Annotated in this window: 49 protein-coding genes and 1 tRNA gene (1 of these 50 cut by a window edge); 37 read left to right on the forward strand and 13 right to left on the reverse strand. The window is 73.5% G+C overall.

What is annotated here, in order from left to right; all coding sequences use genetic code 11:
- Nucleotides 1–2,655, reverse strand: the 5' portion of a protein-coding gene (locus BXY45_RS06880; RefSeq protein ID WP_109773633.1) for an alpha/beta fold hydrolase. It extends 207 nt beyond the left edge of the window; only the first 2,655 of its 2,862 coding nucleotides appear in the window; the start codon lies at nucleotides 2,653–2,655; the stop codon falls past the left edge of the window.
- 682 nt (nucleotides 2,656–3,337) lie between these two features.
- On the reverse strand, nucleotides 3,338–4,579 hold the full coding sequence (serA, locus tag BXY45_RS06885; protein ID WP_109773584.1) for a phosphoglycerate dehydrogenase: 1,242 nt from the start codon (nucleotides 4,577–4,579) through the stop codon (nucleotides 3,338–3,340).
- 70 nt (nucleotides 4,580–4,649) lie between these two features.
- Here serA and BXY45_RS06890 point away from each other — a divergent pair, with 70 nt between their 5' ends.
- From BXY45_RS06890 to BXY45_RS06900, 3 genes are all read left to right on the forward strand, one after another.
- Nucleotides 4,650–5,921: an alcohol dehydrogenase catalytic domain-containing protein gene (locus BXY45_RS06890; protein ID WP_109773585.1), complete on the forward strand. Its 1,272-nt coding sequence runs from the start codon at nucleotides 4,650–4,652 to the stop codon at nucleotides 5,919–5,921.
- A gap of 114 nt (nucleotides 5,922–6,035) precedes the next feature.
- Nucleotides 6,036–7,328 carry an App1 family protein phosphatidate phosphatase gene (locus tag BXY45_RS06895; protein ID WP_211319299.1) on the forward strand — a complete coding sequence of 431 codons (1,293 nt, stop codon included), beginning with the start codon at nucleotides 6,036–6,038 and terminating at the stop codon, nucleotides 7,326–7,328.
- Between the two features lie 116 nt (nucleotides 7,329–7,444).
- Complete coding sequence (locus BXY45_RS06900) at nucleotides 7,445–8,116, forward strand: DUF1684 domain-containing protein (RefSeq protein ID WP_245961678.1); 672 nt, start codon at nucleotides 7,445–7,447, stop codon at nucleotides 8,114–8,116.
- A gap of 27 nt (nucleotides 8,117–8,143) precedes the next feature.
- Here the strand turns inward: BXY45_RS06900 and BXY45_RS06905 are convergent, their stop codons facing one another.
- Nucleotides 8,144–8,803 (reverse strand): UdgX family uracil-DNA binding protein, encoded by a 660-nt coding sequence (locus BXY45_RS06905; protein WP_109773587.1) that lies wholly within the window; start codon nucleotides 8,801–8,803, stop codon nucleotides 8,144–8,146.
- Complete coding sequence (locus BXY45_RS24105; protein ID WP_109773588.1) at nucleotides 8,800–9,930, reverse strand: NAD-dependent epimerase/dehydratase family protein; 1,131 nt, start codon at nucleotides 9,928–9,930, stop codon at nucleotides 8,800–8,802. The genes BXY45_RS06905 and BXY45_RS24105 overlap by 4 nt, the downstream gene beginning before the upstream one ends.
- 58 nt (nucleotides 9,931–9,988) lie before the next feature.
- Between BXY45_RS24105 and BXY45_RS06915 the strand changes: the two genes are divergently transcribed.
- Together BXY45_RS06915 and BXY45_RS23730 are read left to right on the forward strand one after the other, a co-directional pair.
- Nucleotides 9,989–10,222 carry a DUF3072 domain-containing protein gene (locus tag BXY45_RS06915; protein ID WP_109773635.1) on the forward strand — a complete coding sequence of 78 codons (234 nt, stop codon included), beginning with the start codon at nucleotides 9,989–9,991 and terminating at the stop codon, nucleotides 10,220–10,222.
- A 63-nt stretch (nucleotides 10,223–10,285) separates the two neighbouring features.
- The gene (locus BXY45_RS23730; protein ID WP_211319301.1) at nucleotides 10,286–11,329 is read left to right on the forward strand and encodes a hypothetical protein; all 1,044 of its coding nucleotides are present in this window, start codon (nucleotides 10,286–10,288) and stop codon (nucleotides 11,327–11,329) included.
- A gap of 10 nt (nucleotides 11,330–11,339) precedes the next feature.
- Here the strand turns inward: BXY45_RS23730 and BXY45_RS06925 are convergent, their stop codons facing one another.
- Nucleotides 11,340–12,632, reverse strand: a complete 1,293-nt coding sequence (locus tag BXY45_RS06925) for an ROK family transcriptional regulator (protein ID WP_211319302.1) — start codon at nucleotides 12,630–12,632, stop codon at nucleotides 11,340–11,342.
- 303 nt (nucleotides 12,633–12,935) lie between these two features.
- On the opposite strand from BXY45_RS06925, the gene BXY45_RS06930 reads away from it, so the two are divergent.
- From BXY45_RS06930 to BXY45_RS06945, 4 genes are all read left to right on the forward strand, one after another.
- Entirely contained in the window at nucleotides 12,936–14,255 is a 1,320-nt protein-coding gene (locus BXY45_RS06930; RefSeq protein WP_170131353.1) for an ABC transporter substrate-binding protein, read from the forward strand.
- Between the two features lie 141 nt (nucleotides 14,256–14,396).
- Complete coding sequence (locus tag BXY45_RS06935; protein WP_109773590.1) at nucleotides 14,397–15,380, forward strand: carbohydrate ABC transporter permease; 984 nt, start codon at nucleotides 14,397–14,399, stop codon at nucleotides 15,378–15,380.
- Entirely contained in the window at nucleotides 15,377–16,333 is a 957-nt protein-coding gene (locus BXY45_RS06940) for a carbohydrate ABC transporter permease (protein WP_109773591.1), read from the forward strand. Before BXY45_RS06935 ends, BXY45_RS06940 begins: the two co-directional genes overlap by 4 nt.
- A 149-nt stretch (nucleotides 16,334–16,482) precedes the next feature.
- Nucleotides 16,483–18,855 (forward strand): alpha-galactosidase, encoded by a 2,373-nt coding sequence (locus tag BXY45_RS06945; protein ID WP_109773592.1) that lies wholly within the window; start codon nucleotides 16,483–16,485, stop codon nucleotides 18,853–18,855.
- A 77-nt stretch (nucleotides 18,856–18,932) separates the two neighbouring features.
- Here the strand turns inward: BXY45_RS06945 and BXY45_RS06950 are convergent, their stop codons facing one another.
- Nucleotides 18,933–19,805 (reverse strand): spermidine synthase, encoded by an 873-nt coding sequence (locus BXY45_RS06950; protein ID WP_211319303.1) that lies wholly within the window; start codon nucleotides 19,803–19,805, stop codon nucleotides 18,933–18,935.
- A gap of 131 nt (nucleotides 19,806–19,936) precedes the next feature.
- Between BXY45_RS06950 and BXY45_RS06955 the strand changes: the two genes are divergently transcribed.
- The 6 genes from BXY45_RS06955 to BXY45_RS06975 all read left to right on the forward strand — a co-directional run bounded on the left by BXY45_RS06955 (nucleotide 19,937) and on the right by BXY45_RS06975 (nucleotide 26,366).
- Nucleotides 19,937–21,052, forward strand: coding sequence for a site-specific tyrosine recombinase XerD (locus tag BXY45_RS06955; RefSeq protein WP_109773593.1), 1,116 nt, complete (start codon nucleotides 19,937–19,939; stop codon nucleotides 21,050–21,052).
- A gap of 503 nt (nucleotides 21,053–21,555) precedes the next feature.
- Nucleotides 21,556–22,455: a ParA family protein gene (locus BXY45_RS06960; RefSeq protein WP_109773594.1), complete on the forward strand. Its 900-nt coding sequence runs from the start codon at nucleotides 21,556–21,558 to the stop codon at nucleotides 22,453–22,455.
- A 171-nt stretch (nucleotides 22,456–22,626) separates the two neighbouring features.
- Nucleotides 22,627–23,580: a segregation and condensation protein A gene (locus BXY45_RS23735; RefSeq protein ID WP_211319304.1), complete on the forward strand. Its 954-nt coding sequence runs from the start codon at nucleotides 22,627–22,629 to the stop codon at nucleotides 23,578–23,580.
- A 68-nt stretch (nucleotides 23,581–23,648) separates the two neighbouring features.
- Nucleotides 23,649–24,197, forward strand: coding sequence for an SMC-Scp complex subunit ScpB (gene scpB / locus BXY45_RS23740; protein WP_211319305.1), 549 nt, complete (start codon nucleotides 23,649–23,651; stop codon nucleotides 24,195–24,197).
- Nucleotides 24,198–24,222: 25 nt separating this feature from the next.
- A complete protein-coding gene (locus BXY45_RS06970) occupies nucleotides 24,223–25,182 on the forward strand; it encodes a pseudouridine synthase (RefSeq protein ID WP_109773596.1) in 960 nt (319 codons plus the stop codon).
- Between the two features lie 5 nt (nucleotides 25,183–25,187).
- Nucleotides 25,188–26,366 carry a prephenate dehydrogenase gene (locus tag BXY45_RS06975; RefSeq protein WP_109773638.1) on the forward strand — a complete coding sequence of 393 codons (1,179 nt, stop codon included), beginning with the start codon at nucleotides 25,188–25,190 and terminating at the stop codon, nucleotides 26,364–26,366.
- A gap of 135 nt (nucleotides 26,367–26,501) precedes the next feature.
- Here BXY45_RS06975 and BXY45_RS06980 read toward each other — a convergent pair whose 3' ends face one another.
- Nucleotides 26,502–27,395: an inositol monophosphatase family protein gene (locus tag BXY45_RS06980; RefSeq protein ID WP_170131354.1), complete on the reverse strand. Its 894-nt coding sequence runs from the start codon at nucleotides 27,393–27,395 to the stop codon at nucleotides 26,502–26,504.
- Nucleotides 27,396–27,458: 63 nt separating this feature from the next.
- Here BXY45_RS06980 and BXY45_RS22855 point away from each other — a divergent pair, with 63 nt between their 5' ends.
- From BXY45_RS22855 to BXY45_RS06995, 4 genes are all read left to right on the forward strand, one after another.
- Nucleotides 27,459–28,304 carry a (d)CMP kinase gene (locus BXY45_RS22855; protein WP_218566899.1) on the forward strand — a complete coding sequence of 282 codons (846 nt, stop codon included), beginning with the start codon at nucleotides 27,459–27,461 and terminating at the stop codon, nucleotides 28,302–28,304.
- A gap of 32 nt (nucleotides 28,305–28,336) precedes the next feature.
- Nucleotides 28,337–29,794, forward strand: a complete 1,458-nt coding sequence (gene der, locus BXY45_RS06985; protein ID WP_109773639.1) for a ribosome biogenesis GTPase Der — start codon at nucleotides 28,337–28,339, stop codon at nucleotides 29,792–29,794.
- A 114-nt stretch (nucleotides 29,795–29,908) separates the two neighbouring features.
- Entirely contained in the window at nucleotides 29,909–31,213 is a 1,305-nt protein-coding gene (locus BXY45_RS06990; RefSeq protein WP_146211119.1) for a tyrosine-type recombinase/integrase, read from the forward strand.
- 46 nt (nucleotides 31,214–31,259) lie between these two features.
- Nucleotides 31,260–31,334 (forward strand) — tRNA-Pro (locus BXY45_RS06995).
- A 76-nt stretch (nucleotides 31,335–31,410) separates the two neighbouring features.
- Here the strand turns inward: BXY45_RS06995 and BXY45_RS07000 are convergent.
- Together BXY45_RS07000 and BXY45_RS07005 are read right to left on the reverse strand one after the other, a co-directional pair.
- The gene (locus tag BXY45_RS07000) at nucleotides 31,411–32,487 is read right to left on the reverse strand and encodes an NADP-dependent oxidoreductase (RefSeq protein ID WP_109773599.1); all 1,077 of its coding nucleotides are present in this window, start codon (nucleotides 32,485–32,487) and stop codon (nucleotides 31,411–31,413) included.
- A gap of 51 nt (nucleotides 32,488–32,538) precedes the next feature.
- Complete coding sequence (locus BXY45_RS07005) at nucleotides 32,539–32,931, reverse strand: DUF1304 domain-containing protein (RefSeq protein WP_109773600.1); 393 nt, start codon at nucleotides 32,929–32,931, stop codon at nucleotides 32,539–32,541.
- A gap of 71 nt (nucleotides 32,932–33,002) precedes the next feature.
- On the opposite strand from BXY45_RS07005, the gene BXY45_RS07010 reads away from it, so the two are divergent.
- The 10 genes from BXY45_RS07010 to BXY45_RS07055 all read left to right on the forward strand — a co-directional run bounded on the left by BXY45_RS07010 (nucleotide 33,003) and on the right by BXY45_RS07055 (nucleotide 39,782).
- Nucleotides 33,003–33,623, forward strand: a complete 621-nt coding sequence (locus BXY45_RS07010; protein WP_109773640.1) for a TetR/AcrR family transcriptional regulator — start codon at nucleotides 33,003–33,005, stop codon at nucleotides 33,621–33,623.
- A gap of 35 nt (nucleotides 33,624–33,658) precedes the next feature.
- Nucleotides 33,659–34,258 carry a CDP-alcohol phosphatidyltransferase family protein gene (locus tag BXY45_RS07015; protein ID WP_245961680.1) on the forward strand — a complete coding sequence of 200 codons (600 nt, stop codon included), beginning with the start codon at nucleotides 33,659–33,661 and terminating at the stop codon, nucleotides 34,256–34,258.
- Nucleotides 34,255–35,220 carry a DUF881 domain-containing protein gene (locus BXY45_RS07020; protein WP_109773602.1) on the forward strand — a complete coding sequence of 322 codons (966 nt, stop codon included), beginning with the start codon at nucleotides 34,255–34,257 and terminating at the stop codon, nucleotides 35,218–35,220. The genes BXY45_RS07015 and BXY45_RS07020 overlap by 4 nt, the downstream gene beginning before the upstream one ends.
- Before the next feature lie 19 nt (nucleotides 35,221–35,239).
- Nucleotides 35,240–35,572, forward strand: a complete 333-nt coding sequence (locus BXY45_RS07025) for a small basic family protein (RefSeq protein WP_109773603.1) — start codon at nucleotides 35,240–35,242, stop codon at nucleotides 35,570–35,572.
- Entirely contained in the window at nucleotides 35,569–36,570 is a 1,002-nt protein-coding gene (locus BXY45_RS07030; protein WP_109773604.1) for a DUF881 domain-containing protein, read from the forward strand. The genes BXY45_RS07025 and BXY45_RS07030 overlap by 4 nt, the downstream gene beginning before the upstream one ends.
- Nucleotides 36,571–36,628: 58 nt before the next feature.
- A complete protein-coding gene (gcvH, locus tag BXY45_RS07035) occupies nucleotides 36,629–37,018 on the forward strand; it encodes a glycine cleavage system protein GcvH (protein ID WP_109773605.1) in 390 nt (129 codons plus the stop codon).
- A gap of 115 nt (nucleotides 37,019–37,133) precedes the next feature.
- Nucleotides 37,134–37,535, forward strand: coding sequence for an FHA domain-containing protein (locus tag BXY45_RS07040; protein WP_109773641.1), 402 nt, complete (start codon nucleotides 37,134–37,136; stop codon nucleotides 37,533–37,535).
- Nucleotides 37,532–38,473, forward strand: coding sequence for a MerR family transcriptional regulator (locus BXY45_RS23745; RefSeq protein WP_211319307.1), 942 nt, complete (start codon nucleotides 37,532–37,534; stop codon nucleotides 38,471–38,473). The genes BXY45_RS07040 and BXY45_RS23745 overlap by 4 nt, the downstream gene beginning before the upstream one ends.
- A gap of 78 nt (nucleotides 38,474–38,551) precedes the next feature.
- Nucleotides 38,552–39,070, forward strand: coding sequence for a bifunctional nuclease family protein (locus tag BXY45_RS07050; protein WP_109773606.1), 519 nt, complete (start codon nucleotides 38,552–38,554; stop codon nucleotides 39,068–39,070).
- 139 nt (nucleotides 39,071–39,209) lie between these two features.
- Nucleotides 39,210–39,782, forward strand: coding sequence for a MerR family transcriptional regulator (locus tag BXY45_RS07055; protein ID WP_109773607.1), 573 nt, complete (start codon nucleotides 39,210–39,212; stop codon nucleotides 39,780–39,782).
- Nucleotides 39,783–39,890: 108 nt separating this feature from the next.
- Here BXY45_RS07055 and BXY45_RS07060 read toward each other — a convergent pair whose 3' ends face one another.
- Both BXY45_RS07060 and BXY45_RS07065 read right to left on the reverse strand, forming a co-directional pair.
- Entirely contained in the window at nucleotides 39,891–43,223 is a 3,333-nt protein-coding gene (locus BXY45_RS07060) for an AAA family ATPase (RefSeq protein ID WP_170131355.1), read from the reverse strand.
- Nucleotides 43,220–44,554 (reverse strand): exonuclease SbcCD subunit D, encoded by a 1,335-nt coding sequence (locus BXY45_RS07065; RefSeq protein WP_109773609.1) that lies wholly within the window; start codon nucleotides 44,552–44,554, stop codon nucleotides 43,220–43,222. The genes BXY45_RS07060 and BXY45_RS07065 overlap by 4 nt, the downstream gene beginning before the upstream one ends.
- Before the next feature lie 143 nt (nucleotides 44,555–44,697).
- On the opposite strand from BXY45_RS07065, the gene BXY45_RS07070 reads away from it, so the two are divergent.
- The 3 genes from BXY45_RS07070 (at nucleotide 44,698) to BXY45_RS07080 (ending at nucleotide 49,184) form a co-directional block, all read left to right on the forward strand.
- Nucleotides 44,698–46,248, forward strand: a complete 1,551-nt coding sequence (locus BXY45_RS07070; RefSeq protein WP_109773610.1) for a glutamate-cysteine ligase family protein — start codon at nucleotides 44,698–44,700, stop codon at nucleotides 46,246–46,248.
- A 156-nt stretch (nucleotides 46,249–46,404) separates the two neighbouring features.
- Complete coding sequence (locus BXY45_RS24490) at nucleotides 46,405–47,160, forward strand: hypothetical protein (protein ID WP_425468309.1); 756 nt, start codon at nucleotides 46,405–46,407, stop codon at nucleotides 47,158–47,160.
- A 221-nt stretch (nucleotides 47,161–47,381) separates the two neighbouring features.
- Entirely contained in the window at nucleotides 47,382–49,184 is a 1,803-nt protein-coding gene (locus tag BXY45_RS07080; protein ID WP_170131356.1) for a putative bifunctional diguanylate cyclase/phosphodiesterase, read from the forward strand.
- Nucleotides 49,185–49,199: 15 nt separating this feature from the next.
- Here BXY45_RS07080 and BXY45_RS07085 read toward each other — a convergent pair whose 3' ends face one another.
- On the reverse strand, nucleotides 49,200–49,685 hold the full coding sequence (locus BXY45_RS07085; RefSeq protein ID WP_109773612.1) for a PPOX class F420-dependent oxidoreductase: 486 nt from the start codon (nucleotides 49,683–49,685) through the stop codon (nucleotides 49,200–49,202).
- 146 nt (nucleotides 49,686–49,831) lie between these two features.
- Here BXY45_RS07085 and BXY45_RS07090 point away from each other — a divergent pair, with 146 nt between their 5' ends.
- Both BXY45_RS07090 and BXY45_RS07095 read left to right on the forward strand, forming a co-directional pair.
- Nucleotides 49,832–53,323, forward strand: a complete 3,492-nt coding sequence (locus BXY45_RS07090) for a pyruvate carboxylase (RefSeq protein ID WP_109773613.1) — start codon at nucleotides 49,832–49,834, stop codon at nucleotides 53,321–53,323.
- A gap of 90 nt (nucleotides 53,324–53,413) precedes the next feature.
- On the forward strand, nucleotides 53,414–54,355 hold the full coding sequence (locus tag BXY45_RS07095; RefSeq protein WP_109773614.1) for an ABC transporter ATP-binding protein: 942 nt from the start codon (nucleotides 53,414–53,416) through the stop codon (nucleotides 54,353–54,355).
- Between the two features lie 51 nt (nucleotides 54,356–54,406).
- On the opposite strand, the gene BXY45_RS07100 is transcribed toward BXY45_RS07095, so the two are convergent.
- A complete protein-coding gene (locus BXY45_RS07100; RefSeq protein WP_211319309.1) occupies nucleotides 54,407–55,120 on the reverse strand; it encodes a histidine phosphatase family protein in 714 nt (237 codons plus the stop codon).
- A 160-nt stretch (nucleotides 55,121–55,280) separates the two neighbouring features.
- Here BXY45_RS07100 and BXY45_RS07105 point away from each other — a divergent pair, with 160 nt between their 5' ends.
- From BXY45_RS07105 to BXY45_RS07115, 3 genes are read left to right on the forward strand one after another with little or no spacing between them, the layout of a single operon-like run.
- The gene (locus BXY45_RS07105) at nucleotides 55,281–55,643 is read left to right on the forward strand and encodes a hypothetical protein (protein ID WP_109773615.1); all 363 of its coding nucleotides are present in this window, start codon (nucleotides 55,281–55,283) and stop codon (nucleotides 55,641–55,643) included.
- A complete protein-coding gene (locus BXY45_RS07110) occupies nucleotides 55,636–56,088 on the forward strand; it encodes a hypothetical protein (protein ID WP_245961683.1) in 453 nt (150 codons plus the stop codon). Before BXY45_RS07105 ends, BXY45_RS07110 begins: the two co-directional genes overlap by 8 nt.
- 16 nt (nucleotides 56,089–56,104) lie before the next feature.
- Nucleotides 56,105–57,136, forward strand: coding sequence for a polysaccharide pyruvyl transferase family protein (locus tag BXY45_RS07115; protein WP_211319310.1), 1,032 nt, complete (start codon nucleotides 56,105–56,107; stop codon nucleotides 57,134–57,136).
- Nucleotides 57,137–57,671 lie beyond the last annotated feature (535 nt).

Below are 57,671 nucleotides of genomic sequence, written 5' to 3' on the forward strand. Positions count from 1 at the left end.
CGCCTGGTCCACCTGCCCCTCGCCGACGCTCACCAGCACTTCACCCGACCCGGCCACCAGCTCCGCCACCGACCCCGCCGCCAGCACCTTCCCGCGTGCCATCACCACCGCGTGGCTGCAGGTGGCCTCCACCTCCGAGAGCAGGTGGGAGGACACGAGCACCGTGCGGCCGGTGGCGGCGTAGTCGCGCAGCACCTGGCGCATGGCGGTGATCTGCGGCGGGTCGAGGCCGTTGGTCGGCTCGTCGAGCACGAGCAGGTCGGGGAACCCGAGCATCGCCTGGGCGATGCCGAGCCGCTGCCGCATGCCCTGGCTGTAGCCGCGGACGCGCCGGTGCACGGCGTCGCCGAGGCCGGCGACCTCCAGGGCCTCCTCGAAGCGCGCGTCCGCCGCAGGACGCCCGGTGGACGCCCAGAACAGCCGCAGGTTCGCCAGCCCCGACAGGTGCGGCAGGAAGCCCGGCCCCTCCACGAGCGCCCCCACCCGGGCCAGCACCGGCGACCCGGGCCGCACACGCTGCCCGAGCACCTCCAGCGACCCGGCGCTCGGCCGCAGCAGGCCCATGAGCATGCGCAGCGTGGTGGTCTTGCCGGCGCCGTTGGGCCCCAGCAGCCCGACCACCTGCCCGCGGCGCACGGTGAACGACACCCCGTCCACCGCGCGGAACCCGTCGCCGTAGACCTTCTCCAGGTCGTTGACCTGCAGCACGACATCGTCGGGCTGGTCGTCGCGCTGGTTGTCGGGATCGCTGGCGGGCTCGACGGGACCAGAAGGACGACGACGGCGACGCGCAGCGTCGACCAGCGCAAGCGCCAGCGCAGCCACCACCACGCCGGCCAGCGTGAGCACGTGCGCCCACGGGACGTCGAGGGAATCTCCCGAGCGGGTTCCGGCCTCCGCGGGAGCGGACGCCACCGACAGCTGGCCACCGCCAGCAGTACCGTCAGCGCTGGCCAGGGCGATGCTGTAGACCCGCGGATCGGCCGGCACGGCGTAGGCGGAGTCCGTCGAGGCCACCACCAACCGCAGCCGATGACCCGCGGCGACGTCACGAACGACGGCGGGCAGCGTGACGTCCACCGTCGTCGGTTGCCCCGGCTTCGTCTGCACCCGCAGCGGAGCCACCAGGCCCGAGGGCAGCGCGGTGCTCCCGTCAGGGCTGACATCGGACAGGGAGGCGAACAGGACGGCGTCGTCGGTGTTCGAGGTCACCGACAGTCGCACGGACGACGCCCCCAGCAGCGTCAGCGGCTGCTCCAGCGGCTCGGTCTCGAAGACGGCCGCCTGCCCGGGCAGGACCGCGGTGGAGAAGCCGCCTCCGGCGGCCAGGCCCACGAGGGATGCGACGTCGCCGAGACCGGGCAGTGCCGTCATCGCCGCGGGGCGTCCGCCCGCCGGGGAGAGCACCACGGTGGGGCCCTGCTGGCTCGCGTCCTGTCGTTGACCGGAGGGGCTCACCGGCGCCAGCGCGAGCCGCTGACCTGTGCCACCCAACGGCGGAACTGTCTCGAGGGTCCGCTCGGCGGGGGCGGAGCCGCCACCCTGCCCGCCGTTCTGCCCGCCGCCCCCACGACCGCCGAAGAGGCTCTGCTGGGGCACGGCCACGGAGAACGGCGCGGTCAGGGGGCTGCTCCCCGTCGCTTCACCCGAGGCCGACCCTGAACCCGACCCTGCGCGCAGGTGCTCGTCGAACCACGCGGCGGTGCGCGCGTTGAACGCGGCACCGTCGAAGCCGCCGTCGTGACCGCCGCTCACCCAGGCCAGCGACACCGGCACACCGGCGCGCTGCGCAGCAGCGGCGTTCGCCGCGGAGGCGTCAAGGCCGAACAGGGAGTCGCCCTCGCCCTGGACGAGCAGGACGGCGGCGCGGGTGTTCGGCAGCACCGCGGCGGGCGCCGAACGGGCCAGCTCGTCACGCAGCGACTGCGGCACCACGCCGGTCTCGGCCGCTTCGAGGTAGTCGCGGCACAGGTCGGGGTCCAGGCGGCCGCATGCGCCCGCGGAGCCGTTGAGGGCACCACCGTTGGTGAGGGCGCTGCCGGTGAGACTGGTCAGCAGCTGGGAGGTCCATCCCGCCTTGAAGACGCCACCGGGCTGACCCTGTGCCGCCTGCGGGTCCAGCGCCGTGGACAGGTCGGACCAGGTGATGGCCGAAGCCACGGCGTCGATGCGGGGGTCGGTGCCCGCGAGCAGCAGGCCCACAGCTCCGCCGTAGGACGATCCGGCGATGCCCACGCGCGGGTCACCGGGGGCGTCCTGGAGCACCTCGGGGCGCTCGGCGAGCAGGTCGACGAGCACCCGCGCGTCGGCCACCTCGTAGTCGGGGGAGTCCAGGTGCACCATCCCCCCGGAGGCGCCGAAGCCCCGCGCTGTCCACGCCACCACCGCGTAGCCGTCAGCGGCGAGTGTGCGGGCCTGACCCGCAAGGTCAGCCTTGGAGCCACCGAAGCCGTGCGCCAGCAGCACCGCCGGGGCAGGCGAGTCCGCGGTGGCGCTCGCGGGCTCGTACAGCGTGGCGTCGATGGTGACCTGCTGTCCGTCCGGCTCGGGTCCGACCGGTATCGAGAACACCTGCTCGCGGACGCCCTCGGTGGTGGTGCTGGGCTGCGCACCCGCCGTCAGCGCACCGACGGCGACCACGAGGGCGCCTCCCATGGCGAGCAGGCGGGCCACCGCGCCGCGCGGGCGAGGATCCCTCCTGTGCTCGCGCCACCCGGACCTCGACTGCGCCACGTCGAGAGCATGCCCTGCGACGACGCGCCCGGCGTGCAGGGCCTGCGGGGTAGACCGTGCGTCATCGACGAGTATCACTTGGGGTAGCGGGTCGTAACGGACATAACGTGACCTTCGCCACGTTGCGGTGGTTCTGCGGCCACTGGGTCCCCCATATGCTCGCGACGGGTGGCAAGCTCCCCGCAACACGGTCACCATCAGTGATCCGGATGAGCCCAGTGCGGCAAGCGGGGGAACAACCGCCTCTGCTCTGGGGTTGTCTGCACAGCACCACGACCGTGGGACCGGCGAGACCCGCACGACCCCGTCCTTGACTTGAGCCCTGCGCCGCTGGATCCACCGCACACCAGGAGGCCCCTCATGGCACCGCAGAACGCCACCACCGACCCGACCGACGAGACGCGCTCCGAGGAGCACACGGCTGAGCAGCAGTCCGACTGGACGCCGCTCGCCAACCCGCGCCGCGTGCGCATCTGACACAGCACCCCCCTTGCCCGCAGCGCCTCGCGAGAGGCCGCAGCGGGTAGGACGACGAAGGCCCGGGCGCACCAGCGCTCGGGCCTTCGTGCGTCCCACCGAGCTCGGCGAGACGCCAGCAGGTGTGTCAGCTGAGCACGCGCAGCCGCACGGTCTCCGGCATCGCGGCGAGCGCATCGAGCACCCCGCTGTCCAGCGTGCTGGCCACGTCGGTGACCACGTAGCCGAGCTGTCCGCGGGTGGTCAGCGACTGGCCCACGATGTTCACGCCGTGCTGGGCCAGCACGGAGTTCACCGTCGCCAGGACACCCGGCACGTTCTGGTGCAGGTGCCCCAGGCGGGTGCCGTGCCCGGCGTCGGTGATGACCTGCGGCAGGTTGACGGCCAGCGAGGTGCTGCCGTGGGCGGCGTAGTCACGCAGCTTCCCGGCGACGAACCTGCCGATGTCCTCCTGGGCCTCCTCGGTCGACCCGCCGACGTGCGGCGTGAGGATCGTGTTGGGCAGGCCCCGCAGGCGGGAGTCGAACGGGTCGCCGTTGCGGCGGGGCTCACTGGCGAAGACGTCGACGGCGGCGCCGGCGAGGTGCCCGGAGACCAGGTGGTCGCGCAGGGCGCCGTGGTCCACCACGAAGCCGCGCGAGAGGTTGAGGAAGATCGCCCCCGGTTTCATGGCCGCGAACTGCTCGGCGCCGAACAGGCCCCCGTTGCCGGCCCGCCCGTCGACGTGCAGGGTGACGGCGTCGGCGACGGTGAGCACCTCCTCCATGCTCGACAGGCGCACCGCGTTGCCCATGGCGAGCTTCTCGGCGGTGTCGTAGAACACCACGCGCATGCCGAGGGCCTCGGCCACCACGGACAGCTGGCTGCCGATGTTGCCGTACCCGATGATCCCGAGCGTGCGGCCGCGCACCTCGTGGGATCCGGCCGCAGACTTCTGCCACACCCCGGCGTGCAGGGCGCTGTCGAACACGGTCAGCTGACGGGTCAGGGCGATGACCTCGGAGATGACCAGCTCGACCACGGACCGAGTGTTGGAGAACGGCGCGTTGAACACCGCGACGCCGCGCGCGGCGGCCGCCTCGAGGTCGATCTGGTTGGTGCCGATGCAGAAGGCGCCGATGGCCTCCAGGTCGGGGGCCGCGTCGAGCACCTTCTCGGTGACGTGCGTGGTGGAGCGGATCCCGAGCAGCTTGACTCCGGGGAGCGCCTCCATGAGCTCGGACTCCGACAGCGCCCCGGGGCGCTGCTGCACGGACACCCCGGCGCGGCCGAGGACGTCGACGGCGAGGGGATGGATGTTCTCGAGGAGGAGCGCCGAGGCGGTGCCCGGGGCTCCTCGGTAGGGCGCGCTGACAGGGCTGACGGTCACGGGCGTCCATCCTGCCGCACCGGGCGGGTCGCCCGTGCGTAAGCGGCGCCCGCGCGGGTAGGTGACCCGGGTGCGAGCACTCACCTGGCAGGGCAAGCGAAAGGTCTCCGTGGAGACCGTTCCCGACCCGAAGATCGAAGAGCCCACCGATGCCGTCGTCCGGATCACCGCTTCCGGGCTGTGTGGTTCTGACCTGCACCTGTACGAGGTGATGGGGCCCTTCCTCGACCCCGGAGACGTCCTCGGCCACGAGCCGATGGGTGTGGTGGAGGAGGTCGGTCCCGACGTGACGCACCTGCGCCCGGGCGATCGCGTCGTGGTGCCCTTCAACATCTCGTGCGGGCGCTGTCCGATGTGTCGTAGCGGTCTGCAGAGCCAGTGCGAGACCACCCAGAACCGCGACACCGGCTTCGGTGCGTCGCTGTTCGGTTACACCAAGCTGTACGGGCAGGTGCCGGGCGGGCAGGCGGAGTACCTGCGCGTCCCGCAGGCGCACTACGGGCCGATCAAGGTTCCCGACGACGTCCCCGACGAGCGGTACCTGTACCTCTCCGACGTGCTGCCCACCGCGTGGCAGGCCGTCCGGTACGCCGGCGTCACCGGCGGGCCCTCCGCATCGTCGACGGGCACGACGGGCACGACCGGGACGACGACGGGGAGCGCGGCCGCGTCGTCGTGGACGCCCGTCGTCGACAGCCTCGTCGTCCTCGGCCTCGGGCCCATCGGCGACATGTGCACCCGCATCGCCCGCCATCTCGGCGTCTCCACGGTCATCGGCATCGACCCGGTGCCCGAGCGCCGTGCCCGCGCGCAGGCCCGCGGCACCACCGTCATCGACCCGACCTCCCTCGACGACAGCAGCGACCTCGTGGGCGCCGTACGCGACCTCACCGCCGGTCGTGGCGCCGATGCCGTCATCGACGCCGTCGGTATGGAGGCCCACGGTTCGGCTGCCAAGGCTGCGCACACCTTCGTGGGGTTCCTGCCCGACGCCGTCGCGGAGAAGATGATGCGCACGATGGGCGTCGACAGGCTCACGGCGCTGCACTCCGCGGTCGACCTCGTGCGCCGCGGCGGCACCATCTCGCTGTCCGGTGTCTACGGCGGCGCGGCCGACCCGATGCCGATGCTCTACATGTTCGACCGGCAGCTGCAGCTGCGGATGGGCCAGGCCAACGTGCACCGCTGGGTGCCGGAGATCCTGCCGCTACTCGGCGACGACGACCCCCTCGGCGTCGAGGGCTTCGCCACCCACCACGTGCCGCTGGACGACGCACCGGCCGCCTACGAGACCTTCCAGAAGAAGCAGGACGGCGCGGTCAAGATCGTCTTCCATTCGTGACGCCATGACCTCGGGCTCAAGCACGGTGTTGCCGGGCTTTCGGCGGCGGCTTCTGCCGCGGTGGGTGGCCGCTGGGGCGGCCGGAGGCCGCGGGGGCTGGCAGACTCGCCGACCGTGAGCCCGGCACCTTCCCAGGACCAGCCCACGAAGGACCAGCCCACGATGGGCCGGAACACTTCGCCCCGGCGCGAGCCGCACCATCAAGCGCACCGGCCGGAGCACCCGCGTACCCGTCACACGGCGGCCCGCGTCGAAGACCGGCTCAACAAGCTCCTCGCGGTGCACCTGGGCCGTCGCGGCTGGACGCCGCGGGTGCTCGGGTACGCCTCGTACGGCGGTGAGGGATGGGTGCGCGTCCTGGGGCGTGTCTTGGCCACCCGCCCGCCCGAGCACCACGACTCCGACCCCGGCTCGCCCGTCCCCGAGGGTCCTTACGACCCGGTGTCCCTGCGCGACTGGGTCGGCCCCTACGACCGGGACCAGCTCAAGGAGCGGGCGCTAACGGCCCTGCGCGGCTGGCGCGCGTTCATCTCGGCGCCCGTGGAGGGCGTCGCGGTCTGGGTGACGGTGGGGGAGCGGACGCACCGCCTCGTCTCGGCGCGCGGAGGCTACCTCGACGCGCAGCTGCCGTCCGACCTGCCGCCGGGCGTTCACGACATTAGCTTCTCCACGGCGCCGCCCGGCGAGGCCGACCCGGACGAGCGCGCGGGTGCCCCGTCCACCGCGCGGGTCACCGTCATCGGCTCCGACCAGCGCTTCGGGGTGGTCTCCGACATCGACGACACCGTCATGGTCACGTCGCTGCCGCGCCCGCTGATCGCGGCGTGGAACACCTTCGTGCTCCACGAGCAGGCCCGCAGCCCCGTGCCGGGCATGGCCGACCTGCTCACCGCGGCCGCGGAGGCCTACCCCGACACCCCGGTGCTGTATCTGTCCACCGGCGCGTGGAACGCCGCGCCGACTATCACCCGGTTCATGCTCCGGCACGGTTACCCGGCCGGCCCGCTGCTGCTCACCGACTGGGGTCCCACCAACACCGGTTGGTTCCGCAGCGGCCAGGAGCACAAGCGGGCCGCGCTGCGGCGCCTGGCGGAGGAGCTGCCCCAGGTGCAGTGGCTGCTGGTCGGTGACGACGGCCAGCACGACCCCGAGATCTACGGCGAGTTCGCCCGTGAGCACCCCGAGCACGTGCGCGCCGTGGCCATCCGCCAGCTCACCGCCGCGGAGCAGGTGCTGTCGCACGTGCTGCCGGTGCCCGTGCCGGGCTCGGCCCGCCCGGGGAGGGTCGCGGCGGTGCCCGAGGTGCGCGCTCCGGACGGCGTCGGCCTGGCCCACCAGCTGCGCCAGGCGTCCGTGCCGCTGGCCCGCCAGGTCTGGCTGCCCCCCGAGCCCACCCACCACCCGTGATCATGGGCGGGTCCGCGCTCACTGTCAGGTCCTCGAGGCCGTATCCAGCCTCCACGTCCTGACACTGCGCCCGCTCCGTTCGTGATCATGGGCAGTCGGCCACCACAGTGGTCGCTGTGGGAACCGGATCGCTGAGCCTTCTCGACTACCGCCGTCGGGTGGCACAGCTGTACGCCGACATCCGCGAGACCGCCGTCCGCCGCAGTCCCCGCGAAGCCCACGAGCTGTGGCGCACCACCCGCGACCAGCTGTACGCCACCCACGTCGACTCCCCGCTCCTGCCCGACGACCCGCGCCGCCGCACCGGCCTGCCCGTCGCCCCCTACGACCCCGACCTGCGCTTCACCGCTGTGCTTCACGCCGCCGATCATGCTCAGGAGCTGCGCGTCACCACCGGCACCGACGGCGAGGTCGTCTTCTCGCTCCTCGGCCGCGCGCGGACCCCGCTCGGCACGCTCGACCTGTGGTGGCTGTCCGGCTACGGCGGCGGCGTGTGGCTGCCCGTGCGCGACGGCTCCAGCGGCACGAGCAGCTACGGCGGCGGGCGCTACCTGCTCGACACCGTCAAGGGGGCCGACCTCGGCACCACGCGAGACCACGAGGACCTGCGCGACCACCTGGACGAGCAAGGCGAGCAGGACGACCAGGACGACGACGGCGAGCGCCTCGTCCTCGACCTCAACTTCCTCTACAACCCCTCGTGTGCCTACGACCCGACGTGGGCCTGCCCGCTCGCGCCGCCCGGCAACCGCCTCGACGCGGCCGTCGACGCCGGCGAGCTGGTCTGAGGCTCCAGCGGTTCGAGCAGCTCCACGTCAGGTGCTCAGGAGGCTCGCCACCACGCGCAGGTCGTCGACGAGCGCCGCGTAGGCGGCGTCGCGCGCGTCCTCGGGGGTACGCAGTACCGCCGAGGGGTGCGTGGTGACGAAGAACGTCTTGGTGCCCCGGGTCGTCTCGCGCTCGATGGGGTGGCCGCGGTCCTTGCCGATGCGGATGGCCGGCCCCAGCAGCGCCTTCGCGGCCGTGGCCCCGAGGAGGACGACGACGCGCGGGTCCACCAGGCGCAGCTCCTGCGCGAGCCACGGCTTGCACGCGGTGATGTGGGCGGCCTCCGGGGTGGCGTGGATCCGGCGCGTGCCCCGCGGGGTGAACCGGAAGTGCTTCACGGCGTTGGTGACGTAGACCTGGTCGCGCGCGAGTCCGGCCTCCTCCAGCGCCCGCTGGAGCAGCTGCCCGGCAGGGCCGACGAAGGGGATGCCGCGCCGGTCCTCCTGGTCACCGGGCTGCTCGCCCACCAGCGCGACGGCGGCGTGGGGGTTGCCCGCGGAGAACACCACCTGCGTCGCGGGTTCCCACAGCTCGCAGCCCCGGCAGGCGGGAGCCGCCGCGCGCAGCGCGTCGACGTCGTCAGCGCTCTCGGGCACCCACTGCTGAGCGCCCGGTCGCTCGGGCCGCTCCACCGGCTCCGTCGTCACACGGCAATCCTCCCGTGCAGCGCGCCGCGCGGCGCGAGGACGGGCGTGCCTCCGCCGTCGCCGGCGCGCATCCCGGCGACGAGGTCGTCGAGGGCCGCGCGCGCCGTCGTCGTCGGCCTCCATCCCAGGGCCTTGAGGCGGCTGCAGTCGAGCAGTGGGGTGCCCGCGGCGAGGTCCACCCAGCCAGGGTCGGTGGGCTGCAGGCGGGCGCGCCAGGACGCGTCGGCGGCGGAGCGCAGCAGCGACACGGGCGCGCCGACGCGGCGGCGCGCACCCAAGCCCTCGGCGATGGCGACGGGGCCGAGCGCGTCGTCGGCGGCGACGTTGAAGGCGCCCGTCGCGTGCTCTGGGCCGGCGGCGAGCAGGTGCCAGAGGGCGTCGGCCAGGTCGTCGGCGTGCACCACGGGCACGACGAACTCCTCCGGCAGCGGCAGCACGGGCAGGACGCGCGTCCGTCGTCGTCCTGCTCCTCCGAGCAGGCTCGCGGGCAGGAACGGCCCGCCGAAGTACCTGGCGATCTCGGCGCCCGCCGCTCGCTGCAGCACAAGCCCCGGTCGCACCCGGGCCACCGCAGGGCCTCCAGGCCCGTGACGGCCCTCGGCCTCGACGGCGTTGAGAAGGTCTTCGGCGGCCACCTTGTCGCGGCTGTACGCGGAGGTCGGCACGCCGGTGCGCGGCCAGGACTCGTCTACCGGCTGCTTGCGCAGGGGGTCCGGCACGGGCGCGTACACACCGGTGGAGGAGGCGTGCACGAGATGCGGTACCCCCGCCGAGCGCGCCGCCTCGACCACTGCGCGGGTGCCGTTGACGTTGACCGCGCGCAGGCCGGCCCGGTCGGCCGGTGTCCGGCTGGGTTGGAGGCGCCAGGCGAGGTGGACGACGGCGTCGGCGTCTTCCATCGCCTCGCGGAGGGCGCCGGTGGCCCACGCGGCCGAGAGGTCGATGCCGTGCCAGCGCACCGGTGCGGCGGGGGAGCGCTCGGCGGGCGGCAGCGTCGACTCGGGGGAGGGCGTGCGCCGCGCGACGCCGGACACGGCCACCCCCTCCCGCGCCAGGCGGCGCAGCAGCGCGGTGCCGACGTTGCCGGTAGCGCCCGTGACCAGCACCCGGCGCGGGGGAAGAACCATGCAGCGAGCCGACCACGCCGACGAGCGGACCGCGACCCGGCGCCGTAGGTTCGTACGCATGACCGAAAACGTTGCTCCCCAGACCGACGCGCATCAGGCCGACCCGACCGCCGTCAAGGACCCCGAGACCTGGGTGACCGGTGACGAGCCCGCCACCGGCGCGCAGCTCAGCTACCTGAGCACGCTGGCCACCGAGACCGGCGAGCAGGTCCCGGACGACCTCACCAAGGCGCACGCCTCCGAACTCATCGACGAGCTGAAGTCCCGCAGCTCCCGCGTCTCGCAGGACTGAGCTCCCCGGCGTGAGTTCGCAAGGCCGAGCTCACCGGGCGGGTGTCGTGGCAGGCTCGCCGCCGTGACCTCGACGACGACGGCACGCGCTCTGCGCGAGACCGGCCTTCAGTGGACACCCGCCAAGGGCGACCGGTTCGTCATCCCCGACCGGGAGATGGACGACGTCGTCTTCGTCGTCTCGGACATGACCATCGAGGCCCACGACCTGCCCTCCGGCCAGGTGCTCGGCTTCAACGGCACCACCGAGTGGGCGCTGGACAGCGTCGACGCAGCGCAGGTGCTGTGGCTACCCCGAGAGGGTCAGCTGCGCGAGCTGCTCGGCGCCGCGATGGTCTCCCTGCGTCCTGTCGGACCGTCTGCCGGCAGCCCTGCCGGCAACCTGTGGGCCGTCACCACGCGGCGCCCGGGCGGCGCCGAGGTGACCACCACCGCCGAGGACGCCGAAGAGGCCTACGCCCTCGCCCTGCTGGCGCTGCGCGCCACCACGGCCCGTCAGCTGCTGCCCGTGGCGGCCGGGGGGCTCGCCGCGGTGCTCGCGCCGCTGCCCGCTGAGTCGTGGACGACGACGGCGCCCATGACGATGACGACGACCCTGACGACGACGGGAGCGTTGTCCGTGGCCGACGTCGTCGCCGGAGCCGTCGGAGGTCTCGGCGCCGACCCCGCCGCGGGCTGGCGCGCCGGTCTCGCCGCGCTCCTTGAGGCCTGGACCCGACCCCTGGAGAGTGGCCCCGCCGAGGGCGTCCAGGGCGTGGAGGGTCACGGCTCTCATGTCATGCCCGGCGCCGATCCCGTGCAGGTCGCCGAAGCCGGCGCGAAGGGCGTCCTGGTCGACCTCGCGGGTGCCACGTGGGACGTCGCCGTCGCCGCTGCTGCTGATCCCACGCTTGATCCCGGGCTCGATCCTGCCGCAGCGCTGGACCCTGCCGTCGTGGCATGCGCTCTCGCGCACGTCCGCACCTGGCCGACGTCCCCGGCGAGGTCCGTGCCGGTCCCCGGTTCCTCTGACGACAGTGGCGACGGTGGCGATCACGACGACGACCAGCAGGCTGCGCTCGCGGAGCTGCTGCGGCTCACCGGGCGTCAGCAGGCGATGTTCCGCTGAACCAGGTGATTCACACCGCCTGCGCCGACTCGAGCGCCAGCCACTCCGGCCCGGACACGTAGGCCTGGATGGCCATGCCGGCGGCGCCCCGGCCCCAGCACCAGGGCTCGTCGGCCCTCACGACGAGGTCGAGGGGTGAGGCGTCCGGGGCACGTGCTGCGCGGATGCCCTCGTCGAGGGATGCGCGCCCGATCGTCGCCACCCCGACCGCGTCTCCGGTGAGCAGGATCCGCTCGACCATCGTGAAGTTCGCGACGGCGGCGAGCATCGTGCCGAGGTGGCGGGCGGCGTCGTCGACGACCATTCGCGCGACCGCATCACCCGCGGAGGCGAGCGCCAGGAGTTGGGTCGCCCGGGTGGCGCGCCCCAGCGCCAGCGTGCCGGCGGCCTCGAGGGCCGGCAGCGTCAGCAGCGACGTCGCGCAGCCGCGGTGTCCCGACGGGCACCGCGGCCCCGAGGAGTCCAGCGGGTGGTGTCCCAGCAGGTGGCGCGCTGTGTCCGGGGTCTCGACCAGCGCGTCGTGCATGACCAGGCCGTAGCCGATGCCCGCGCCGACAGCGAGCACCGCGAACGACGTGGTGCTGCGTCCCTCTCCGAACCAGTGCTCCGTCTGCGTGAACGCATGCATGCCGTTGCCGACGACGACGCGGCGGCCGAGGCGGCTCTCGAGCGCCGCGGTGAAGGCCACGGGGGTCGGCCAGCCCAGCACGGGGGCCGTCCGGACGACGCCGGCGCCGTCGACGTAACCGTCCAGGGAGACGCCGATCTCGTCGATCGCCGCCATGCCGCCGGCGCTCACCGCCAGAGCTGTCACCAGGCGCGCCACGGCCTCCGTCACCGTGCCGGGTGAGCGGTCGAGCAGCGGCACGTCCTCGCGCGCCAGCACCCGGGAGCGGAGGTCGGTCAGCACCCCCCAGACGGCGTCTCCGGCCACGTCGACCCCGATGAAGCGGTGTCGACCTGCCGGGATGTCCAGCGGGCGGGTCGGGCGACGGGTCTCGGGGTCCGCGGCCGGCGGGGCCTCGACGAGCAGGCCGCTGGCGATCAGTGGCTTGGACAGTCGCGTGAGGCTGCCGGCGGACAGGCCGAGTCGGCGTGCGAGCTGGCTGCGGGGGAGTGGCCCGTGCCGCAGGACCTCGACGGCGACGTCGTGGACGGCGCCCTGCGCCGACGGACCACCGCCCGCGCCGGACGCCGGTTCGACGGGGTCGAGAGGGTCGACACGATCGACGGGTTCGCGTGCCCCGAATGCTCCGGGGGCGTGCGGAGGGGCCGGTGCGATGGCCCTGCTGTGACCGTCCACGGACCTCCTCGTCCTGATGTGCGGGGGTCAACGTGCCAGCCCGCGCTGAGCGCGGTCAACTAGGTCAAGGCCGCAGGGGGACACGGTCTGGACACGGCAAGGTCACGAACAGGTCACGATGGATCGGTTTCGCACCGAAACCCACACACCCGAACACGCCCATTCGCAACCCGTTCGGATCTCCTGTTGACGCGCCGGAGCATCTGGGGCAAAACTCAGCCCGCAGGAGGTGGGCGCTCGCCCACCGACGGGCTCTCGCGACTGATGCGAGGGCCACACCGGGTGGACGAAGGAGCCCACGCAATGCGCATCAAGTCACGCCAGGGTCGCGCCATTGGCGCCCTCCTCACCGCTGGACTGGTCACGGTTCTCACCGCGGGCTGCCTCCAGCAGTCGGGCGACAACGGCGGCAGCAGCGCCAGCGGCGGTGCCGACGACGGCACCGTCACGATCATGTACGGATTCACCGACTCGAGCTCGGACCAGTTCAAGGCCGAGATCAAGAAGTTCACGGACGCCGAGGGCATCAACGTCAAGTTCGAGCCCACGCCTGACTTCAACACCGTCATCTCGACGCGCGTCTCGGGCAACAGCGCCCCGGACATCGCGATCTTCCCGCAGCCGGGAATCATGAAGTCCTTCAAGGACCAGCTGACTCCGCTCACGGACATCGTCGACAAGTCCAACCTCGACAAGATGGTTCCCGGCATCGTCCAGGCCGGTCAGATCGACGGCCAGCAGTACGCGCTGCCGATGAGCCTCAACATCAAGTCGATCGTCTTCTACCCCAAGGGCCCCTTCGAGCAGGCCGGCTACACCGCGCCCGCCACGCTCGCCGACCTGGAGACGCTCACCAACACCATCAAGGCCTCGGGGACGGCGCCGTGGTGCTTCGGCATCGAGTCGGCCTCGGCCACCGGGTGGCCCGCCACCGACTGGATCGAGAACCTGCTGCTCATCCAGAGCGGACCCGAGGTCTACAACCAGTGGGTCTCGCACGAGATCCCCTTCAATGACCCCAAGGTCGTGGCCGCTGCGGACACCATGAACAAGCTGCTGCTCACCGAGGGCAACGTCAACGGTGGCCGCCAGTCGATCGCCAGCAACAACTTCGCGACGGCCGCCAACCCGATGTTCAACACCCCGCCCGCCTGCTACATGTACCGCCAGGGCAACTTCGTGGCGCGTGACGGCGGCTTCCCCGACACCGTGCTCTCCAACCTCGACAGCACCGTCGGCGTGTTCCCGATGCCGGGCCAGACGGCCGCCGACAAGCCGGTGCTCGGCGGCGGCGACCTCGCCTCGGTCTTCAACAACACCGAGAACGTCAAGAAGGTCATGAACTACATGGCCTCGGCCGACTTCGGCAAGGACTGGGCGAAGGCCAACGGGTTCATCTCCCCGCGCACGGACTTCGACAAGAGCAACTACCCCAACGAGCTCACCAAGCAGATGGCGGGCTTCGCGTACGACTCCACGTCGTTCGTCTTCGACGGCTCCGACCAGATGCCCGGTGAAGTCGGTTCCGGCTCCTTCTGGCGCGAGATGACCGCCTGGATCTCCGGCTCGGAGGACGAGAAGACCGCCCTCGACAACATCCAGGCCAGCTGGCCCGCTAGCTGACCGGCTGACCCGCAGGACGGCGCCGGCTCCACCACGGAGCCGGCGCCGTCCTCGCAGCTCCACTCCCTGTGGCGCTCCGGCGCCGCACCCACCACACTCAGGCCGCTACCAGCACGCTGGTCCGCCGGACGGGGAGGTCCCGTGACCATCACCATCTTGAACGCGCTCATCGCGGTGGTCGGCGGCGTCGTCGGCGCCGTCGTCCTGTACTGGATCCTCAACAAGCTCACGGAGCTGCTGCCGAGCAAGCCCCAGGAGCTCATCAAGCCGTACGTCTTCATCCTGCCCGCGTTCGCGGCCCTGGGCTTCTACCTCGTCTACCCGTTCTTCCAGACGGTCATCTACAGCTTCGCCAATCGGAACAGCACCGAGTGGGTCGGCTTCGACAACTACACCGCGCTGCTGGGGTCGCCCGGGTTCCAGACGACGCTCATCAATACGTTCCTGTGGATCCTCATCGTCCCGACGTTTGCGATCATCTTCGGACTGATCATCGCGACCCTCGCCGACCGGCTGCGCCCCACGGGCGAGAAGATCTCGAAGACGCTGATCTTCCTGCCCCTGGCCATCAGTGCCGTCGGCGCCGTCGCCATCTGGCGCCTGGTCTACAACGCCGTCCCCGCCAACCAGAGCCAGACCGGTGTGCTCAACGCCGTGTGGACCCTGTTCGGCGGCGACCCCGTCAACTGGTGGCAGATCAGCGATGGCAAGCTCAACAGCTTCCTGCTGATGGTCATCCTCATCTGGACCCAGGCCGGCTTCGCGATGGTGCTGCTCTCCGCCGCCATCAAGGGGGTGCCCACCGACACCCTCGAGGCCGCCCGCATCGACGGCGCCGGCGAGGGAAAGATCTTCTTCAGCATCGTCATCCCGCAGATCCGCGCGACCATGCTGACTGTCTTCATCACGGTGCTCATCGGGGTGCTCAAGACGTTCGACGTGGTCTACGTGGCCACCAACGGCAACTTCGGCACCAACATCATCGCCTTGAACTTCTACCAGGCGCTGTTCGTCAGCCGTAACGCCGGCCAGGCCGCCGCCATCGTGGTGATCCTCATGCTGGTGATCGTGCCGTTCCTCATCTACCAGATCCGCCAGTTCCGGGCCGAGGAGGCCGCACGATGAGCCAGTCGACCACCGTCCCCCCGGTGTCCAACCCCGGCCAGACTGCCGACCCGGCCACCCGCGCGCTGCGGCCCCGCCGCCGCAAGGAGTCCGGAGGCCACGGCGAGGAGGCCGGCGCGCCCGCGCCGCTGTGGGCGAAGATCGTCATCACGGTCCTTTGCCTGGGGTGGATCCTGCCCGTCTTCGGCCTCGCGGTGACGTCTCTGCGTGACCGGACCGACGCCGCCTCCAGCGGCTGGTGGACGATCTTCACCAGCCCCTCCCAGCTGAGCCGACTCACGGTGCAGAACTACGTCGAGGTGTTCGAGCGGGCGCCCATGGCGCAGGCGTTCGTGAACTCCCTGGCCATCTCCATCCCCGCCACGATCATCCCGATCCTCATCGCGGCGTTCGCCGCGTACGCGTTCACGTTCATGGAGTTCCCGCTGCGGAACTTCCTGCTCGTGGTCGTGGTGGCGCTGCTCGTGGTGCCCAACCAGGTGGCTTTCGCGCCGATCCTCAACATCTACGGCCAGCTGGGCCTCAACGGTCAGTTCGTGGCCGTGTGGGGCGCGCACATCGGCTTCGGGATGTCACTGGCCATCTACCTGATCCGCAACTACATGGCCACGCTGCCCAGGGAGATCCTGGAGTCGGCCAAGATCGACGGCGCGAGTCACTTCCAGACCTTCTGGAAGCTCATCATCCCGATGTCGGTCCCCGCGCTCGCGTCCTTCGCGATCTTCCAGTTCCTCTGGGTGTGGAACGACCTGCTGGTGGCCCTCATCTTCATCGGCCCCGGTGACAACGCGCCCCTGACCTTGGCGCTCAACTCGCTCCTCGGCCAGCAGGGCCAGGGCGACCAGCTGCTCACGGCCGGTGCGTTCTTCACGATGATCCTGCCGATCATCGTGTTCCTCTCGCTCCAGCGGTACTTCGTGCGCGGCCTCACGGCGGGTTCCGTCAAGGGCTGACCACTCAGCACTGCTCAGTCAGCACTCATCAGACCGCACACCCAGCGGCGCCGCACCGGCTCTCGGTGCGGCGCCGCTGTCGTGACACGGTGGGACGCGTACCGACGCACCCTGCTCCCGCCCTCTCGCTGCCGACCTGTGAAGGACCCATGCCCTCCCACCCCAGCGCCGTCCTGCTGACCCGCCCCGACGCCGGCTGCGAGGCCGCGGCGCTCGCGCTCGCCGTCCCCAGCGACGGGTCGCTGCCCCGCATCGTGTGGTGGGGCCCGGCGTCGCAGGTGGCCGGAGCGAGCGCGGCCGACGTCGTCGCCGTCCGCCGTGGTCTGCTCGGCGTGCAAGGCCTGGCCGTGCTGCCGGAGCACTCCACCGGGCGCTACTCCCGCCCCGCGCTGCGCGGTCACCGCCCGCAGCCGGTGACAACACAGACCACCACCACACAGATCGGCGGGGAAGACCCGGCCTGGTCCACCGCCTTCCGGTTGGTCTCCGTCGAGGCGGACCTCGACCTGGACGGGCCCGAAGACAGGCTGGACGAGCCCGAGGACAGGGACGACGACGCGCGCCGTGCCGGCGGCGCAGCTGCCGCGGGCGCCGCCGTGACGGCGCCGCGCGTCGTCGTCGTCGCCACCGACCCCGTCGCGGGGCTGGGCCTGCGCACCGAGCTGGAGGCGCTGCCGGGTGGCCTCCTGCGGGCCCGGCACACGCTGACCAACAGGAGCTCCACCAGCAGCTATGCGCTGGAAGGGCTGGAGGTGCTCGTCCCGCTGCCGGACGAGGCCGCGGAGGTGCTCGACCACACCGGCGGGTGGCTGCACGAGCGCGTGCCGCAGCGCGCGCCGGTGCGCGACGGGCTGTGGCTGCGGGAGAACCGCACGGGCAAGACCGGGCACGACGCGGCGGGCGACGTCGTCGTCGGCGTTCCGGGGTTCTCCTTCGACGCCGGTGAGGTGCGCAGCGCCGCCGTCGGGTGGAGCGGCAACACCGTGCAGCGGCTGGAGCGTTCGCCGTCCACCCAGACCACCCTGGGCGGGGGTGAGCTTCTCCTGCAGGGGGAGACGACGCTGGCGCCGGGGGAGTCGTACACGACGCCGTGGCTGTACCTGGGGGCGTCGACGCGCGGGTTGGACGGGCTCGCCGCCGCCAACCACGCCTTCCTGCGGGCGGCGGGTTCGGCCACGGGGGCGGCGCCGAAGCGTCCGGTGCCGGTCACGCTCAACGTGTGGGAGGCGGTCTGGTTCGACCACGACCTGCCGCACCTGCTGCACCTGGCGGAGCTGGCCGCGTCGATCGGTGTGGAGCGGTTCGTGCTGGACGACGGGTGGTTCGGCGCGCGGCGCGACGACACCGCCGGCCTGGGCGACTGGGTGGTCTCCGAAGACGCCTGGCCCGCGTCGCAGGGGGGCCTGGCCGCGCTGGCCGACGCCGTGCACGGGTTCGGCATGCAGTTCGGGCTGTGGTTCGAGCCGGAGATGGTCAACCCCGACTCGGACATCTTCCGCGCTCACCCCGACTGGGTGCTCTCCGCGCGCGGCACGACACCCGCGCTGGAGCGCGACCAGCTGGTGCTCGACCTGTCCCGCGACGAGGTGCGCGAGTACGTCCGGGACGCGGTGTCCGCGGTGCTGAGCACCGTCGAGGTCGACTACGTGAAATGGGACCACAACCGCGACCTGCTCGAGGCCGGGGGCGCTGCAGCTGGACCTGGCGTCGGAGGGCGCCCGGTGGTCAGCGCCCACACCGCCGGCTTCTACCGCCTGCTCGACGAGCTGCGCGCCCTGCACCCCGGTGTGGAGTGGGAGAGCTGCGCCTCCGGCGGCGGCCGGGTGGACGTCGAGGTGCTGCAGCACGTGCAGCGCGTGTGGACCTCGGACATGACCGACGCGGTGGCCCGGCAGGACATCCAGCGGTGGATGGTGCAGCAGGCGCCGCCGGAGTACCTCGGCGCGCACGTGTCCGCGCCGGTCTCGCACCAGACGCACCGCAGCATCCCGCTCGACTTCCGGGCCGCGACAGCGCTGTTCGGGGCGTTCGGCATCGAGTGGGACGTGTCGACGGCGTCCGAGGCCGACCGGGAGCGCCTCGCCGAGTGGGTGGCGGTCTTCAAGGAGCACCGCGGGCTGCTGCACTCCGGGCGCACGTGGCGTGCCGATTCCCCGGATCCGGCCGTGCGCAGCCACGGCGTGGTGGCCCTGGACGGGTCGCAGGCACTGGTGGCGCAGGTGCAGCTGGCCGAGTCGTGGGTGGAGCACCCGGTGCCGGTGCGGCTGCCCGTGGCGTGGAACCCCGGCGACCCGGGGCTGGAGCCGGGGTTGCGCTATCGCGCGCGCTGGGTGGGGCCGGTGCCGCAGGCCGACCGCGGGGCTCGCGCCAACCTGGCGCTGGGGTGGCGGGCCGGGGACGTCGACGCCGCCGGCCCGCTGGGGGAAGCGGCGCTACCGGGCGCGGTGCTCGGGTCGGTGGGGCTCGTGCTGCCGCGTCGATTCCCGCTGAGCGTGACGCTGGTGCACCTGCAGGCCGTCTGACCCCTGCGTCGGGGTGGCCGGGTGTCCATGATCACGGCAGGTGGCTGATCTCCGTGATCATGGGCAGTCGGCCACCGTCAGGTGGTCGGGACGGCCGGCAGAGGGTCGGCCAACACTGGGGCACCGGCGGCGTAGGCCTCCAGCGCCTCACCGTGCAGCAGCCGGGCCGGTGCCGCCCCTGCCCCCAGCACCCGCGTCAGCGCCGCCACCGGCAACGGGGAGCGGCTCCCCAGGAGCACGGCGTTGCCGTGCCGCCGCCCCCGCAGCACCCCGGGCTCGATGGCGGCGGCCGCGTGGCCGAACACCGCCCGCAGCGTGGCCACCTCCGCCTTCAACCCCACCGGGGAGGTCCTGTCGACGGCGTTCGCCACGTAGAGCCCACCGTGCGCGAGCACCCTGTCGACCTCGGCCAGGAACTCCCGCGTGCTCACGTGCCGGGGCGTGGAGTCTCCGGAGAAGACGTCGCGGACCACCAGGTCTGCCGAGGCGTCGCGTCGCGCGGCCAGCCCCCCGCGTGCGTCACCTGTCTGGATCCGCAGCTCGGGGGAACGCGGCAGGTCCACCCACTCCCGCACCCGGGTGGCCAGCTCGGCGTCGAGCTCCACCACCACCTGCCGCAGCTGCTGCCCCTCGGCGCGCCGCACGGTGGCCAGGTGGCGCGGCAGGGCGCATGCGCCGCCGCCCAGGTGCACCGCCCGCAGCGGCCCCTCCGCGGTGGGTGGCAGCACCAGCCGGATCACGTCGGCCATCCACTGCAGGTACTCGAAGTCCAGCGCCGCGGGGTCACCTACGCGCACCGGCGAGCTCGGCACGCCGTTGACGTACAGCGTCCACGAGCCGTCGTGCTCGGGCACCCAGGCCGCCTGACCGGTGGACGTGGCGAAGGTGCCCTCGACCGGGGCGGAGGAGTCTCGCGGCCCCGCGGGGCGCCCGACACGGCGTTCTCGCACCTGCACAGCCTGCCGCGTGGGACGGTCCTACAGTGAGGCGCGTGGGAGCGGAGGTGCTCGCAAGGGTGAGCGAGCCCCCTGCTGTCACCCCTGACAGCCCCCCTGAAAGGCCCCCTGACATCCCGTCCGCCATGCCGGCTGTCGCCCCTCCGCCGCAGCCCGCCGACGGACTCTCCCGGGCCCTCTCGCAGTACCTCGCGCACCTGCGCGTCGAGCGAGGCCTCGCCGAGAACACCCTCGCCGCCTACCGCCGCGACCTGGAGCGGTACGCCACCTGGCTACGCCGCCGCGGTCGCAGCGACCTCGCCGCCGTCGGAGAGGACGACGTCGCCGCTCACCTCCAGGACCTGCGCACCGGCGCAGCCACCGCCCCCCAGCCGGCATCGGGAGACGCCCCCGCGGAAGAGCCGGCCGGGGAACTGGGCCCGCCGCTGTCGGCCTCGTCGGCGGCGCGCGCCGTCGTCGCCGTCCGCGGCTGGCACCGCTTCCTCGCGCTGGAGGGCGCCACCCCCGCCGACCCCGCCGCCGCCGTCCGCCCCCCCTCCACGCCGCGGCGGTTGCCCAAGGCGGTGCCCGTCGCCGACGTCCTCGCCCTCCTGGAAGCCTCCAGCCTCGGCGAGGGACCGATGCCCGTGCGCGACCGCGCCCTGCTCGAACTGCTCTACGGCACCGGCGCCCGCATCTCCGAGGCCGTCGGCCTCGACATCGACGACCTGCCAGCCGAGGTCTTCGGGGACAGAACCCCAGAGGGCGACGACGACGGCGAGGGACGCGCCGCGCTGCTGCGCCTGCGCGGTAAGGGCGGCAAGGAGCGCGTCGTCCCCCTCGGCTCCTACGCCGTGCAGGCGCTGTCGGCCTACCTCGTGCGGGCCCGCCCGGCGCTCGCCGCCGCCGGCACCCCCGAGGACCGCTCCAGCGCCGGCGCGGTATCGATCAAGGGCGCGGTATCGATCGAGGGCGCGGTGTTCCTCAACAGCCGCGGCGCGCGCCTGTCGCGGCAGAGCGCATGGGCCGTGCTGCGCACTGCTGCGGAGCGCGCCGGCATCGGCAGCGCCGACCACCCGATCACCCCGCACACGCTGCGCCACAGCTTCGCCACGCACCTGCTGGAGGGCGGCGCCGACGTGCGCGTGGTCCAGGAGCTGCTCGGCCACGCCAGCGTCACCACCACGCAGATCTACACGATGGTCACCGCCGACGCCCTCCGCGAGGTCTACGCCGCGGCCCACCCGCGCGCCCTCGGGTAGGTCGTTGATTCCCGGGGTCGGTGGCGCCCTCCAGCACGCCGGACCGGAGCTGGCGCGGACATCACCGTGGGCACCCGCGCCAGGGGTGCCCCGTGCCGGGAGCTGTGGAGCGTTGGCCCCTTCAGCGTGAGCAGCCCCTCACTCTGAAGGGGCCAACCGAGCACAGCTCCCGGCGCGAGTGCTCCCGTCGCCTCCACGGTCGCTGCGGTGCCCGCGTCGGCGACCGTGGAGTCATGACGCGTGTGACGGCTCCGGGCAGTCAGTCGTCGAGATGGTGGATCGTGAGGGCCACCGCGGGCACGGGTTGTCCCTGGTGAGGGTGTCCAGGTCGGTGTCCTCGGACGGGCTTCCCTGGGGAATCAACCATCGGGAACAGCGTTCTCGGATGCGTCAGCGGCTCGGCTGCCCCCGTCGCTCACGGCGATCGGCGGTGCTCATGAGGCGCCCTCCGGCGGGTCCCGCTCACCCGTTCGGAGCACGGTGCTGGGGTAGTCTTGCTGCTCATGACGAACGACCTGCAGGCCCGTGGTGCGCAGGTCGGACAGCAGGGCGCCCAGAAGGGCCTGCTCGGTCCCACCGGGCGTCCCTTGGTTGACTTCCCGGTCCCGCCGGCCCTGTCGGGCCACGGCCCCGCGCGCATCATCGCGATGTGCAACCAGAAGGGCGGGGTCGGCAAGACCACCACCACCATCAACCTGGGCGCGGCGCTCGCGGAGTACGGCCGCAAGGTGCTCCTGGTCGACTTCGACCCTCAGGGTGCGCTGTCGGTGGGCCTCGGCGTGAACCCCCACGAGCTGCAGCACACGGTGTACACGCTGCTCATGGACCGGCGCGCCACGGTGCCCGACGTCGTCGTCCCCACCCGTCTGCCCGGGGTCGACATCCTGCCCGCCAACATCGACCTGTCCGCCGCGGAGGTGCAGCTGGTCGGTGAGGTGGCTCGTGAGCAGGCGCTGGTCCGCGCGTTGCGCAGCGGCACGGACGACTACGACGTCGTCCTCGTCGACTGCCAGCCCTCGCTGGGCCTGCTCACGGTCAATGCCCTCACCGCAGCGCACGGCGTGGTCATCCCGCTGGAGTGCGAGTTCTTCGCGCTGCGCGGCGTGGCGCTGCTCGTGGAGACCATCGAGAAGGTGCAGGACCGGCTGAACCCCGCCCTTGCCGTCGACGGGATCCTCGCGACCATGTACGACGCGCGGACCCTGCACTCCCGCGAGGTCATCGCCCGCGTCGTCGAGGCGTTCGGTTCCACCCTGTTCGACACCGTCATCGGGCGCACCGTGAAGTTCCCCGACGCGTCCGTGGCCGGTGAGCCGATCACCACGTACGCCCCCGAGCACTCCGGCGCGGAGTCCTACCGCCGTCTGGCGCGCGAGCTCGTCGCGCGCGGTGCCGCTGCCTGATCGCCCGCTGCCTGATCGCCCGCTGGTCTGATCGTGCTCCCGGCGCCCCGCGCCGCAGGCGCAGCTGAGCGCAGTGCCGCAGGCGCATCTGAGCGCACTGCCGCAGGCGAGGCGGAGGCGTCACCGTCGGCGTCGACGCCTGCTCCTCCCGCGGTTGCCGTGCCCGGAGGGGTGCTCACCGATCGCGACGCGCCCGCGTTCGACGTGCACCTGGAGAACTTCTCCGGCCCGTTCGACCTGCTCCTCGGCCTCATCTCGCGACGCCGCCTGGAGATCACCGAGGTGGCGCTGGCTGCTGTCACCGACGAGTTCATCGCCCATCTGCGCCGGATGCTGGCTGCCGCCGACGCCTCGGCCACCGCTGACGGCTCCGCGGCGGCGGAGGTGGCGGCCCTCGGTCAGGCGAGTGGCTTCCTCGTGGTCGCGGCCACCCTGCTCGACCTGAAGGTCGCCCGGCTGCTGCCCTCGGAGGACGACGACGAGCTCGACGCCGAGGCCCTCGCCCTCGTCGAGGCGCGCGACCTGCTCTTCGCGCGGCTGCTGCAGCACCGCGCGTTCGCGCAGGTCTCCGGTCTGCTCGCGCAGCGTCTGGCGGTGGGGGCGTTGAGCACCCCGCGTCCGGGCGGCACGGGCGCGGCGGACCCGCTGGTGGCGCGCGCCCTGCCCGACCTGGTGCTCGCCACCACGCCCGACCAGCTCGCGGCGCTGGCCGCCGCCGCCATCGCCGCGCCCACCCGGGGTCGGCGCGGTGCGCCCGCCCGGGTCGGTGTCGAGCACCTGCATGCGCCGACGGTCAGCGTTCCCGAGCAGGTGGCGCTGCTGCGCGAGCGTCTCGTGGGCTGGTTCGCGCAGCACGGGGCCGAGCCGGTGAGCTTCGCGGACCTCGTTGCGGATGCAGGCCGGGAGGACGACGACGGCGGCAGCGCTGGCGCTGGCGACGCGCGGGCCGCCGTCGTCCTCGTCGTGGGCCGGTTCCTCGCCGTCCTCGAGCTGTACCGCCGCGGCGAGCTCGACCTGGAGCAGACCGACCCGTCCCAGCCGTTGCACGTGCGCTGGCGCGGCGTCATCGACCTGCGCGATCAGCCCAACCAGCCCAACCAGCCCGCGACCGAGGAGTCCTCCTGAGCACCGCCGACGAGTGCTCCGGCAGCCCTGGCTCCTCCGGCACCGCTGTCGAGCAGCTGCCGGGCGGGTTGCGCGCCGCGCTGGAGGCGGTGCTCATGGTCGTCGATGCGCCGGTGTCCGTCGACGATCTCGCCGAGGGTCTCGAGGTGCCCGCCGATGCGGTGCGCGGGGCGCTGGAGGCGTTGGCGTCGTCCTACCGCGCCGAGCAGCGGGGGTTCGAGCTGCGTGCCGCCGCCGGTGGCTGGCGGATCTGGAGCCATCCCGACGCTGCGCCGCTCGTGGCCCGGTTCACCGGCGAGGCGGCGTCGGCGCGGTTGTCGAAGGCGGCGCTGGAGACCCTCGCGATCATCGCCTACACCCAACCGGTGACCCGGGCGCGGGTCGCGGCGGTGCGCGGGGTCGACGTCGACTCGGTGGTGAGGACGCTGCTCACGCGCGGGCTGGTGACCGAGGCGGGCAGGGAGGGTCCCGGGGGTGGGATCCTGTACCGGACGACCACCGCCTTCTTGGAGAAGATCGGGGTCGACAGCCTCGAGGACCTCCCTCCGCTGGCGCCGCACCTGCCGGACGACACGGAGATCGACGCGCTCCTCGACGCTCTGGACGACGGGCCGTGAGACACGGCGGAGCAGGAGAACAGTAGTGAGCCAGCAGCGAGAAGAGCACGACGTGCACGACCCCGACGGCGTGCGCCTGCAGAAGGTGCTCGCGGGCGCCGGCATGGGCTCGCGCCGCGCGTGCGAGGAACTCATCGCACGCGGCCGGGTCCGCGTCGACGGTGAGGTCGTCACCGAGCTCGGCGTCCGCGTCGACCCGTCCACCGCGCAGGTCGAGGTCGACGGGATGCTGCTGCAGCTCGACACCACCAAGGTCTACCTGGCGATGAACAAACCGCGCGGGTACCTGTCGGCCATGTCCGACCCGGAGGGGCGCCTCACGCTGGCGGACATCCTCGACGACCGCACCGAGCAGGGCGTCCGCCTCTTCCACGTCGGTCGACTCGACGTCGACACCGAGGGCCTCATCCTCCTCACCAACGACGGCGACCTCGCGCACCGCCTGCAGCACCCGTCCTTCGAGGTGCCCCGTACCTACGTCGCCGAGGTCCACGGCCCGGTGGAGCGCGGCATCGGCAAGCGCCTGCGCGACGGCGTGGAGCTGGAGGACGGCCTGGCCAAGGCCGACTCCTTCCGCCTCGTCGACTCCGCTCCCGGTAAGGCGTTCGTGGAGATCGTCCTGCACGAGGGACGCAAGCACGTGGTGCGCCGCATGCTCGAGGAGGTCGGCTACCCCGTCATCCGCCTGGCGCGCACCGCCATCGGCCCGATCCACCTGGGTGACCTGCGCCCCGGCGTCACCCGCGCACTGACCCGCGAGGAGGTGTCCACGCTGCGCAGCGCCGGACCGGGCTCGCAGCCGGGGGGCCGCACTCCGCGCCCCAAGGGCCAGCGGCCTGTGGCAAAGGCCCCGGACCGCAAGGGCATCCAGATGGTCACCGGGTCGGCGCGGCGCACGGCGGCGTCGTCCAAGTCGACCCGCGCGGCGAAGGTCGCGAAGGCCAGAGGCGCCGCCCAGCAGCGCCGCCAGAACGGCGGCCGGTGACGACGCTGCGCGCGCGCACCCGCGGACCCGTCCACGTCGTCGGCACCGGGCTGCTCGGTACGAGTGCGGCGCTCGCGCTGCGCGCCCGCGGGGTCGAGACGACCCTGGCCGACCCCTCGCCGACGGCTGCGGCCCTGGCCCGCGACCTGGGCGCGGGGCGGTTGCGCCAGCCGCACGACCCGCCGCCGGCGCTCGTCGTCGTCGCCGCACCGCCCGATGTCACGGCGTCGGTGGTGGCCGAGCAGCTGGCCGCGTGGCCGGACGCGGTGGTCACCGACGTCGCCAGCGTCAAGCTCACCGTGCTCGCCGAGCTGCGCCGCCTCCTCGGCGGCGCTGGTGATCACGACGACGACGAAGGGGCGCGGTGCGGTGCGGCGGCCCTGGCGCGCTACGTGGGCAGCCACCCGCTCGCGGGGCGGGAGCGGTCGGGGGCCGTCGCCGCCCGGGGCACGCTGTTCGCGGGGCGGCCGTGGGTGCTGTGCCCGACGTCGTCGTCCTCACCGCAGGCTGTGGCGGCCGTCCGTGACCTCGCCGATGATCTCGGCGGCGTGCCGGTGGTCATGGAGGCCGGCGCTCACGACGAGGCCGTGGCGCTGGTCTCCCACGTGCCGCAGGTGGCGGCGTCGCTGGTGGCCGCGCGACTGCGGGAGGCGCCCGAGCCTGCCGTCGAGCTGGCCGGGCAGGGGCTGCGTGACGTCACGCGCATCGCCGAGTCCGACCCGTCGCTGTGGGTGCAGATCCTCGGGGCGAACGCCGGGCCGGTGGCCGCGGTGCTGCGTGACCTGCGGGCCGACCTCGACGTCGTGCTCGCGGCCCTCGAGCAGCTCGCAGACGCCGACGAGGACGCCCGGAACCCTCAGTGCGCAGCGGCGAACAGCCCCGGGGCGCTGGCCGCGGTGGCCCGACTCATTGCCGACGGCGGCGCCGGCCGCGCCCGGGTGCCCGGCAAGCACGGCGCCCCGCCGACGTCGTACGCGGTGGTGACGGTGCTCGTGCCGGACGCTCCCGGAGAGCTCGCGCGGCTGCTGCACGACGTCGGCGCCGCCGGCGTCAATCTCGAGGACCTGCGCCTGGAGCACTCCCCGGGCCAGCCCGTGGGCTTGGCGGAGGTGTCGGTGCTGCCTGCCTCACGCTCGGTGCTGGAGTCCGCCCTGCGCGACCTCGGCTGGGCCCTGCTCGACTGATCTGCTCGACTGATCTGCTCGCCTGATCGCGTCACGCCAGGGGTGGCCAACCGCCCATGATCACGCTCACCCGTCCGTGATCATGGGCGGTTGGCCACCTCTGTGACCGCCGTGATCATGGGCGGTTGGCCACCCTTAGTCGGCGGGGCCCTCCACCGGCAGGGTGGCCTGCGCCAGGGCCACGAGGGAGTCCGCAGCGCCGGGGTGTGCCAGCACGAGGGAGCGGCTCACGCCCGACAGGGGCTCGCCGTCCAGCGGCACCACCGCACCGCCTGCCTCGGCGACCAGCAGCGCCGGGCCGTGCAGGTCGCGGCGGTCACCGCCGTGGCGCAGGGTGCCCATGACACGCCCGTCGGCGATGGAGACCACCTCGGCCGCCGAGCTCTCCACCACCTTGGGCAGCCATCCGGCGTCCTTGATGGCGCCGAGCACGCCCGCGCCCGCACGGACGACACCGCCCGCTTCCGCGGGTCCCTCGAGGCGCAGCCGGCGGGGCTCGGCATCCGCGCTGGCGACCCGTACGAACGCGCCCTGACCGGCAACGGCGGTGTAGAGGTAGCCGCCGGTCCACACCGCCACCGACTCTGCCTGCGGCCGCTCGCGCGGACCTCGCCAGGCCGAGGCCACGACCGACCACGGCCCGAGGCGCCGCGCGTAGTTGAGGGTGCCGTCGATGGGGTCGACCACCCAGGTGCGGCCGTGCTCAGGGTCGGCCGGGGGACGGTCCGCGCCTTCCTCGCCGATGATCCCGTCGGCAGGGAACCGCTCGCGCAGCGCGTCGTCGATGACTCGCTCGGTCTCGAGGTCGACGTCGGTGACCACCGAGCCCGTCAGCGCCGCGGCCGGCTTGCGCTGCTCCACCGCACCGGACTGGCGGCGGGTGGCCTCCTCGCCAAGGCGCGTGACCAGTGCGGCGACGAACTCGAGGGCCTCGACCGCCTCCTCGACATCAGCGATCACGGGGATCTCAGCGGAGCTGCCGGTGGAACTGCCGGCGGAACTGCCGGTGGAGCTGGGTGCGGTGGCCACCCGGCCAGGGTAGTGACCAGCCTGATGACCAGGACTGTCGCCACCGGCCACTACCCTTCGACGGTGCACGCTCCACCCGAACACCCCTCCTCGACGGACGCGCCGACCACCTCCCCGACGTCTGGTCAGACGTCTGAGCAGGTGCCGTCGGTGCCTCGCGCCCGCGGGCTCGTCGTCGTCGTCGACGGTCCTTCCGGCTCCGGCAAGTCCACTCTGTGCCGCCGTGCTGCGGCTGCGCTCGGCGCGGGCTACCTCGACACCGGCGCCTACTACCGCGCGGTGTGCTGGGCGGCCCTGGAGGACGGGCTCGATCTCTCGGCCGGAGCGGCGGCAGAGGCGGGCGGGCGCGACCACGGCCTCGACGAGGCCGTCGCCGGGCTGGCCCGCGGCCTCGACCTGCGGGTCGGCACCGACCCGGAGCGGCCCTTCGTCGTCGTCCGTGGCACCGATGTCACCGCCGCCATCCGCGAGAGCCGTATCTCCTCGGCGGTGAGCGTCGTGGCCACCAACCTCGAGGTCCGCGCCGAGCTCATCGCCCGCCAGCGCGCCGCCATCGCGGCGCAGGCCTCCGCGCGCGGCGTGGTCGCTGAGGGCCGTGACCTCACCACCGTCGTCGCGCCCGAGGCCGCCGTGCGCGTTCTGGTTGTTGTCGATGAGCAGCGCCGACTCGCGCGCCGCGCACTGGAGCTGCACGGCACCTCCGATGCCGCCGCCGTCGAGCGCACCCGTGACGAGGTGGTCCGCCGCGATCGCGACGACTCCAGCGTCGCCGCGTTCACCGAGGCCGCCGACGGCGTGAGCGTGCTCGACAACTCCGGCTCGCTCGAGGAGGGCGTCGAGGCCCTGCTGGCCTTGGCGACCGCCGCCCTCGGCGAGCGCATCACCCAGACGACGGGAGCCCGCACGTGAGCGAGCAGACCACCGACCAGACCACCGATCAGATGTCCGACCAGCACCAGGGCGTCGGGGAGGAGCTCGACCCGACCCGCGCCCTGCGCGTGGGTCTGGAGGACTACGACCTCTCCGACGACGACCTCGCCGTCCTCGACGCCGAAGCCGGCGAGCACGGCAGTGAAGACGATCGCGTCCTGCCCGTCGTCGCCATCATCGGGCGGCCCAACGTCGGCAAGTCGACCCTGGTCAACCGCGTGCTAGGCCGCCGCGAGGCAGTCGTGCAGGACGTGCCCGGTGTCACGCGAGACCGGGTCCGCTACACCACCGAGTGGGCGGGCACGCCGTTCGTCGTCGTCGACACCGGCGGCTGGGAGGTCGACGTCCACGGGCTCGACGCCCGCGTGGCCGAGCAGGCCGAGATCGCCATCGAGCTGGCCGACGTCGTCGTCTTCGTCGTCGACGCCTCCGTCGGTGCCACCGGCACCGACGAGGCCGTGGTGAAGCTCATCCGCCGCTCGGGCAAGCCCGTGGTGCTGGCGGCGAACAAGGTCGACGACGAGCGCACCGAGGCCGACGCCGCCGCACTGTGGTCCCTGGGGCTCGGCGAGCCGCACCCGGTGTCGGCGCTGCACGGGCGCGGGTCGGGAGACCTGCTCGACGCGGTGCTCAAGGCTGTCCCGGAGCAGCTCGTGGGCGAGCAGGAGGCCTCCGGCGGGCCGCGGCGCGTGGCGCTGCTGGGGCGGCCCAACGTCGGCAAGTCGAGCCTGCTGAACAAGCTCGTCGGGTCCGAGCGCGTCGTCGTCGACCCGACCGCAGGCACCACCCGTGACCCCGTCGACGAGCTCGTGGAGCTCGGCGGTCGGCCCTGGCGCTTCGTGGACACCGCCGGCATCCGCCGCCGCGTGCACCAGACCTCCGGCGCCGACTACTACGCCTCCCTGCGCACGCAGGCGGCCCTCGAGCGCGCCGAGGTGGCCGTGGTGCTGCTGGAGGCCTCCGAGCGGCTCACCGAGCAGGACACCCGCATCATCACCACCGTCGTGGAGTCGGGGCGGGCGCTGGTGCTGGCGTTCAACAAGTGGGACCTCACCGACGAGGAGCGCCGCCACTTCCTCGAGCGCGAGATCGAGCAGGACCTCGCGCAGGTGGCGTGGGCGCCGCGGGTGAACATCTCCGCGCGCACGGGGCGTCATGTCGACAGGCTCGTGCCTGCGCTCGACGTCGCGCTGGACAGCTGGGACACCCGCGTGCCCACGGGGCGGCTGAACCAGTTCCTGTCGGAGGTCGTGGCCGCGCACCCGCACCCGCTGCGGGGCGGCAAGCAGCCGCGCATCCTCTTCGGCACGCAGGCGTCCACGCGGCCGCCGCGGTTCGTGCTGTTCGCCTCGGGGTTCCTGGAGGCGCAGTACCGGCGGTTCCTGGAGCGGCGCCTGCGCGAGCAGTTCGGCTTCGAGGGCTCCCCGGTGGAGGTCAGCGTGCGCGTGCGGGAGAAGCGCCGCCGCTGAGGCTCTGCCCCTGACGTCTGCCCCTGACGGCGACAGATCAGGACGACGACGAGGGGCGGGCCGGCTGCCAGGTGCAGCCGGCCCGCACCTCGTTCGCGTCCCACCCCGTTGTCAGTGGTCAGCGGCATGATCGGCCTCATGGAAACGAACACCCGTGCGAGCTCGCAACGTCGGGCTTCCCACCTCACGGTGAGTGAGGCGTGGGCCGGCTACGCCGCCAACGCCACCGTCGATCCCAAGACCATGGCGGGTTACGAAGGCATCTTCGTCCGCCATGTCGACCCGGTGTTGGGCAGCATGCTGGTCGCTGAGATCACCCGAGGCGATGTCGCCGCCCTGCTGGAGCGTCTGAGGGCCCAGGGGGCGGGAGACAGCCTGGTCAGGCTCGCGCGCATCGTCTTGAGCGCTGCCTGCCGGTACGCGATGGATCACGGTGTCATCGATGCGCTCCCCACAGCGGCGGTACCCGCGCCACACTCCCGCACGGTCGTCGGGCGGGTCATCACTCCCGAGGAGTTCGTGCGGGTCAGGGACGCGCTGCCCACGCCGGGAGCTCGCCTGCTGGCTGACCTCTTCGTGCGTGCGGGACTGCGGATCGGGGAAGCGCTCGCGCTGACAGCATCGGATATCGATCGTGACGCGGTGCTGGTCCGGCGGACTCTGTCGGAGCCGGGACGTCGCTTCTCGGCTGACGGTGAGCGCTTCGCGCTACGCCCGTCCACCAAGAACGGCCACGAACGCCGAGTCGTGGTGGGCCAGCACTTTGCCGATCGACTGCGGTTGTGGTGCAAGGAATCGGGGATCGGGCCGGATGACGTGGTGTTCCCGGCTCGTCTGGTGCTGCCGCCGGTTTCCGGGCGCACGTTCCCCCAGAAGATCCACCTCGAGCCTCTGACCCCGGCGAGGTTGGCCGAGCTGGGGACGTTCACCGGCCCGAACGGCATCGAGTACCAGCACGGGACGATGAACGGGTACGTGACGGGGAAGTGTCGCGAGGCCTGCTGTCGCCAGGCCATCTCCGAGTACTCAGCGCGCAAGAAGCGGGAGCGACGGCAGCGCCAGCGGGGCGACGTGGCTCCTCGTCGCGAGCGTGTTCAGGCTGGCGAAGCCCCGGTCGACTCGGCCGCGTCGACGGGCGTGACCGGCCTCGGTGTGGTCAGTCACCAGGGGTGGAGCCGTCTCTGGCAGGCAGCAGTGCGTTCCGCTGGCCTCGACTTCAGCCCTCAGGCGCGGCAAACGCGTCACGCCTACGCCTCGTGGCTCAACCTCGGTGGGGTCAGCGCGGAGCGTATCGCTGAGGGACTGGGGCACCAGGATGACCGGTCCACGAGGGTCTACATGCGGCCTGTCGGACCCGAAGCTGAGGCCGTTGCGGTGATGGACACCCTCCTGGGGGAGGGCGGCGCACCTCCAGCCTGATCAGACCTGGCGACCCTGTAAGGTGTTCCACGGTCCTGCGGGATCACGGGCTGTGGCGCAGCTTGGCTAGCGCACCTGGCTGGGGGCCAGGGGGTCGCAGGTTCGAATCCTGTCAGCCCGACAGCAAGGCCCTGGTGAGCATCGCTCACCAGGGCCTTTGTCATTCCCGGTGGTGCACCACCGGAGTGCACGGGGCTTCAGCCGACGCGCACGACCATCTTCCCGGTGTTGCCGCCGCGCATCATCGCCATGAACGCCTCGAAGGTGTTCTCCACACCGTCAACGACGGTCTCCTCGTGCTGCAGCTTCCCCTGGTCGAACCACGCGGCCAGCTTCGCCGTCGCCTCCGGCAGCAGGGAGGCGAAGTCGCCCAGGGTGAAGCCCGCCAGCGTCAGGCTGCGGGTGATGGCGTTGGCGAGGTTGTCGGGCCCGGCCGGACCCGGCTGCGACGGAGAGGCGTTGTAGCCGGAGATCGCTCCGCACAGCACGAGGCGGCCGTGGCGGTTCATGACGTCGAGCGCGGCCTGCAGGTGGTCACCGCCGACGTTGTCGAAGTACACGTCCACGCCGTCCGGCACCAGCGCCGGCAGCTGCTCGCGCACCGGTGCGGCCTTGTAGTCGAGCGCCGCGTCGAAGCCGAACCGCTCGCGCAGCCGGGCCACCTTCTCCGGCCCTCCGGCGGAGCCGACCACGCGAGAAGCGCCCAGCAGCCGTGCGACCTGGCCGACCGCGGTGCCCACGGCGCCCGCCGCCCCGGAGACGAACACCACCTCGCCGGGCTGTAGCCGCCCGACGGCGGTCAGGCCTGCGTAGGCGGTCTGACCCGTGAGTCCCAGGATCCCCAGGTGTACCGACGACGGCACCGCGACGCCGCCGCGCTGCACCTCGGGCACCGCGCGGAACCCACTGGCAGGCCCCTGTGCCACGTCGCGCCACCCGAGCATGTGCACCACGAGGGTGCCCACGGGCAGCTGCTCGGCGCGCGACTCGACCACCCGGCCCACGGCGCCGCCCGTCATCGCCTCGCCGAGGCCGAACGGCGGCACGTAGCTCTTGGTGTCGTTCATGCGGCCGCGCATGTAGGGGTCCACCGAGACGAACTCGTTGGCCACCCGCACCTCACCGTCGGCCAGGGCGGGCAGGGACACCTCCACCAGGCGAACGTCGGTGGGCTTCGGCTCACCCACGGGTCGCGCGATGAGCTGCCACTGGCGGCTGGTCGCCGTAGCGCTGGATGTCGTGCCGGGCGTCGTGCTGGGTGTTGTGGTGGTCATGAGAGGTGCCTCCGAGGTGGAACGGGCCTGAGATGTGATGAGCGGGTGTGGTCAGCGCGTCAGCAAGCCGGCGGTCAGCGCGATCGCGCCGAGCAGCGGTGCCGTGCCCTGGGCCGCGGCGGCGCGCAGCTTGCTGCGGTCGGACAGTGCGAGCACCGCAGCCGCGCCGGCCATCGAGCACGCGCCGGTGAGGGCGAGGGTCGCCCCGACGCCTGTCGGCCCGCCGATGATCAGGACGACGACGCCGGCCGCTGCGGCGATCGCCAGGAACAGGTTGTAGAAGCCCTGGTTGAACGCCAGCTGCTGCGTGGCCAGCGCCTCCTCGCGGGTGAGGCCGAAGGTGGCCCGCGCTCGCGGGCTGGTCCACGCCAGTGACTCCAGCACGAAGATCCACACGTGGAGGAGTGCTGCGGCGCCGATGAGGACGAGTCCGGTGATGACCACGAGGCTTTACTGTAACGTCCATTGCAGAAAAGCTCGACGGGGTGCCGGCGAGCACGCCGCAGGGAGGGACCGTGGGTCGTCAGCCGGGGTACGACACCGCCGCGCTCGTCCGCGCCGCACGCCGCGTCTTCTGGGAACACGGCTACGAACAGGCCTCGGTGCCCGAGCTCGAGCGCGCCACCGGCGTCAACCGCTCCAGCCTCTACCACGCCTTCGGCAGCAAGCGTGGCCTCTACGACGCCGCCCTCACCAGCTACCTCGACGAGGTCGTCAGGCCCCGGCTGCGCCCCCTGCAGACACCGCCCGTCCAACCCGCAGCGCTCGCGGACTACCTCCAGCACCTCCTCGACGCCCTCGCACGCGACGCCACCGGTGACGGCGACGCCTCCCGAGGCTGCCTGCTGCTGTCCGCCGCCGCAGCGCCCATCGGGCAGGACGACGCCGTCCGCGCCGTCGTCGTCGCCTACCGCGCCGAGCTCCGCGCGGCCGTGGCCGGCGGCCTCGCCGCCGCCCGACCCGACCTCGACGACACCGTCCGCGCGCACCTGGCCGAGTCCGTGACCGCGCTCGTCGTCGCCGCGCTGGCCCTCGTGCGCGTCGACGTCGTCGCCGCCGCCGACAGCCTGCGGGCGGCCCTGGAGGTGTCCCGTCCCGAGCCCGCTCGTCAGCCCGCCCGTCAGTCTCTGGGCTGAGGCAGCCTGCCCCGCGGGCTGCGATGCTGGGACGCGTGAGGAACGACGGGCTGGCCGGCACTGCCGAGCATCCCGCCGACCGCGTCCTCACCGTCCCCAACGCGCTGTCGGCGCTCCGCCTGCTGCTCGTGCCGGTCTTCGCCGCACTCATCCTGGGCGGCCACGACCTGTGGGCGCTGCTCGTGCTGGCGGTCTCCGGCGCCAGCGACTGGCTCGACGGGCGCCTCGCGCGCCGCTGGCAGCAGGTCACCCGCCTCGGCCAGGTCCTCGACCCCGCCGCGGACCGCCTCTTCATCTTCGCCGCCCTGCTGGGGATGGCCCTGCGCGAGCTCGTGCCCTGGTGGCTGGTGGTGGTCATCGTCGCCCGGGACCTCGGCATCGTGGCGCTCGGACTCCTGCTGGCGCGGCTCGGGCGCGGGCCCCTGCCGGTCAGCGACCTCGGCAAGGCCGCCACCTTCGCGCTCCTGTATGCCTTCCCGCTGATCCTGCTGGCGTCGCTCGGCGGGCCCGTCGGCGCCGTCGCCCGCCCCCTCGGCTGGGCCTTCGCGATGTGGGGCACGGCCCTCTACTGGTGGGCGGGTCTGCGCTACGCCGCCCACGTGCGCGTTCTGATGCGCGCGAGGGCCGCCGCGTGAGCACCACCACGAACTCGAAGACGACGACGAGGCCCCGCCCCGACGCGTCCATGACCCTGCTGCGCGAGGTCATGGAGCGGCCCCTCGACCCCGGCTACGCCGCGGCCGCCGAGCGTCGCCGCGCCCAACAGGAGCGGGCCGAACAGGAGCGGGCAGACCAGGATCAGACCGGCGGGGCGTCGAACAGCGACGCGGGAGCCCACCGGCACCGTCGCCGGGTGCTCACCGCGGTGATGGCAGCCGGTGCCGGACTGCTCGTCACCGGCGCCGTCCTCGCCCTCCACACCCCCTCCGACCCCGACGCGCGCGCCGCGCTGGTCGCCGACATCGAGCGCCGCACCGCCACCGCGGACGACCTCGCCGCCCGCGCCGCCGAGCTGCGCACCCAGGTCCAAGCCGACCAGGACGCACTCCTCGCCGGTGACCCCAGCGCCCCCACCGTCGACGACGGGACCCTCGTGGCCTCCGGCACCACCGAGGTGACAGGCCCCGGGCTCGTCATCACCCTCACCGACGGCCCCGGTGCGGCTCCCGGCGCAGCCGACCCCCGCAACGTCGACCCCGCCGCCGACGCCCGGGTCCAGGACGGCGACCTCCAGCGCGTCGCCAACGGCCTGTGGAGCTCCGGCGCCGAAGCGGTGGCCATCAACGGCCAGCGACTCACCGCGGCCACCGCCATCCGCAGCGCCGGCGGTGCGGTCCTCGTCAACTTCCGCCCCCTGTCACCGCCGTACGTCGTCGAGGCGATCGGCTCCCCGAACGCGCTCGCGGCGAGCTTCGCCCTGACCCCCGCCGCGCGCTGGCTGCAGGCGCTGGGAGACCAGTACGGCATCGGGGTCCAGGTCTCCACCTCCGAGGAGATGGACCTGCCCGCGCTCGATGCGCAGCGCCTCTACAGTGCTCGGGTGCCGGGGGGCAGTGCCCCCGCTACCCGCCCGGAGCAACAGGAGTCCGCACCGTGACCCGCCCGACGACCGCCCGATGATCGCCGCTGTCGGACTGCTCGCCGGCATCGTCCTCGGCCTCCTGCTCGACCCGACGGTTCCGTCGTGGCTGCAGCCGTACCTGCCCATCGCCGTGGTCGCCGCCCTCGACGCGGTGTTCGGCGGCTTCCGCGCCGCCCTCGACGGGCTCTTCGACGACCGCGTCTTCGTCGTGTCGTTCCTGTCGAACGTCGTCGTCGCCGCGCTCATCGTCTACCTGGGCGACCAGCTCGGCGTCGGCAGTCAGCTGTCGACGGCCGTCGTCGTCGTCCTCGGCATCCGCATCTTCTCCAACGTGGCCTCCATCCGGCGGCACCTGTTCAAGGCATGACAGCTCCCCAGCCCGACCCCCCGCAGGCGTGTCCCGGCCAGCTGGAGCTCTCCTTGCCGGAACCTGACGACGACGCTCACCAGCTCCAGCTCGCTCTGCCGCTCGACCCCCCGCACCCGACCGATCAGGACGACGACGGCGGCCGCGGCGGCCGCGTCGCCTCCGCCGCGGTGCCTGACGCCGACCCGGCCCCGCAGCCACCGCCGTCTTTGAAAGCACCGCAGTCTTCAGAGTCCCCGCAGTCTTCAGAGTCCCCGCAGCGCAAGGGGCTGCGCTACGCGCTGGCTCCCCGCGCCACCCGGGGGCAGCTCGTCGTCGGTGTCCTCTGCCTGCTCCTGGGCCTGGCCGTCGCCGTCCAGGTGCAGCAGCGCACCGGCGCCGACCTCGCGGCGCTGCCGCAGTCGGAGCTGCTCGGCCTGCTCGACGACGCGACCGACCGCAGCGAGCGCCTGCAGCGTGAGATCGCCGAGCTGGAGAGCGCCCAGCAGGGGCTGCGTGCCAGCGGCGACCAGCGCGAGGCGGCGCGGGAGCTGGCCCAGGAACGGGTCGACACCCTCGGCATCCTCGCGGGCACGCTGCCCGCGACGGGGCCCGGCATCCGGCTCACGGTGCAGGTGCCCGCTGACTCCACCCCCAGCGCCGCCACGCTGCTGCTCGGTGCGGTGCAGGAGCTGCGCGACGCGGGCGCGGAGGCGATCCAGATCGGCGACGCGCGGGTGATCGCCAGCACCGCCTTCGTCGACACCGCCGACGGCGGGGTCTCGGTCGGAGGTCCCTCCGACGCGGTGGTCGTGAGGCCGCCGTTCACGGTGCTCGCCATCGGCGGCCCGCAGACCCTCGCCAGCGCGATGGAGTTCCCCGACGGGGTCGGGCCGACGGTGCGACGGGCCGGCGGGACGATCAGGGTCGAGCAGGTGCAGCAGGTCGACGTGACGGCGTTGCAGCCCGCGGGCGCGCCTGCGTACTCTCGCCCGGTCGCGCCGAGCGGCTCGGGCTGACGTGCCGGGGTCCTCGCCGCTGACGACCCCCCATGCTGCTGAGCCAGGAGGCCGTTGGATGCCGGACGTCGAGATCCCCGAGCAGCTTCGCTACACCGCGGAGCACGAGTGGGTCGCGGACGCCGGCGACGGCGTTGTGAGGATCGGCATCACCGCGTATGCGCAGGGCGAGCTGGGAGACATCGTCTACGTCTCCCTGCCGGCCGTGGGTGACCGTGTGGAGGCCGGGTCTTCGTGCGGTGAGCTGGAGTCGACCAAGAGCGTCAGCGAGCTGTACGCGCCCGTCACGGGTGAGGTGACCGCCCGCAACGACAGCCTCGACGGCAGCCCCGAACTGGTGAACTCCGACCCCTACGGCGAGGGCTGGGTGCTGGAGGTCCGCCTCGAGGACGCCGCCGCTCTGGACGGGCTGCTCGACGCGGCCGGCTACCGCGACCAGATCTCGTGATCGTCGGGCGGCCCCGCCCGAGCGAAGGCCGTGGGGGAGCCCCGTCATCGGCGGCTAGGGTGGCCCTGTGAGCGAGCGCGAGGAGCCGAGCAGGCAGGGCGGTTCGGACACGACGATGTCCTTCCCGGCCATCTCGGTGCCGGAGGTCGACACGTCGTCCGACGCCGCTGTCGGGCTGACGTCCGACCAGCAGCGCGCCGTCGACGCCCTGCCCGAGGGGTGCGCGCTGCTCGTGGTGCAGCGCGGCCCCAACGCGGGGGCGCGGTTCCTGCTCGACGCTGACCGCACCACCGCGGGGCGCCAGCCCAGCAGCGACATCTTCCTCGACGACGTCACCGTCTCCCGCAAGCACGCCGAGTTCGTGCGTGACGGGCAGCGGTTCCGGGTCCGCGACATCGGCAGCCTCAACGGCACCTACGTCAACCGTGACCGCGTCGACGACGTGCTCCTCAGCAACGGCGACGAGGTGCAGATCGGCAAGTACCGCTTGACCTTCCACTCCTTCCGCGCGCGGTGACCGAGCGGGCTCCGTCACCGGCCCGCCGTCCCGCGCAGGCGGTTCCCGCCGCTGCGGGACCACTGCTGACCATCGGTGAGCTGCTGGGGCGGTTGTCGCCGGAGTTCCCCGACGTCACCCACTCCAAGGTCCGCTTCCTCGAAGACCGCGGCCTGGTCACGCCGCAGCGCACGCCCAGCGGGTACCGGAAGTTCACCCTCGCCGACCTGGAGCGGTTGCGCACCGTGCTGCGGCTCCAGCGCGACCAGTACCTGCCGCTGCGGGTGATCCGCGAGCACCTCGACGCGCTCGACGCCGACCCGAACGCGCTGCCGCCCGAAGGGTCCGTCCGTTCGTCCGCTCGCCCGCGGGCGAGCGCCCTGGAGCCCGCCGTGGTTGCTGGTGCTGCCGCTGAGGCCGACGCAGTCGCCCTCGCGGATGATCAGGACGACGACGACGGCGACGGCCTCCGGTCGGCCACCTCCGGCGCCGCGCCGGGGGCCGGCGGCGAGCAGGCGGCCCCCGCTCGCGGGCCGGTTCCGCGCAGCGAGGTCCTGCTCGCGGCAGGAGGGTCGCTGGCGCTGCTGGAGTCCCTCGAAGACCACGGGCTGCTGCCGCGTGAGCGTGCCGGGCTCTACCCGCACGCGGCGCTGGCGCTGGTGCGCGCTGCGGTGGTGCTGGGGGAGCACGGCATCGAACCGCGTCATCTGCGGGCCCTGAGGACGGCGGTGGGGGCCGAGGCCGCTCTGGTGGAGCAGGTGGTGAACCCGCTGCGCAGGGTCCGCCCCGGAGATCGTCACGCAGAACGTCAGGGTGAGCGCGCGAGCGAGCTCCCCGGAGGCGTCTCGGCCAGGTCCGACGAGGCCGAGCGCGTCGGCGGTCAGCTGGTGAGCTCGCTGCTGGCGCTGCACGCTGCGGCGCTGGGATGCGCCCTGGACGGCGTCCCGCCCGCGCCCTGAGGGTCACGCTGGCGCGAGCGCCCAGCCCCTGACGACGACCCTCTGCTCCCGCGGAGCGGGCGGGGTTACGGTGGTGACGTGCGCGAGCTCGAGGTCGTCGGGGTCCGGGTGGAGATGCCCTCCAACAACCCCATCGTGCTGCTGCGGGAGCGTGAAGGTGATCGCATGCTCCCGATCTGGATCGGTGCGCCGGAGGCGAGTGCCATCGCCTTCGCCCAGCAGGGCGTGGTGCCGCCGCGCCCGCTCACCCACGACCTCCTCAAGGACGTCCTCGCCGCGGTCGGCAGGACGCTCGTCGAGGTGCGCATCGTCGCGATGAAGGACGGCGTGTACCACGCCGAGCTCGTCCTCGACGGAGGAACCATCGTGAGCGCGCGCTCCTCGGACGCCATCGCGCTGGCTCTGCGGACCGGGTCACCGATCCTCGGGGCCGAGGCCGTGCTGGCCGATGCGGGGCTCCCGGTGCCCGACCAGGACGAGGACGAGGTGGAGAAGTTCCGCGAGTTTCTCGATCACGTGAGCGCCGAAGACTTCGAGGGTGACCCGCCCACCGAGCCCGGTGACGACACGCCAGGTCGCGACACGCCGGACCGTTGAGCCTCGCCTTCGTTGACGGGGGGCCTGACCGGCCCTACCGTCATGAGGACGCCCTGCACTGGAGCTGCTGGCGGTCTTCGGCTCACGACGAGCCGCGGACCTGAGCCGGCCCGGTCGCGGCGCACGACAGGAGGTCCGCGTGAGGAGCTCGGGAGACGGCGGGAGCGGCCGCGGGTCCTCCGCTGCGCAGAGCCTGCTCTTCACAGAGGCCCTGCCAGCGCTCGACCGTGACGCGGGTTACCGCGGACCGACGGCCTGCAAGGCGGCGGGCATCACCTACCGCCAGCTCGACTACTGGGCGCGCACCGGGCTCGTCGAGCCGTCCGTGCGTCCAGCCAGCGGGTCCGGCACACAGCGGCTCTACGGCTTTCGCGACATCCTCGTGCTCAAGGTCGTCAAGCGACTCCTGGACACCGGCGTCTCGCTGCAGCAGATCCGTTCGGCCGTGGGGCACCTGCACGAGCGCGAGGTCGAAGACCTGGCGCAGATCACCCTCATGAGCGACGGTGCCAGCGTCTACGAGTGCACGTCCGCCGAGGAAGTGGTCGACCTCGTCCAGGGCGGACAGGGCGTCTTCGGCATCGCCGTCGGCAGGGTCTGGCGCGAGGTGGAGGCCTCGCTGGCCACCCTGCCGAGCGAGAAGGTCGACGGTGGCGGCTCCACCACTGACGAGCTCGCCGCGCGCCGCGCAGCCCGCCGCTCCGTCAGCTGAGAGTTGCCCGCGGGGTGAGCTGAGCAGCTCACCCTGCGAGGCGCTTCGCTGCCGCCAGGGTGTGCAGCGCCCCGTGTGAGGCGTGCTGCACGTCGACCTCGGGGTCCGTCAGGCCAGGACGGTGCTCAGCCGCGATCCGGCGGAGGTGCGCTGCACCTCCAGGCGCGCCGGCACACGAACGCGCAGCTCGGGGACGTGGCTGACCAGGCCGACGGCCCGCCCGCCCGCGCGCAGCTGCTCCAGCACTCCCATGACCTCTTCCAGCGACTCCGGGTCGAGGGTGCCGAACCCTTCGTCGACGAACAGCGTCTCCACCGGGGCACCACCGCCCTCGGCCCGCACGACGTCGGCGAGGCCGAGAGCCAACGCGAGCGACGCCATGAACGTCTCACCTCCGGACAGGGTCGAGACGTCACGGTCGAGTCCTGTCCACGCATCCAGCACCCGCAGGCCGAGACCGGAACCAGCGCCGCGACGCTCCAGGGCGTCGGTGTGGACGAGGCGGTAGCGGCCGTCGCTCATGACCTCCAGCCTGTCGCTCGCCACCGCCGCGACCTGCTCCAGCCGCGCTGCCAGCACGTAGGTCGACAGCTTCATCCGTCGCGCGTTGCCCCCGCCGGCGCCCTCGGCGCACTTCGCCAGGTCGGCGGCGACCTCGGCTGCCTTCGCCAGCGGCTCCAGAGCCTCCTGCGCCCGGACCACCTCGACCTCCAACCGCTCCAGCTGCTGCGCGGCGCTGGCAGCGCGCTCGGCAGCGCGGACGGCGTCTTCCGCTGCCGTCTCGGCTGCCGCGCGGTGAACGGTGGCCTCCTCCAACGCCCGCAGCGCGAGCTCGGGCTGGTCCACCAGGTTCACTGGGTCGACTCGGTTGTGAGTGCTGGTGTCAGCGCTCGTGGCGGTGCTGGCGTCTCCTGCCCGGCTCAGCTCGGCCAACTGCGCGGCGAACGCGGCGGCAGCCCGCTCGTGGGCGGCGACCGCCCCCTGCAGCTCCTGGCGCTGCACGGCGTCGCGCAGAGCCGCACGGGCCTGGGTGAGGTCGGCGAAGCCTGCCTCCGACGCGGCGCGGCGCGCGGCGTCTTCCGCTTCCTGTGCTCGCCACCGCGCTGCGACCTCGGCATCCCGCGCCGCGGCGAGCGCCTCCGCGGCGTCGGCCAGGGCAGTCAGCCGTGCGGTCCGGGCGGCGAGGCCCTCGGGGCCTGCGGCGGCGTCGAGGCGGGCACGGTCGCGGTCGAGACTGCTGGCCAGCTGCTCGGCGCGCTCGGCCAGGCGGGCCAGCGCGCCAGCGGCCTCCTCCAGCGCTACAGCGTCAGCGGCCCGGCGGGCGTCAAGGGCGGCCAGCTCGGTGCGCGCGGCCGCAAGGGTCGCCTGGGCGGCGCGGACGCGTTCGGCGTCGGCGCGTGCCCGCTCCAGCTGGTGGGCCGCGTCGTCGGCGCTCGTGCCGCCGGCCAGACCCCGGGCCGCAGCGGCGTCGCGTTCGAGGGCCGCGAGCTGCTGCTCCGCTGCACGCGCCGCGGCGTCGGCGCGCTCGGAGGCCGCCTGCGCGGCCTCCTCCTTCGCGGCGGCGCTCGCCGCAGCGCTCCCGTCGTGCGGGGTGCTCGTGTCGACGTCGCTGGTGCTGCTGTCGACGCCGTCGTCGCCGTCGTTGTCGCTGCCGTTGCCGTTGTCGCTGCCGTCGAGGTGGGCGGCGTCGTCATCGTGGCGCGCCGGCGCCGGGTGCTCGCACGCCCCGCAGACCGGGCACGGGCTTCCGGGGTGCAGCCGGGCCGCGAGCTCCACCGCGACGCCCTCCCAGCGGGCCTGCCGCGCGTCGAGCCAGCGGGTGCGGGCGTCCATCGCTGCGGCCGCCGTCGTCGCCGCGGCGCGGCGTGCGTCGTCGCAGCGGAGGGTCAGCTGGTCTGCGGTGCGGGCGTGCGCCAGCGCCTCGCGGGCGCGTTCCAGCTCCCGGGCGGTGTCTTCGGCGCCCGCCGCTTCCACCGCTGCGTGCTGCGCGCGGGCGCTGAGCTCGGCGTGGATACGTCCCGTCCGCTCCAGCGCGGCGCTCAGGTCGTGCTGGACCTGCGCCCACCGGGCGTGCTCAGCAGCCACCTGCCGTGCCTGGCGTTCGCGCTCGGCGGCCACGGCTTCCAGCTCGACGAGCTCGGCCAGGCGTCCCTGCTCGAGGCGATGCTCGGCCGCTCGCTCGCGCAGGCGACCAGCGTCCGCGATGACATCGGCGTGCGTGCTCGTGTCGGCACGCTCAGGGCTCTGACTGCCCGCGGCCTCCCTGCCCGCGTCGGCAGTGTCGGCAGTGCCCGCGGGGGCCGGGGTACCGGCCGCGGCGGAGAGCCGAGCGGCCGCGGTCGCCGCGCGGTGCTCCGCCTGGTCGACCGCCCGCTGCGCCGCCACCAGGGCGCTCAGGTGTCCCTCGAGGGCCTGGGCGGCGAGCGCCGCGGCCAGCTCGGACCGCTGGCGCTCGACCACCGGAGCGGCCCGCTCCAGCAGGTGCTGCTGCTCGCGCACCTGCGCGGTGCGACGGGCTCGTTCGAGCACCGCCTGCAGGTGGTGCTCGCGGGCGGCGGCATCGCGAGCGGTCAAGGAGGCGGACAGCCGGCGCGCCTCGGTGTCCAGCGCCGCGCGGTGGGTGGCGGCAGCGAGGTCGCGCACCCGCTCCAGCACCTGCTGGGGCGTCGGCTCGGGGCGGCCCCGCCCATCGCCGTCGCCGCCGTGCCCATCGCCGTCGCCGTCGTCACCGGAGACCGCGCTCGCCCACTCGGCGCCAGCCTGCTCCGCGCGATCGGCAAGCGCCGCCAACCGTGCCGCCGCGGCCTCGTGCGCCGCCGTGGTGCGAGCGCGCTCGGTGGCCAGCCACCGCTCCGCGCGCTCGTACCTGTCGGTGGAGAACAACCGCTGCAGCAGCGCTTTGCGGTCGCTGACGCCGGAGCGCAGGAACGTCGCGAACTCGCCCTGCGGCAGCAGGACCACGGTGGCGAACTGCGGCAGCCCCATGCCCAGCACGTCGGTGAGGACCTGGGAGGCCTCGTCGTTGCGAGAGGACACCGGGCGCCAGCCGTCCTCGCCGGCGTCGGGAGCGCCCGGTGCCCACTCGGCGAGCAGGGTGCGCGCCTGCTCGGTGGTGGTGCCCTCCCCGCGGCGTTTGGGCCGCGTCCAGGAAGGAGACCGCTCCACGCGCAGCCGCCGGCCGGAGGCGGTGAGCTCCAGCTCCACCACCGGGGCGAGGTCGGGGGCGGCGTGGTGGGAGCGCAGGTCCAGAGCGCCGGTGGCTCGGGAGCCGGGCACGGCGCCGTACAGGGCGAAGCAGACGGCGTCGAGCACGCTCGTCTTGCCGGCGCCGGTGCGTCCGTGGAGTAGGAAGAGGCCGTCGGCGGACAGCTCGTCGAAGTCGACGTGTTCGCGGCCGGCGAAAGGGCCGAAGGCCTGCACGGACAGGCGGTGCAGCCTCACGCGCTGGCCGCCTCGTCCGCGGGCACCGGGCGCTGCTCGCGCAGGTCGACCTCGTCGACGACGGCCAGCTCGCCTCCCCTCGGCCCGTGTGACGTCAGGTCGGCGCCGGTCGGTGCGGGCCGGTGGTCGGCTTCGGTGACCTCGGGTCGTGTCGCCTCGAGTGCCGCGCGCAGCAGGGCCCGCTCGGCGGGCCCGACGGGACGGCCGCGGACGTGGTCGACGAAGGAACAGCACATCTCCTCCTCGTCGAGGCCGGCGACGCGCTCGGCGTACCCCCGCTGCAGCCGCGCTCCGGGCGCCACCTCCGGTTCCCACGACAGGACGAGCACATGGGTAAAACGCGTGCGCAGGGCAGCCATGGGCTCGCGGGGACGCTCGGGGTCGGTGAGGACGACCTGGCACCAGGCGTCTTCCGCGGCACGGTGCTCTGGGGCCGTGAGCAGGTCGGTGAGGCGCCCGCGCAGGAGGGCCAGCTGCCGTGGCGGGGCGACGTCGACGGCGTCGACCCGATCCACCCCGGACGGCCCGAGCTCGACCAGCCAGTGGCCCTTGGCGCGTCCCGCCTCGGAGAAGGCGTACGCCAGCGGCGAGCCGGAGTAGCGCACCTGCTCGGCGAGCACCTGGCGGCCGTGGAGGTGGCCTAAGGCCAGGTAGTCGGGCCGCCCGGGATCTGCGCTCCCGCCTGTGACAGCGCCGCCGAGGAGGGTGCCGACCGGCACCGAGCCGACCCCACCGACGGTGATGTCCCGCTCGTCCCCGCTGGCCTCGCCCCCCACGACGAACGCGTGGGCGGCGAGCAGCGCGCGGGTGCGGCCGCGGGCGCCGTCGCCGCGGCGACGATCGGCCAGGTCGGCGCGGACGCGACCGGCGACCTCCCCGAGCACGGCGGTATGGCTGCGGGCCACCCCCAACGGGCCGGCCACCAGCCCGGGTTCGAGGTAGGGCACGCCGTACAGGGCCACCGGGCCGTGCGCGTCCGTCAGCTCCACCGGGCGGGCGGCGTCGGCCACGCGGGTGCGCAGGTGCAGCCCGGCGCGCTCCAGGGAGCGCCCGCCGAAGCCGAGGCGGGCGGCAGAGTCGTGGTTGCCGCTCGTGAGCAGTACCTGCGCCCCGGCGCCGAGTAGGCGGTGCAGCGCCTCGTCGAGGACCTCCACCGCGTCGACCGAGGGCAGCGCGCGGTCGTAGACGTCTCCGGCGACGACGACGGCGTCGACCCGCTCGGCGCGGACCACCTCGACGAGGGCGTCGAGCACCGCGGCCTGGTGGTCGAGCATGCCGACGCGATGGAAGGAGCGACCCAGGTGCCAGTCCGAGGTGTGGAGGATCCGCACGCCTGGGACGCTAGGCGGCGCCACCGACAGCCCGGTCGGCGGGTCACGCAGCGACGGCGCTCGCGACGCAGGGCAACGCCGTCGGCCAGCAGGTCACCCGGTCGGCTCACCGACTCCAGAGTGGCTGGCGGAGGAGGTGGACCGTGGGTCAGGAGGTCGACGCCGCGGCGCTGGGGCGCGAACGGCGCCGCGCGCACCGGGAGCGGCTGGTGCAGTGCCTGGCGGCGTTTCAGGGCATGCTCACCGAGCACGCGGCGGGGCGGGCGCGTTTCGAGGCCGACCCGCCGCGGGTGGGGGTCGAGCTGGAGCTGGTGCTCCTCGACCCCGCTACCAGCGCCCCGCTGCGCGCCAACGAGGCCGTGCTGCGCCGCATCGCGGCGACGTCCTCGCGGTCGGACGCGCAGCTGTGGGGTCCGGAGATCAGCGCCCACACGCTGGAGGTCAACCTCCCGCCGGGGGCGCTGGAGGGGCGGGGCCTGGCGGCGCTGGAACGCGGCCTGCGCGACCGGCTGGACGCCGCGGCGGTGCGGGCGCGCGAGTCCGGTGGCCGCCTGGTGATGACGGGTCTGCTGCCGACGCTGCTGCCCGAGCATGCCGACGGCGACTGGATGACGCCGTCGGCGCGCTACCGGGCGCTGCAGGACGCCGTCCTCGACGCTCGCGGGGAGGACCTCGAGCTCGACCTCGAGGCCGCGCCGGGCACCCCCGGCGGGCAGCGGCTGTCGCTGTCACTGGCGACCCTGGCCGCCGAGGGCGCCTGCACGAGCACGCAGGTGCACCTCAAGGTGGCGCCGGAGCAGTTCGCCGCGAGCTGGAACGCCGCGCAGCTCCTGCTCGGCCCCCAGCTGGCGCTCGGTGCCAACAGCCCGTTCGCCTTCGGGGCCCGGTGCTGGGAGGAGTCCCGGGTGCCGGTGTTCACCCAGGCCGTCGACACCCGGCCCCCCGAGCTGGCCGCCGCCGGGATGCCCCCTCGGGTGTTCCCCGGCAGCGGGTGGCTCGACCCAGCCCGCGGCGCGCTCGCGGCGTGGGACCTGTTCGCCGAGAACGTGCGGATCTTCCCGCCGCTGCTGCCGCAGACGTGGCCTGAGGACCCTATGGCGCAGCTGGCCGCCGGGCGCATCCCGAAGCTGCCGGAGCTGTGCCTGCAGGGCGGCACCGTGTGGCGCTGGAACCGGCCCGTCTACGACGTCACCGCCGACCGAGCCCACCTGCGGATCGAGAACCGCGTGCTCCCCGCCGCCCCGACCGTGCTGGACGCCGTGGCGGACGCCGCGGTGTGGCTAGGGGCCGTGCACGCCCTGCGCAGCGGTGGGCCGGACCCGTCCGCGCTGATGCCGCACCACCTGGCGGTGGCGGGTCTTCACGACGGCGCCCGTCGGGGCCTGGCGGCGCGGCTCCCGTGGCCGGGCCGGGGCCTGGTCGGCGCTCGCGAGCTGCTGCTGGAGGTGGTGCTGCCGCTGGCCGCCGAGGGGCTCGCGCAGGCCGGGGTCTCTGCCGCCGAGGTCGACAGGTACCTGCAGGTGGCCGAGCGCCGCGCCGCGACCGGGCGCACCGGCGCCCGCTGGCAGGCGCAGACCGTCGTGAGGCTGGAGGAACAAGGCGCTGACCGCCGGAGCGCGCTCGCGGAGATGGTGGCCCGCTACGCGGACTGTCAGGACGGCGGCCAGCCCGTGCACACCTGGCCCGACGCCTGAGTGCGCCGCTCGCAACAAGGAAGGTTGCGGTGTAACTGTGTAATCAAGTAATCTCCTGTGCATCGGGTTGGCGAGAGACGCCGACCCCCAACGTCCAGGAGGACGACAGTGAGAAACCCCCATCGACACATTCCGCCCGAGGTCGCCGCGATCTGGATGGAGCGGCGGCGCGCCGCTCGCGGCCAGGGCCGCCCGGGTGCTGACGGCCCGTTCGGCGCCGACGGTCCCGAAGGCTCCTTCGGTCGCGGAGGCCCGTTCGGGCGAGGCGGCCCCGGCGGCAGGGGCCGTGGCGGGCCCCGCGGACGTGACAGCGCTCCGCCCTCGACCGAGGGCCTGTCCGGCTGGCTCGCCGGCCGCCTACCCTCGGACTGGTTCACCGGCCCCGTCGAGCTGACGGTCGACCGCGACGAGGTCCTCGTCGTCGGGGAGCTGCCAGCGCTCGACCTGCCGGTGCCTCAGGACACCGGAGCAGCCGCTGACGCCGAGAGAGGTGACACCGAGCGATCCGCTGCCGAGCGCGGTCGTATCACCCGCTTCCGCGAGGCCACCCGCGAGGAGCGCATCGCCATCGCCCGTGAGATCGAGGAGCGATGGGGCCGCGCCGTGGCCTGGGGGGCTCGCCTGGGCTCGACCCGGGAGGTCTTCAGCACTGCCTCGGTACCGACCATGACGCGGTTGCGCCAGCCCGAACGGTTGGTGCTCGACACCCTCGTCGATGCCGGGGTCGCCAGGTCGCGCTCGGAGGCCCTCGCCTGGTGCGTGGCGCTGGTCGGCCAGCACACCGAGGAGTGGCTGGGTCAGCTCCGCCAGGCGCTGGCGGAGGTCGAGCGTGTGCGCGCCACGGGACCCGCGGCCCGCCCAGCTCCCGAGGTGCCCGATCCCGAGGCTCCCGGTCCCGACGACGTGCGCTGACCAGAGCCGTGAGCTGACCCGAGATCACCGGCGCGATGACCGGGGTGGTTCGGCCGTTGGAGGGGTGTGGGGCGCTGCACGGGCCGCCGCCCCTCCGCTCGGGGAGTCGATCTGCCGAGATCCTGTGCATGACGTCGCCGTCCGCACCGAGCCATGAAATGGGCCCCGGGTCGCGCCGTAGCCTCGGCTCGAGCCATGGGACGCGGCTTGCGCAGCGTCGCGTGCCGCTCTCCCGTCCGGCGCTCCCGGTGCGACGGTGGGCGCTGACCATCGCCAGGGCGGTGGTCGAGCACCTGGTGAGCCACCCGGCGATCGTCGCGGGGCGGACCCTCGGGGTCCTGCTCGCTGCGTGGGCGGTGATCCTCCTGCTGTGCGCCGCGGCCCCCGACGTCCCCGGCCAGAGCCAAGTGATGTTCGCGGCGATCAGCGTCACGGCCGTGGTCGCGGCGGTGGTGGCCTGGAACCTGCGGATGTCCGAGCGGTTGCTCGACGTCGCCCTCGTGGCATCCACGGCGCTCGTCTTCCTGGCGGTGCTCCTGGCCCCCACCTCCCTGACGGCCTACGTGCTCTCCAGCGGCTTCGTCATGCTCGTGGTCCCGATCGGGCTGCTCGTGCGCCCGGCCGCCGCGGCACCGCACCTCCTGCTGGTCATCGCCGCCCGGGTCATCGGCCAGCTCTTGCAGGGGATGCCGCCGGTGCTCACCGTCAGCGCCGTCCTGACCATCCTCGCCGTGGCACTGCCCCTGTTCGCGCTCACCTGGGTGACGCGCAACGCCATCGCCGACGGCCTCACCGGACTACCCAACCGCCGCGGCATCGACCCCGCCATCACCGACGCGGTCCTGCTCGCCGAGCGCACCGGCCGCCCGGTGGCGCTCGCGGTGATCGACGTCGACGGGCTGGGAGCGGTGAACACCCAGCAGGGCTGGGCCGCCGGTGACCGGGTGCTGCGCGGGAGCGTGAGCGGCCTGCGCACCCACCTGCCCGAGACGGCGAAGCTCGCGCGCACCGGCGGTGACTCCTTCCTCGTGCTGCTGCCAGACCTGGAGGAGACCGACGCCGTCGCCGTCGTCGACGCAGCGCTCGCGGCGCTGAACCATCCGGCCAGTGCGGGCCTGGCGGTCCACGACGTCGGGGAGGGACCTGCCGACCTCGTGCGCCGCGCCGCCGCGGCCCTCAGCCACGCCAAGCTCCACGACCGTGGCCGCTGCCACGCGGCCGAGGCGGGATCGGGCCCGCTGGCCCGCGACCTCGCCGTCGCCCTGTCTGACCCGGCGGCCCACGGGCTGCACGTCGAGCTGCAGCCCGTCGTCGACGTGCCCACGGGCCGCGTGGCCGGGGTGGAGGCCTTGGCCCGGTGGACCTGCCCGCAGCGCGGGCGCGTCAGCCCGCTGGACTTCGTCGGCGCCGCCGAGGACGCCGACCTCATCGGGGCCCTGGGCGCCTTCGTGGTGCGCGCAGCCTGCCGGGAGGTCGCTCCGCTGCGCGCCCGGTGGGGTTCGCAGGTCTTCCTCACCGTCAACGCCTCCGGCCGCGAGCTGGTCGCCCCCGGCTACGTCGAGGGATTGCTCACCGCCCTGGACGAGGAGCGGTTCCCCACCACCGCGCTCGTGCTGGAGGTCACCGAGTCCGTCCTGGACGGCGGCAGCCCCGCCGCGGTGGAGGCGCTGCACGCGCTGCGGGCCCGCGGCGTGCGGGTGGCCGTGGACGACTTTGGCGCCGGCTACTCCTGCCTGACCCGGCTGGACGAGGTGCCGGCGGACTTCCTCAAGCTCGACGCGACACTGCTGGCGACCGCCCCGCACAGCTCCCGCCGCCGCACACTGCTGGCCACGGCGGTGCAGCTGGCCGCCTCCCTGGGGCTGACGGCGATCGCCGAGGGCGCCGAGACGCCCGAGCACGCCGCGTTGCTCGCCGAGCTGCGCTGCCCCCTGGTCCAGGGGTTCGGGTACGCCCGGCCCGCCTCGGGTGCCACGCTGCTGGAGGCCGGTCCGCGGCGCTCCCCGGTCGCCGCGCCAGCCTGAGCCTGAGCCGACGCCTCAGGCCAGGCGGGCGGGGAACCCGCCGGTGGCGATCGGCCCCCAGCGGGTCGGGGTGATGCTGATGAGCGACTTGCCCTGGTCGCGCATGGCCTGGCGGTACTCGGCCCAGTCCGGGTGCTCCCCGGAGATGCACCGGAAGTACTCCACCAGCGGCTCCACGGCGTCCTCCCCGTCGATGACCTGGGCGGTGCCGTCGACCTGGACCCACTCGTTGCCGAACCCCGCCGAGAGCACCACGAGCGAGGCGCGCGGGTCGCGGCGCAGGTTCACGGCCTTGGCGCGGTCCGGGTAGGTCGAGACCACGAAACGGGCCTGCCCGCCGTCGCCGTCCTGCCCGCGGGTAGTGACCCCGCACGTGATGGGGGAGGACTGCAACGACCCGTCGCGCCGGAAGGTGGTCAGGACGGCGTCGTGCCGGGTCCGGGCGAACTCCACCAGGCCGGGCAGGTCGACGCGGGTGGTGGTCGCGATGGTGCGTGCCATGCCCCGACCCTAGGCACGGTTGCGGGCGACCTCGGGGTGCCGACGGTCGGGAGCCTTCGCTAGCGTCCGCGACGACGGTCGTCGCGTTCAGCGGCGGACGACGGGCAGCGCCGCTGCGCTGCCAGGGCAGTTCCCCTGGAGGTCGCGTGTTCCGCAAGGTCCTGGTCGCCAACCGCGGGGAGATCGCGGTCCGTGCGTTCCGCGCCGCCGTCGAGCTGGGAGCCCGCACCGTCGCGGTCTACCCCTACGAGGATCGCGGCGCCGTCCACCGCATCAAGGCCGACGAGGCCTACCAGATCGGCGAGCGTGGCCACCCCGTGCGCGCCTACCTCGATGTCGAGGAGATCATCAGGGTGGCACGCGAGTCCGGTGCTGACGCGGTCTACCCCGGTTACGGCTTCCTCTCGGAGAACCCTCGGCTGGCGCAGGCGTGCGCCGACGCGGGCATCGCCTTCGTCGGTCCGCCCCCGGGGGTGCTGGAGCTGGCGGGCAACAAGGTCCGCGCCCTGGCCCAGGCCCGCGACGCGGGCATCCCGGTGCTGCGCTCCTCCGCGCCGTCCGCCGACGTCGACGAGCTGGTCGCTGCCGCCGCGGGCATCGGGTTCCCGATCTTCGTCAAGGCCGTCGCCGGAGGTGGGGGACGCGGCATGCGCCGCGTGGACGACCCGGCCGCGCTCGCGGAGGCACTGGCGACGGCGATGCGCGAGGCCGAGGGCGCCTTCGGCGACCCGACGGTCTTCCTGGAGCAGGCGGTGCTGCGGCCGCGGCACAACGAGGTTCAGGTGCTCAGTGACGGAACTGCCGGCACCCATGCGCCGGGCAGCGTGGGCTCCGTCGACGACGGCTTCGTCCATCTGTTCGAACGCGACTGCTCCCTGCAGCGGCGCCACCAGAAGGTCATCGAGATCGCCCCCGCGCCCCACCTCGACCCGACCCTGCGCGAGGCCCTCACCCGTGACGCCCTCGCCTTTGCCCGCTCCATCGGCTACGTCAACGCCGGCACCGTGGAGTTCCTCGTGGAGACCGCCGGCGAGCGCGCCGGCCAGCACGTCTTCATCGAGATGAACCCCCGCATCCAGGTCGAGCACACGGTCACCGAGGAGGTCACCGACGTCGACCTCGTGCAGTCCCAGATGCGCATCGCCTCCGGGGAGACCTTCGCCGACCTCGGCCTGTCCCAGGACCGGATCGTGCTGCGCGGCGCCGCCCTGCAGTGCCGCGTCACCACCGAGGACCCCGCCAACGGCTTCCGCCCGGACACCGGCACCATCACCGCCTACCGCTCGGCGGCCGGCGCCGGCGTCCGCCTGGACGGCGGCACCATCGACACCGGCGTGGAGATCAGCGCCCACTTCGACTCCATGCTCGTCAAGGTCACCTGCCGCGGCCGCGACTTCCCCACCGCCGTGCGCCGCCAGCGCCGGGCGCTCGCGGAGTTCCGCGTCCGCGGGGTGAGTACCAACATCCCGTTCCTGCAGGCGGTCCTGGACGACCCGGCCTTCATCGCCGGTGACGTGGCCACCTCCTTCATCGAGGAGCGCCCCGAGCTGCTGCGGGCTCGCACCCCCGCCGACCGCGGCACCAAGCTCATGACGTACCTGGCTGACGTCACCGTGCACCGTCCCCACGGGGAGGCGCCGACGTCGCTCGCCCCGACCGAGAAGCTGCCCCGGGAGGTGGATGTCGAGGCGCCCGCCCCGGACGGCTCCCGCCAGCGCCTGCTGGAGCTCGGCCCGGCCGCGTGGGCCGCAGCGCTGCGCGCCCAGGTGCCGGTCGCCGTCACCGACACCACCTTCCGCGACGCCCACCAGAGCCTGCTGGCCACCCGGGTGCGCACCCGCGACCTCGTGGCGGTGGCCCCCCACCTGGCCCGGATGCTCCCCGGGCTGCTGTCCGTGGAGTGCTGGGGCGGAGCCACCTACGACGTCGCCCTGCGCTTCCTCGGTGAGGACCCGTGGGACCGCCTGGCCGCCCTGCGTGAAGCCATGCCCAACCTCGCCCTGCAGATGCTGCTGCGCGGGCGCAACACCGTTGGGTACACCCCCTACCCCGAGGCCGTCACCAGGGCGTTCGTCGCCGAGGCGACCGCCACCGGCGTCGACGTCTTCAGGATCTTCGACGCCCTCAACGACATCACCCAGATCCGCCCGGCCATCGACGCGGTCCTGGAGACCGGCACAGCGGTGGCCGAGGGGGCGCTCTGCTACACCTCCGACCTGTCCGACCCATCCGAACACCTGTACACTCTCGACTACTACCTGCGCCTGGCCGAGCAGATCGTCGAGGCCGGCGCCCACGTGCTCGCCGTCAAGGACATGGCAGGCCTGCTGCGCCCACCCGCCGCGAAGAAGCTCATCTCCGCGCTCCGACAGCGCTTCGACCTCCCAGTCCACCTGCACACCCACGACACCGCCGGCGGCCAGCTCGCCACCCTGCTCGCAGCCGTCGACGCCGGGGTCGACGCCGTCGACGTCGCCGCCGCCCCCATGGCCGGCACCACCAGCCAGCCCCCCGCCTCCGCCCTGGTCGCCGCACTGCGCCACACCGAGCGCGACACCGGCCTCGACCTGCGCGCCGTCATGGACCTCGAGCCCTACTGGGAAGCCGTTCGCCGCCTCTACGCCCCCTTCGAGTCCGGCATCGGCGCCCCCACCGGACGCGTCTACGACCACGAGATCCCCGGCGGCCAGCTCTCCAACCTCCGCCAGCAGGCCATCGCCCTCGGCGTCGGAGAGAAGTTCGAGCAGGTCGAGGCGATGTACCACGCCGCCGACCGGATCCTGGGCCACCTGGTCAAGGTCACCCCCTCCTCCAAGGTCGTCGGAGACCTCGCCCTGCACCTGGTCGCCGTCGGCGCCGACCCCCAGGAGTTCGCCGAAGACCCCCAGCGCTTCGACGTCCCCGACTCCGTCATCGGCTTCCTGTCCGGAGAACTCGGCGACCCGCCCGGTGGTTGGCCCGAGCCCTTCCGCACCAAGGCGCTCGCGGGCCGCGCTCAGCGATCGGCGACGCCCCGCGAGGAGGCACTCTCACCCGAGGACGACGCCGCGCTCGCGGCGCCCGAGGACCTGGTCCGCGACGGCCGGGAGCAGGGGACCAGTGGCCAGCGGCGCGACCTGCTGAACCGGTTGCTCTTCCCCGGCCCGTCCTCCGAGTTGGCGCGGGTGCGGGAGGCCTACGGCGACGTCTCGGTGCTCGACACCCGCGACTACCTCTACGGCCTGCGCCGGGGGGAGGAGTCCGTTATCCGCCTGGGCCGAGGGGTGTCCCTCATCGCCGGGCTGGAAGCCGTCGGTGAGCCCGACGAGCGCGCCGTGCGCACGGTGATGACCGTCCTCAACGGCCAGCTGCGTCCCGTGGCCGTGCGCGACAGGTCCCTGGAGAGCGCCGTCGCCTCCGCCGAGAAGGCCGACCCCTCCCGCCCGGGCCACGTGGCCTCCCCGTTCGCCGGGGTGGTCACGCTCGTGGTCGGCGAGGGCGACACCGTCGAGGCCGGTCAGACGGTCGCGACCATCGAGGCGATGAAGATGGAGGCCTCCATCACCACACCCGTGGCCGGCACCGTGCGGCGGCTGGCCATCGGGAAGGTCCAGCAGGTCGAGGGCGGCGACCTCGTCGTGGAGATCGCGCCCAGCTGAGCCGGGCCGAACTGATCAGGGGCAAGCTGCTCTGGGACGACGGCGCGAGGCGGCTTCCCAGACGGGTGAGGGGAGGCTAACCTTTGCCGGGTGATCGTTGCCGGTTCACCCGCCCCGAAGTCCTCCAGCACTCGGCTGCGCGCCGAGCGGATCCGACTGGCCTACGGCGAACGGGTCGTGGTGGGCCGTGAGGGCGGCCTGGACCTCGACGTGCCCGACGGTGCGCTCACCGTGGTCGTCGGTCCCAACGGCTGCGGCAAGTCCACGGTGCTGCGCGCCCTGGGCCGCCTGCTGCGCCCCACCTCCGGCCAGGTGCTCCTGGATGGGCGGGCCATCGAGTCGATGCCCACCCGCGCCGTCGCCCAGCAACTGGCCCTGCTGCCCCAGAGCCCCACGGCACCGGAGGGGCTGACGGTGAGGGACCTGGTCTCCCGCGGCCGCCACCCGCACCAGCGGTGGTACTCCACCGCCTCTCAGGCCGACGACGACGCCGTGGCCAGCGCCCTGGAGCGCGTGGGTGTGCTCGACCTGGCCGACCGCGTCGTCGACGAGCTCTCCGGAGGGCAGCGCCAGCGCGCGTGGATCGCGCTGGCGCTAGCCCAGGAGACCGACCTACTGCTCCTGGACGAGCCGACCACCTACCTGGACCTGTGCCACCAGCTGGAAGTGCTCGACCTCGTCCACGAGCTCGTGCACCCCACCTCCACGACCAGTGCTGACGCGACCGGTGCCCCTAGGACTGGCGCCTCGGCGACCGGGCGGACCGCCGTCGTCGTCCTGCACGACCTCAACCTCACCGCCCGCTACGCCGACCACGTCGTCGCCGTCGCCGGCGGAGCAGTCGTCGCAGCGGGGACCCCCGCGGAGGTCTTCACCGAGGAGCTCCTCGAGCAGGTGTTCTCGGTGCAGGCGAAGGTGCTGGAAGACCCCGTCGCCGGGGGGCCGCTGATCGTGCCCCTCGCCGCCCGCCACACCCAGCGCCCCGCCCACGGGGGCGGACTGCGGACAGTGGCGCACGCTGTGAGCGCCTGACGGCTCGGCCCGGCTGACCCGGCTGACCCACCCGTCCCCGGGGCACCCGTCTCAGCCGAGCAGGCCCGGGCTGAGGTTCCACCGACTCAGCCCGGGCACCTCATGCTCGCTGCCCAGCACGCACACCGCCGCCGTGTCCAGCAGCAGCTGCGCCCCGAAGGTCGGGTCGACTCCCAGCCACACCGTCGCCAGTATTCGCAGCACATGCCCGTGCGCGACGAGCACGACGTCACCGCGCTCCAGCTCCGGACGCACCCGCCCCAGCACCCGCGCGCACCGCGCCGCCACCTGCTCCAACTGCTCACCGGGCGGCTGCCCCGGACCCCCGGGAGCCATCCCGTCGCGGAACGCGCGCCAGTCGTCGCCCCGCAGCGCGCGGATCTGCGGGGTGGTCAGGCCCTCATAAGCCCCGTAGTCCCACTCCGCCAGGTCCTGATCGACCACCGGCTCGCCCCCACCCAAGCCTCCGGACGCCACCGGCACCCCCAGCCCCGCCAGCTGCGCCGTCCGCCGGGCCCGCTGCCGAGGACTGACGACGACGAGCGCCGGCTCCACCGATCCCACCCCGCCGCCCGCGCCCCCGCTACCCCCGGCGCCACCACCGGTGCGTTCACCCAGCACCCGCGCCAGCACCCTGGCGGCCGCCCGCGCCTGCAGCTCACCCTCCGGCGTCAACGGCACGTCCGTGCTCCCCGTATGGCGGCCCAGCACCGCCCACTCGGTGGCTCCGTGGCGCAGCAGCAGCAATCGACCCTTGGCAGTCACCGCGCCAGGCTGCCACGCCCCGGGCGGCGCTCGCGGGCCGCCGCCTACGATGCTCCAGGCGTCGGCGACCCCGCGGCGATCCAGCAGCGATCCAGCAGGGCTGCGCCCCGACGTCCCCGACCGTCCATCTGCCAGTCCGTCCGCTCAGGAGGCCCTGCCCGTGACCCCGGTGCTCGCCTGGGCCTGCGGCGTCCTCGCGGTCGTGGTCGCGGCCCTCGCGGGCATCGCCACGGTCCGCGGCCACCGCCTCGACGACAGGCTGCTCATCGCCGTCGCCGTCCTGGAGGCCGCGATGCTCCTGCAGGCCGTCATCGGCTTCGTTGCCCTGGCGGTGACCGACCGCTCCGTCGACGGCGTGGTCTTCGGCAGCTACCTGGTCACCACCGTCCTCGTGCCCGTGGTGGGCGCGTTCTGGGCGTTGGGGGAGAAGTCCCGCTGGGGCACCGGTGTGCTCCTCGTCGCTGCGCTGACCAGCGCCATCCTCGTCGTGCGCCTCGAACAGGTCTGGAGCACCGGTGCCTGAACAGCCCAGCAGCCACCGCACCGAGGGCGCCGAGGGCGCCGTCTCCCCCCGCGGGTCGGGTGCAATGCGCCACGGCCCAGGCCGCGTGCTCGTGGCCGTCTACGCCGTCCTGGGGCTGTCCGCCACGGTCCGCGGCAGCTACCAGGTGCTCTTCCACTTCTCCGAGGCGCCGCTGGCCTACCTGCTCAGCCTCTTCGCGGGCCTGGTCTACGTCGTCGCCACGGCGGCCCTGGTACGGGCCACGCCCCGCGCCTGGCAGGTGGCGCTCGTCGCGGTCCTCGTCGAGCTGGTCGGTGTACTCACCGTCGGCACCCTGACCATCCTCGACACCGCCGACTTCCCCGACGGCACCGTGTGGGGCGAGTTCGGCCGCGACTACGGCTGGGTGCCGCTGCTGCTGCCGTTGCTCGGGCTGGCCTGGCTGCGGCGCACCCGCCCGCAGTGACGCCCCGGTGGCGCCCGTGAGTGACCGACGAGCACTCGTCGGCGGTTGGTCGAGCGTCGTCCACGGTGAGGCGACCGCGGGTGACGTCCTCAGCATGCGCGCCGTCGAAGCCGCCCTCCTGGCGGCTGGCGTCGACGTCGACCTGGCGTGGAGTCCCGTCATGGCCACCGCGCCCGGCGCCGGGGGAGTGGAGCTCTCCCGCGCCGACCCGGACGCCTACACCGACCTCGTCTGGGCCTGCGGCCCGTTGCACGGGCGACCTGTCGCCGAGGTCGCTGCCCGGTTCTCCCGGCTGCGCCGCACTGCCGTCGGAGTCTCGGTGGTCGACGACGACGACGAGGGCCTGCGCGCCTGGCACCTCGTCCTCGCCCGCGACGCGCCGGGCATCGCCGCGGTGCGTGACCTCGCTGCGGGTCCGGCTGCTGTGCTGGCGCGGGATCTGCTCGGCGACACGGCACGCCCGCCGTCGTCGCTGTCCTCGACCTCGATGCTGCCGCCGTCGTCCTCGGTGCCGGCGGGCTCCGGAGTGGTCGGGGTCTACCTTGCCCCCGGCCAGGCCGAGTACGGCGTTCGCCGCCGCCACGACGCGGTGACCGAGGCGCTGGGGCACTGGCTCGGGTCGCTGTCGAGGCGTGGTGTGGCGCGGCTCGCGCTGGACACCCGGCTGGACCCGCGCGGGTGGCGCGACCCGGCCACGGCCGCTGAGGTGCTCGCGATCATCCGCCGCTGCGATGCGGTGGTGACCATGCGCCTGCACGGGTTGGTGCTGGCCCTCGCGGCGGGGGTGCCGGCGGTCGCGGTCGACCCGGTGGCCGGCGGTGGCAAGGTCAGTGCGCAGGCGCGAGCCTGGGGCTGGCCGGCGGTGATCAGCGCTGAGCAGCTGCTCGGTGCTGCACCTGCGGGCGAGCGGCTGCTGGGGGAGCAGCTCGCGTGGGCGATGGGGGAGCGGGGGCGTGCGGCGGCGCAGCGGGCCGCCGTCGAGGCGCCGGATGCCGGGCGCGAGCAGCTGGAGGCGCTGGTCAGCGCCGTCCTCGCCCCTCGCTCCTGAGGGAGCGCGAGGCGCCCCTCGACGATCAAGGAAGCTGCGCACGCCGTCTGGGGACGCTTATGCCCGGTGGGGTCGCTGGAGCCCGCCTGTGGGCCCTCCAAGCGGCACTGAGCGTCCCCACTCGGCATCAGCGTCCCCAGTGATGCCCCGCTGATCAGGGCCTTGCGGCCTCCCTGGGTCTGAGCGGCCTCCACGGGCCGGGCGCCTGCATCGGAAGGTGGCGGCAGGAGCGCCACCCGGCCAGACCCTTCTGATAACAGAAGCAAGCGTGGTGATCATGCACCCTCGCCGGTGGGGCAGCAGCCGAGCTGCCGCCCCACCGGCGAGAAGCGGGGGAGCGCTGCAGGAGGCGAGGGGAGCGGGCACTGGGCTCGGGCCGGGCCGGGCCGGGCCGGGCCGGGCCGAGACCCGAGGACGGGGTCTGAGGTGCAGCGGTACAGGATCCGGCGCTAAGAGCGTCCGCCAGTAGGTGCGATCTTGGCGAGTGACCCGCTGGAGTTGCGAGCGGGCACGGGGCCCTCCACATCATGGAGTT

It is taken from the genome of Quadrisphaera granulorum (assembly GCF_003149145.1).
Lineage (GTDB): Bacteria > Actinomycetota > Actinomycetes > Actinomycetales > Quadrisphaeraceae > Quadrisphaera > Quadrisphaera granulorum.

What these genes read in the sequence shown, in the direction of transcription:
- BXY45_RS24105 (WP_109773588.1), bottom strand. Translation starts at nt 9,930, where the DNA reads ATGGTTCTTCCCCCGCGCCGGGTGCTGGTCACGGGCGCTACCGGCAAC.
- BXY45_RS06915 (WP_109773635.1), top strand. Translation starts at nt 9,989, where the DNA reads ATGACCGAAAACGTTGCTCCCCAGACCGACGCGCATCAGGCCGACCCG.
- BXY45_RS06930 (WP_170131353.1), top strand. Translation starts at nt 12,936, where the DNA reads ATGCGCATCAAGTCACGCCAGGGTCGCGCCATTGGCGCCCTCCTCACC.
- BXY45_RS06940 (WP_109773591.1), top strand. Translation starts at nt 15,377, where the DNA reads ATGAGCCAGTCGACCACCGTCCCCCCGGTGTCCAACCCCGGCCAGACT.
- BXY45_RS06945 (WP_109773592.1), top strand. Translation starts at nt 16,483, where the DNA reads ATGCCCTCCCACCCCAGCGCCGTCCTGCTGACCCGCCCCGACGCCGGC.
- BXY45_RS06955 (WP_109773593.1), top strand. Translation starts at nt 19,937, where the DNA reads ATGCCGGCTGTCGCCCCTCCGCCGCAGCCCGCCGACGGACTCTCCCGG.
- BXY45_RS06960 (WP_109773594.1), top strand. Translation starts at nt 21,556, where the DNA reads ATGACGAACGACCTGCAGGCCCGTGGTGCGCAGGTCGGACAGCAGGGC.
- der (WP_109773639.1), top strand. Translation starts at nt 28,337, where the DNA reads ATGTCCGACCAGCACCAGGGCGTCGGGGAGGAGCTCGACCCGACCCGC.
- BXY45_RS07000 (WP_109773599.1), bottom strand. Translation starts at nt 32,487, where the DNA reads ATGACCACCACAACACCCAGCACGACGCCCGGCACGACATCCAGCGCT.
- BXY45_RS07025 (WP_109773603.1), top strand. Translation starts at nt 35,240, where the DNA reads ATGATCGCCGCTGTCGGACTGCTCGCCGGCATCGTCCTCGGCCTCCTG.
- BXY45_RS07030 (WP_109773604.1), top strand. Translation starts at nt 35,569, where the DNA reads ATGACAGCTCCCCAGCCCGACCCCCCGCAGGCGTGTCCCGGCCAGCTG.
- gcvH (WP_109773605.1), top strand. Translation starts at nt 36,629, where the DNA reads ATGCCGGACGTCGAGATCCCCGAGCAGCTTCGCTACACCGCGGAGCAC.
- BXY45_RS07040 (WP_109773641.1), top strand. Translation starts at nt 37,134, where the DNA reads ATGTCCTTCCCGGCCATCTCGGTGCCGGAGGTCGACACGTCGTCCGAC.
- BXY45_RS24490 (WP_425468309.1), top strand. Translation starts at nt 46,405, where the DNA reads ATGGAGCGGCGGCGCGCCGCTCGCGGCCAGGGCCGCCCGGGTGCTGAC.
- BXY45_RS07085 (WP_109773612.1), bottom strand. Translation starts at nt 49,685, where the DNA reads ATGGCACGCACCATCGCGACCACCACCCGCGTCGACCTGCCCGGCCTG.